General features: G+C 40.5%; 44 protein-coding genes (1 of these 44 only partly in view). 30 read left to right on the forward strand and 14 right to left on the reverse strand.

Annotation, left to right across the window (positions count from 1 at the left end):
* The first annotated feature begins 203 nt into the window (after positions 1-203).
* From serC to ihfB, 5 genes are all read left to right on the forward strand, one after another.
* Positions 204-1,292 carry a 3-phosphoserine/phosphohydroxythreonine transaminase gene (gene serC, locus M1E86_RS06145; protein ID WP_125892623.1) on the forward strand — a complete coding sequence of 363 codons (1,089 nt, stop codon included), beginning with the start codon at positions 204-206 and terminating at the stop codon, positions 1,290-1,292.
* Between the two features lie 123 nt (positions 1,293-1,415).
* A complete protein-coding gene (gene aroA / locus M1E86_RS06150) occupies positions 1,416-2,693 on the forward strand; it encodes a 3-phosphoshikimate 1-carboxyvinyltransferase (RefSeq protein WP_125892625.1) in 1,278 nt (425 codons plus the stop codon).
* A 186-nt stretch (positions 2,694-2,879) separates the two neighbouring features.
* The gene (gene cmk, locus M1E86_RS06155) at positions 2,880-3,563 is read left to right on the forward strand and encodes a (d)CMP kinase (protein ID WP_125892627.1); all 684 of its coding nucleotides are present in this window, start codon (positions 2,880-2,882) and stop codon (positions 3,561-3,563) included.
* Positions 3,564-3,736: 173 nt separating this feature from the next.
* Positions 3,737-5,410, forward strand: a complete 1,674-nt coding sequence (gene rpsA, locus M1E86_RS06160; RefSeq protein ID WP_004909559.1) for a 30S ribosomal protein S1 — start codon at positions 3,737-3,739, stop codon at positions 5,408-5,410.
* A gap of 56 nt (positions 5,411-5,466) precedes the next feature.
* Positions 5,467-5,754: an integration host factor subunit beta gene (gene ihfB, locus M1E86_RS06165; protein WP_004256221.1), complete on the forward strand. Its 288-nt coding sequence runs from the start codon at positions 5,467-5,469 to the stop codon at positions 5,752-5,754.
* A 68-nt stretch (positions 5,755-5,822) separates the two neighbouring features.
* Here the strand turns inward: ihfB and M1E86_RS06170 are convergent, their stop codons facing one another.
* A complete protein-coding gene (locus tag M1E86_RS06170) occupies positions 5,823-6,011 on the reverse strand; it encodes a hypothetical protein (RefSeq protein WP_426099289.1) in 189 nt (62 codons plus the stop codon).
* Between the two features lie 240 nt (positions 6,012-6,251).
* On the opposite strand from M1E86_RS06170, the gene M1E86_RS06175 reads away from it, so the two are divergent.
* The 6 genes from M1E86_RS06175 (at position 6,252) to kdsB (ending at position 13,021) form a co-directional block, all read left to right on the forward strand.
* Positions 6,252-8,555: a DNA internalization-related competence protein ComEC/Rec2 gene (locus tag M1E86_RS06175; protein ID WP_426099290.1), complete on the forward strand. Its 2,304-nt coding sequence runs from the start codon at positions 6,252-6,254 to the stop codon at positions 8,553-8,555.
* A gap of 36 nt (positions 8,556-8,591) precedes the next feature.
* Positions 8,592-10,337, forward strand: coding sequence for a lipid A ABC transporter ATP-binding protein/permease MsbA (msbA, locus tag M1E86_RS06180; protein ID WP_125892631.1), 1,746 nt, complete (start codon positions 8,592-8,594; stop codon positions 10,335-10,337).
* Positions 10,334-11,332 carry a tetraacyldisaccharide 4'-kinase gene (gene lpxK, locus M1E86_RS06185; protein ID WP_125892633.1) on the forward strand — a complete coding sequence of 333 codons (999 nt, stop codon included), beginning with the start codon at positions 10,334-10,336 and terminating at the stop codon, positions 11,330-11,332. The genes msbA and lpxK overlap by 4 nt, the downstream gene beginning before the upstream one ends.
* A gap of 402 nt (positions 11,333-11,734) precedes the next feature.
* The gene (locus M1E86_RS06190; RefSeq protein WP_125892635.1) at positions 11,735-11,950 is read left to right on the forward strand and encodes a cold-shock protein; all 216 of its coding nucleotides are present in this window, start codon (positions 11,735-11,737) and stop codon (positions 11,948-11,950) included.
* A 139-nt stretch (positions 11,951-12,089) separates the two neighbouring features.
* Positions 12,090-12,269 (forward strand): Trm112 family protein, encoded by a 180-nt coding sequence (locus M1E86_RS06195; protein ID WP_004256203.1) that lies wholly within the window; start codon positions 12,090-12,092, stop codon positions 12,267-12,269.
* Between the two features lie 5 nt (positions 12,270-12,274).
* Positions 12,275-13,021: a 3-deoxy-manno-octulosonate cytidylyltransferase gene (gene kdsB / locus M1E86_RS06200; protein WP_213914613.1), complete on the forward strand. Its 747-nt coding sequence runs from the start codon at positions 12,275-12,277 to the stop codon at positions 13,019-13,021.
* Between the two features lie 75 nt (positions 13,022-13,096).
* Here kdsB and elyC read toward each other — a convergent pair whose 3' ends face one another.
* Positions 13,097-13,924 carry an envelope biogenesis factor ElyC gene (gene elyC, locus M1E86_RS06205; RefSeq protein ID WP_213914614.1) on the reverse strand — a complete coding sequence of 276 codons (828 nt, stop codon included), beginning with the start codon at positions 13,922-13,924 and terminating at the stop codon, positions 13,097-13,099.
* Between the two features lie 357 nt (positions 13,925-14,281).
* On the opposite strand from elyC, the gene cmoM reads away from it, so the two are divergent.
* From cmoM to M1E86_RS06240, 7 genes are all read left to right on the forward strand, one after another.
* Positions 14,282-15,070: a tRNA uridine 5-oxyacetic acid(34) methyltransferase CmoM gene (gene cmoM / locus M1E86_RS06210; RefSeq protein WP_213914615.1), complete on the forward strand. Its 789-nt coding sequence runs from the start codon at positions 14,282-14,284 to the stop codon at positions 15,068-15,070.
* Positions 15,067-16,392, forward strand: a complete 1,326-nt coding sequence (gene mukF, locus M1E86_RS06215; protein WP_125892643.1) for a chromosome partition protein MukF — start codon at positions 15,067-15,069, stop codon at positions 16,390-16,392. Before cmoM ends, mukF begins: the two co-directional genes overlap by 4 nt.
* The gene (gene mukE, locus M1E86_RS06220; RefSeq protein WP_102138489.1) at positions 16,373-17,098 is read left to right on the forward strand and encodes a chromosome partition protein MukE; all 726 of its coding nucleotides are present in this window, start codon (positions 16,373-16,375) and stop codon (positions 17,096-17,098) included. The genes mukF and mukE overlap by 20 nt, the downstream gene beginning before the upstream one ends.
* The gene (gene mukB, locus M1E86_RS06225) at positions 17,098-21,540 is read left to right on the forward strand and encodes a chromosome partition protein MukB (protein ID WP_319863323.1); all 4,443 of its coding nucleotides are present in this window, start codon (positions 17,098-17,100) and stop codon (positions 21,538-21,540) included. The genes mukE and mukB overlap by 1 nt, the downstream gene beginning before the upstream one ends.
* A gap of 315 nt (positions 21,541-21,855) precedes the next feature.
* The gene (gene ldtD / locus M1E86_RS06230; protein ID WP_426099291.1) at positions 21,856-23,607 is read left to right on the forward strand and encodes a L,D-transpeptidase; all 1,752 of its coding nucleotides are present in this window, start codon (positions 21,856-21,858) and stop codon (positions 23,605-23,607) included.
* Between the two features lie 390 nt (positions 23,608-23,997).
* A complete protein-coding gene (locus M1E86_RS06235; RefSeq protein ID WP_102138492.1) occupies positions 23,998-24,546 on the forward strand; it encodes a YcbK family protein in 549 nt (182 codons plus the stop codon).
* 39 nt (positions 24,547-24,585) lie between these two features.
* Positions 24,586-25,233 (forward strand): MBL fold metallo-hydrolase, encoded by a 648-nt coding sequence (locus M1E86_RS06240; protein WP_125892651.1) that lies wholly within the window; start codon positions 24,586-24,588, stop codon positions 25,231-25,233.
* A gap of 84 nt (positions 25,234-25,317) precedes the next feature.
* On the opposite strand, the gene M1E86_RS06245 is transcribed toward M1E86_RS06240, so the two are convergent.
* The 5 genes from M1E86_RS06245 to pncB all read right to left on the reverse strand — a co-directional run bounded on the left by M1E86_RS06245 (position 25,318) and on the right by pncB (position 32,998).
* Entirely contained in the window at positions 25,318-26,508 is a 1,191-nt protein-coding gene (locus M1E86_RS06245; RefSeq protein ID WP_213914618.1) for an amino acid aminotransferase, read from the reverse strand.
* Positions 26,509-26,867: 359 nt separating this feature from the next.
* Positions 26,868-28,078, reverse strand: a protein-coding gene (locus M1E86_RS06250; RefSeq protein ID WP_423811116.1) for an IS3 family transposase whose coding sequence is annotated in 2 segments (ribosomal slippage) — positions 26,868-27,736 and positions 27,736-28,078 — 1,212 coding nt in all. Because the reading frame shifts where the segments join, the coding sequence is not laid out codon by codon here.
* Between the two features lie 134 nt (positions 28,079-28,212).
* Positions 28,213-29,325 (reverse strand): porin, encoded by a 1,113-nt coding sequence (locus tag M1E86_RS06255; protein WP_426099292.1) that lies wholly within the window; start codon positions 29,323-29,325, stop codon positions 28,213-28,215.
* A gap of 567 nt (positions 29,326-29,892) precedes the next feature.
* Positions 29,893-31,293, reverse strand: a complete 1,401-nt coding sequence (gene asnS, locus M1E86_RS06260; RefSeq protein ID WP_213914478.1) for an asparagine--tRNA ligase — start codon at positions 31,291-31,293, stop codon at positions 29,893-29,895.
* 490 nt (positions 31,294-31,783) lie between these two features.
* Positions 31,784-32,998 carry a nicotinate phosphoribosyltransferase gene (gene pncB, locus M1E86_RS06265; RefSeq protein WP_213914477.1) on the reverse strand — a complete coding sequence of 405 codons (1,215 nt, stop codon included), beginning with the start codon at positions 32,996-32,998 and terminating at the stop codon, positions 31,784-31,786.
* Positions 32,999-33,555: 557 nt separating this feature from the next.
* Between pncB and pepN the strand changes: the two genes are divergently transcribed.
* The 3 genes from pepN to M1E86_RS06280 all read left to right on the forward strand — a co-directional run bounded on the left by pepN (position 33,556) and on the right by M1E86_RS06280 (position 38,325).
* Positions 33,556-36,174, forward strand: coding sequence for an aminopeptidase N (pepN, locus tag M1E86_RS06270; RefSeq protein WP_426099293.1), 2,619 nt, complete (start codon positions 33,556-33,558; stop codon positions 36,172-36,174).
* A 329-nt stretch (positions 36,175-36,503) separates the two neighbouring features.
* Positions 36,504-37,514, forward strand: a complete 1,011-nt coding sequence (pyrD, locus tag M1E86_RS06275) for a quinone-dependent dihydroorotate dehydrogenase (protein ID WP_213914479.1) — start codon at positions 36,504-36,506, stop codon at positions 37,512-37,514.
* A gap of 265 nt (positions 37,515-37,779) precedes the next feature.
* Positions 37,780-38,325 (forward strand): cell division protein ZapC, encoded by a 546-nt coding sequence (locus M1E86_RS06280; RefSeq protein ID WP_102138502.1) that lies wholly within the window; start codon positions 37,780-37,782, stop codon positions 38,323-38,325.
* 133 nt (positions 38,326-38,458) lie between these two features.
* Here the strand turns inward: M1E86_RS06280 and M1E86_RS06285 are convergent, their stop codons facing one another.
* Positions 38,459-39,574, reverse strand: a complete 1,116-nt coding sequence (locus M1E86_RS06285; RefSeq protein WP_125892661.1) for a YcbX family protein — start codon at positions 39,572-39,574, stop codon at positions 38,459-38,461.
* Positions 39,575-39,672: 98 nt separating this feature from the next.
* Between M1E86_RS06285 and rlmKL the strand changes: the two genes are divergently transcribed.
* From rlmKL to rmf, 6 genes are all read left to right on the forward strand, one after another.
* Positions 39,673-41,781 carry a bifunctional 23S rRNA (guanine(2069)-N(7))-methyltransferase RlmK/23S rRNA (guanine(2445)-N(2))-methyltransferase RlmL gene (rlmKL, locus tag M1E86_RS06290; protein ID WP_213914475.1) on the forward strand — a complete coding sequence of 703 codons (2,109 nt, stop codon included), beginning with the start codon at positions 39,673-39,675 and terminating at the stop codon, positions 41,779-41,781.
* An 11-nt stretch (positions 41,782-41,792) separates the two neighbouring features.
* Positions 41,793-43,703 (forward strand): ABC transporter ATP-binding protein, encoded by a 1,911-nt coding sequence (locus M1E86_RS06295; RefSeq protein ID WP_213914474.1) that lies wholly within the window; start codon positions 41,793-41,795, stop codon positions 43,701-43,703.
* 27 nt (positions 43,704-43,730) lie between these two features.
* Positions 43,731-45,005: a membrane integrity-associated transporter subunit PqiA gene (pqiA, locus tag M1E86_RS06300; protein WP_213914473.1), complete on the forward strand. Its 1,275-nt coding sequence runs from the start codon at positions 43,731-43,733 to the stop codon at positions 45,003-45,005.
* Complete coding sequence (pqiB, locus tag M1E86_RS06305) at positions 45,002-46,651, forward strand: intermembrane transport protein PqiB (protein WP_125892669.1); 1,650 nt, start codon at positions 45,002-45,004, stop codon at positions 46,649-46,651. Before pqiA ends, pqiB begins: the two co-directional genes overlap by 4 nt.
* Positions 46,651-47,205 carry a membrane integrity-associated transporter subunit PqiC gene (pqiC, locus tag M1E86_RS06310; protein ID WP_125892671.1) on the forward strand — a complete coding sequence of 185 codons (555 nt, stop codon included), beginning with the start codon at positions 46,651-46,653 and terminating at the stop codon, positions 47,203-47,205. Before pqiB ends, pqiC begins: the two co-directional genes overlap by 1 nt.
* Positions 47,206-47,561: 356 nt before the next feature.
* Positions 47,562-47,732: a ribosome modulation factor gene (gene rmf, locus M1E86_RS06315; RefSeq protein ID WP_004256131.1), complete on the forward strand. Its 171-nt coding sequence runs from the start codon at positions 47,562-47,564 to the stop codon at positions 47,730-47,732.
* A gap of 130 nt (positions 47,733-47,862) precedes the next feature.
* On the opposite strand, the gene fabA is transcribed toward rmf, so the two are convergent.
* From fabA to M1E86_RS06330, 3 genes are all read right to left on the reverse strand, one after another.
* Positions 47,863-48,381: a bifunctional 3-hydroxydecanoyl-ACP dehydratase/trans-2-decenoyl-ACP isomerase gene (gene fabA, locus M1E86_RS06320; RefSeq protein WP_004909641.1), complete on the reverse strand. Its 519-nt coding sequence runs from the start codon at positions 48,379-48,381 to the stop codon at positions 47,863-47,865.
* Between the two features lie 96 nt (positions 48,382-48,477).
* Positions 48,478-50,214, reverse strand: a complete 1,737-nt coding sequence (locus tag M1E86_RS06325; RefSeq protein ID WP_213914472.1) for an AAA family ATPase — start codon at positions 50,212-50,214, stop codon at positions 48,478-48,480.
* Positions 50,215-50,422: 208 nt separating this feature from the next.
* Entirely contained in the window at positions 50,423-50,599 is a 177-nt protein-coding gene (locus M1E86_RS06330) for a GhoT/OrtT family toxin (RefSeq protein ID WP_004909646.1), read from the reverse strand.
* Positions 50,600-50,772: 173 nt separating this feature from the next.
* On the opposite strand from M1E86_RS06330, the gene matP reads away from it, so the two are divergent.
* A complete protein-coding gene (gene matP / locus M1E86_RS06335) occupies positions 50,773-51,240 on the forward strand; it encodes a macrodomain Ter protein MatP (protein WP_426099294.1) in 468 nt (155 codons plus the stop codon).
* A gap of 183 nt (positions 51,241-51,423) precedes the next feature.
* Here matP and ompA read toward each other — a convergent pair whose 3' ends face one another.
* Both ompA and sulA read right to left on the reverse strand, forming a co-directional pair.
* Positions 51,424-52,494 (reverse strand): porin OmpA, encoded by a 1,071-nt coding sequence (ompA, locus tag M1E86_RS06340; RefSeq protein ID WP_213914471.1) that lies wholly within the window; start codon positions 52,492-52,494, stop codon positions 51,424-51,426.
* Positions 52,495-52,849: 355 nt separating this feature from the next.
* On the reverse strand, positions 52,850-53,371 hold the full coding sequence (gene sulA, locus M1E86_RS06345) for an SOS-induced cell division inhibitor SulA (protein WP_213914470.1): 522 nt from the start codon (positions 53,369-53,371) through the stop codon (positions 52,850-52,852).
* Positions 53,372-53,602: 231 nt separating this feature from the next.
* On the opposite strand from sulA, the gene M1E86_RS06350 reads away from it, so the two are divergent.
* Positions 53,603-54,217 carry a TfoX/Sxy family DNA transformation protein gene (locus M1E86_RS06350; RefSeq protein WP_125892681.1) on the forward strand — a complete coding sequence of 205 codons (615 nt, stop codon included), beginning with the start codon at positions 53,603-53,605 and terminating at the stop codon, positions 54,215-54,217.
* Between the two features lie 102 nt (positions 54,218-54,319).
* Here the strand turns inward: M1E86_RS06350 and yccS are convergent, their stop codons facing one another.
* Entirely contained in the window at positions 54,320-56,470 is a 2,151-nt protein-coding gene (gene yccS, locus M1E86_RS06355; RefSeq protein ID WP_125892683.1) for a YccS family putative transporter, read from the reverse strand.
* A gap of 123 nt (positions 56,471-56,593) precedes the next feature.
* On the opposite strand from yccS, the gene helD reads away from it, so the two are divergent.
* A protein-coding gene (helD, locus tag M1E86_RS06360) for a DNA helicase IV (protein WP_213914469.1) crosses the window boundary here: on the forward strand, positions 56,594-57,671 show its 5' portion. Its footprint extends 977 nt past the window's final position; only the first 1,078 of its 2,055 coding nucleotides appear in the window; it begins with the start codon at positions 56,594-56,596; its stop codon lies off the right edge, out of view.

Raw genomic sequence — 57,671 nt, forward strand, 5'->3', positions numbered from 1 at the left:
TTGTTAATTTCTCCATAAAATGATGCTTGTCGAGAGTGTGACGAGATTAACAAAATTCTTTTCCTCATTATCAAAAAATAACGCCCTTTTCTTTTTTTTGCTTGCTGACAATAACCGTTGCAGCTAAAGGCTTGGAGTGGTACAACTTTATGTATCTGAGTGAATTTTATTAACCATAATTGAAGATGGATAGGGTGAGGTCAATGAGTCAGGTTTATAATTTCAGTGCAGGCCCAGCTATGCTACCTGTTGAAGTCATGCGTCGTGCTGAACAAGAATTTTGTAACTGGAAAGGTTTAGGTGTTTCTGTGATGGAAGTTAGCCATCGCGGAAAAGACTTTATCGAAGTGGCAACGGAAGCAGAGCAAAATCTACGTGATTTATTAAATATCCCTGATAACTATAAAGTTTTATTTTGTCACGGTGGGGCTCGAGCCCATTTTGCAACGTTACCCATGAATTTATTAGGTGATAAAACGACCGCAGACTATATCGTAAGCGGCTATTGGTCAGAGTCTGCAGCAAAAGAAGCTGAAAAATACTGCACACCTAATGTGATTCAAATTACCGAAGAAAAAGACGGTGTTGTAAGTTTAAAACCTATGAAAGATTGGCCATTAAGTGATGATGCCGCTTATGTCCATTATTGTCCAAATGAAACCATTGGCGGCTTAGCCATTCATGAGGAACCTGACTTCCCTGAAGATAAAATTATTGTTGCTGACTACTCCTCTTCTATCTTATCTAAACCGATTGATGTCAGTCGCTATGGTGTGATTTATGCAGGGGCTCAAAAAAATATTGGGCCAGCTGGGCTTACCATCGTTATTATCCGAGAAGACCTACTCGGTAAAGCTTCACCTCAGACCCCATCGGTATTTGATTACACGGTATTAGCAAAACACGATTCAATGTTTAATACTCCACCGACTTTCGCTTGGTATCTTGCAGGGATGGTCTTCAAATGGTTAAAAGAGCAAGGCGGTTTGCAAGAAATGGCTAAGCGTAATTATGAGAAATCACAATTACTTTACAATGCAATTGATGATAGCCAGTTCTATATTAACCGTGTTGCAGTTGAAAATCGCTCTTGGATGAATATACCGTTCCAAATGCAAAATCCGGCTCTTGATGCAAAATTTATCGAAGAAGCCAAAGAGCAAGGCTTACTTTCGCTAAAAGGCCATAAAGTGGCTGGTGGTATGCGTGCATCAATCTACAATGCGATGCCATTAGCAGGTGTACAGGCTTTGGTTGACTTTATGGCAAACTTTGAACGCCATAATGCTTAACATATTGAGTAAGCTGGTAAAATAGGACGTTTTGCCAGTTTTCGGGCTCTTTTATAGTTAATTAAAAAGAAAAAAGAGCTCGGTTATTTTTATTTGCAAACTTCACTGGAGAACCTGCTTTCTATGCAATCCCTGACATTACAACCTATCTCTTCAATTAACGGCACGATTAATTTGCCAGGGTCTAAAAGTGTTTCAAACCGCGCACTGTTATTAGCCGCGATGGCTAAAGGAACGACCACACTCACTAACTTATTAGACAGTGATGATATTCGCCATATGCTGAATGCATTAAGCCAGTTAGGTGTGAAATATCAACTATCTGAGGACAAAACACGTTGTCGTGTGGAAGGGATAGGCGGAAACTTATCTCATCCAAATGATCTAGAGATATTTTTAGGCAATGCCGGAACGGCAATGCGCCCACTGGCTGCTGCATTATCACTAAGTCACAATAATATTATTTTAACGGGTGAGCCTCGCATGAAAGAGCGCCCAATTGGGCATTTGGTCGATGCATTAAGGGAAGGTGGCGCAGAAATTGAATATTTAGAGCAGGAAAACTACCCGCCACTACGCTTAAAAGGTGGTTTCATCGGTGGTCAAATTTCAGTTGATGGGTCTGTTTCCAGCCAATTTTTAACTGCGTTATTAATGGCAGCGCCCCGTGCAGAACAAGACACAACAATTACAATTATTGGCGAGTTAGTTTCCAAACCTTATATTGATATCACGTTAGCATTAATGAAAACATTTGGTGTTAATGTCGAAAATCATCAATATGAACATTTCGTTATCAAAGGTCAGCAGCAATATCAGTCACCAGGTGAATATTTGGTTGAAGGTGATGCCTCATCCGCATCTTATTTCCTTGCAGCGGCTGCCATTAAGGGAGGCGTAGTGCGTGTAACAGGAATTGGGCGTAATAGTTTGCAAGGTGATACAAAATTTGCCAACGTTTTAGAAAAAATGGGAGCAACTATTCGTTGGGGTGACGACTTCGTTGAATGTGAACGCGGCACATTGACGGGTATTGATATGGATATGAATGCGATCCCTGATGCGGCAATGACCATTGGAACGGTTGCTCTGTTTGCTGAAGGCGAAACGGTTATTCGTAATATTTATAACTGGCGAGTCAAAGAAACCGACCGGTTATATGCGATGGCGACAGAGCTACGAAAAGTTGGCGCTGAAGTGGAAGAAGGACATGATTATATTCGTGTCGTTCCACCGAAAAAATTACAACATGCTGAAATTGAAACGTATAATGATCATCGTATCGCGATGTGTTTTTCGTTAGTTGCATTATCGGATACACCAGTAACAATTTTGGATCCCGGCTGTACTGCAAAGACTTTCCCAGATTACTTTGAACAATTGGCGCGATTGAGTCACTAATCTACTGGTTAGGTTGGTATTGTTTTTTTGATATCAACCTGATTTTTATTGTTCAAACATCAATTTTTCTTATTTTTTAGCAATCATCAGAACCTGCTTATTTCACAAATCTACTGAATTGGTATAATACTTTCACAGATTTTAATTGCGGGTAGCTAGGCTATTTGCAGAAAAGGAGATTTTTATATGGTGGCGATAGCCCCTGTAATCACCGTTGATGGACCAAGCGGAGCAGGTAAAGGTACACTTTGCCAAGCATTAGCAAACGAATTTGGATGGCAGCTTTTAGACTCTGGTGCAATTTATCGTGTATTAGCGTTAGCGGCGTTGCATCACCATGTTGATATCCAATCCGAAGATGCGTTAGTTCCTTTGGCTGCAAATTTAGATGTGAAATTTGTTCCTGAAAATAATGTACTGAAAGTGATTCTGGAAGGGGAGGATGTTTCGAATCAAATTAGAACCGAAACAGTAGGGAATACAGCATCCCAAACAGCAACTTTTCCTCGCGTACGTGAAGCGTTACTTCGACGCCAACGTGCATTTAGAACCTTACCCGGGCTTATTGCTGATGGCCGTGATATGGGAACGGTAGTTTTCCCAGATGCCCCAGTCAAAATTTTTCTTGATGCCTCCGCAGAGGAACGTGCTCATCGGCGGATGAAGCAGTTGCAAGAAAAAGGTTTTGATGTTAATTTTGAACGTCTTTTAAGCGAAATTGAAGAGCGTGATTTTCGTGATCGTAATCGCTCTGTAGCGCCTCTCATTGCCGCGAAAGACGCATTAGTGCTGGATTCCACAAGTATGTCTATTGAGGAAGTTATTGAAAAAGCACACACCTATGCAAAAAAAATTCTACAATTATCGTGATAATAGGCTTTATTTTAGCTTATAATTAGATAAGATACGCAATTACCGCTATGTGATTATATTATTAGCATAGCATCAACCTTGCGACATGGAATGTTGTGGGGTATGTGAAACAACCCCATTTGGCGGGAAGCTAAGTGGACGTTAAATAAAAACTCTTGAAGATCATTAATATGACTGAATCTTTTGCTCAACTCTTTGAAGAATCCCTGCAGAATATTGAAACTCGTCCTGGTTCTATCGTCCGTGGTACTGTTGTTGCCATCGATAAAGACGTAGTCCTTGTTGACGCAGGTCTTAAATCAGAATCTGCTATCCCAGTAGAACAGTTCAAAAATGCTCAGGGTGAGCTAGAAATCCAAGTTGGCGACGAAATCGATGTAGCTCTGGATGCAGTAGAAGATGGTTTCGGTGAAACTATCCTGTCTCGTGAGAAAGCTAAACGTCATGAAGCATGGCTGATGCTGGAAAAAGCTTACGAAGAAGCTGAAACTGTAACTGGTGTTATCAACGGTAAAGTTAAAGGTGGTTTCACTGTTGAACTGAACGGTATTCGTGCGTTCTTACCAGGTTCACTGGTTGATGTACGTCCAGTTCGTGATACTACTCACTTGGAAGGCAAAGAGCTTGAGTTCAAAGTAATCAAGCTGGATCAGAAACGCAACAACGTTGTTGTTTCTCGTCGTGCTGTAATTGAATCTGAAAGCAGCGCTGAGCGCGATCAACTGCTGGAAAATCTGCAAGAAGGCATGGAAGTTAAAGGTATCGTTAAGAACCTTACTGACTACGGTGCATTCGTTGATCTGGGCGGTGTTGACGGCCTGCTGCATATCACTGACATGGCTTGGAAACGTGTTAAACACCCAAGCGAAATCGTCAACGTTGGTGATGAAATCAATGTTAAAGTTCTGAAATTCGACCGTGAGCGCACTCGTGTTTCTCTGGGTCTGAAACAACTGGGCGAAGATCCTTGGGTCGCAATCGCTAAACGTTACCCAGAAGGTACTAAACTGACTGGTCGCGTTACTAACCTGACTGACTACGGCTGCTTCGTAGAAATCGAAGAAGGCGTTGAAGGTCTGGTTCACGTTTCAGAAATGGATTGGACTAACAAAAACATCCACCCATCTAAAGTTGTTAACGTTGGTGATGTTGTTGAAGTTATGGTTCTGGATATCGATGAAGAACGTCGTCGTATCTCACTGGGCCTGAAACAGTGCAAATCTAACCCATGGCAGCAATTTGCAGAAACTCACAACAAAGGCGACCGCGTTGAAGGTAAAATCAAGTCTATCACTGACTTCGGTATCTTCATCGGTCTGGACGGCGGCATCGATGGCCTGGTTCACCTGTCTGACATCTCCTGGAACGTTGCAGGCGAAGAAGCAGTTCGTGAATACAAAAAAGGTGATGAAATCGCAGCTGTTGTTCTGCAAGTCGACGCAGAGCGTGAGCGTATTTCTTTAGGTGTTAAACAGTTAGCTGAAGATCCATTCAATAACTACTTAGCAGCAACTAAGAAAGGCGCAATCGTAACTGGTAAAGTAATCGCAGTTGATGCTAAAGGTGCAACTGTTGAGCTGACACTGGGCGTTGAAGGTTACCTGCGTGCATCAGAAGCTTCACGTGACCGTGTTGAAGATGCAACACTGGTTCTGAACGTTGGTGATGATGTTGAAGCTAAATACACTGGTGTTGATCGTAAGAACCGTGTAATTAACCTGTCTGTTCGCGCTAAAGACGAAGCTGATGAGAAAGACGCTGTTGCAGCTGTGAACAAACAAGAAGATACAGCATTCGGCAACAATGCTATGGCTGAAGCTTTCAAAGCAGCTAAAGGCGAATAATTAAGTGGGGGCAACAGTAGCGTTGCCCCTTTGTAACGGTAGTTTAGGGAGGTACTATGACCAAGTCTGAATTAATTGAAAGACTGGCTAGCCAGCAGTCTCATCTTTCAGCAAAAACCGTTGAGGAAGCTGTAAAGGAAATTCTTGAGCATATGGCGGATACGTTAGCTAACGGTGAGCGTATTGAAGTCCGTGGTTTCGGCAGTTTTTCTCTTCACTACCGTGCTCCACGCGTTGGCCGTAACCCAAAAACTGGTGATAAAGTGGAACTAGAAGGTAAATATGTTCCTCATTTTAAACCAGGTAAAGAATTACGTGATCGTGTAAATATTTACGGCCAATAATCAGGCTGTAAATCTTAATTATTACATCAAAACAGTGCTTGTATTTTATACGGCACTGTTTTTTATATCTAGCCAACACCAACACCAACACCAACACCAACACCAACACCAACACCAACACCAACACCAACACCAACACCAACACCAACACCAACACCAACACCAACACCAACACCAACACCAACACCAACACCAGCACTTTTAATGCCTATAAAACAATAAAATAAATCCAAAATCAGCTTTAGAGATATAGACATGTTTTGCGAAGCGCTTCGCAAACTAATATGTATCTTCTTGTTAGCAAAAAACAGATTGGGAAGCGTTACGTAAAATAAAAAAATGAGACTTAAAAAATGCATAGGAATAAATAAACTAAAGTAAATAAACGCTATGTAGGGATACAAAAGTTGATAAAAAACATCATCTACATAATAAGATGGCTAAATAACTCACTCAAAAAATATAATTTAATCTTTAATAGGGAATTACCTGTTTCGATGACAATGGTTTCTATTGCTTTGATTTTAGGTACATTACCACTTTTATTTATACCTAAAATTTTAATACTGAGTGAATTATTATTTGTTTTTTTGTTTGTATCGGTATTAATAATATTCTTTATATTTGGTAAATCAGGAAAATTTTTAGCACTAATTATTATGTTTTTTCTATGGGCTAATTGGCATGGAGTTAATATAATTAATCATATTAATTATCTATCTGAAAAAAATAACGATATTGATGTGGTTATTGTTGGTATTCCTTTGAATAACAAAGAGCAAAAAATCAAAGTACGTATTGATAAAATTAACAATCGCATTGTTTTTCCTCCGCTATATGCTACATGGAAAACGAAGGAAACGGTTTGTGCTGGGCAGTCTTGGCGGGTCAATGGCAAAATAAAGCCACTTCACAGTTCACTAAATGAAGGCGGATTTAACCTACAACGTTATTATTTAGCTAATAGGATCATAGGAGTTTTGAAAAGCCAAAAAGAAAAGCCATTAGAAAAGGCGTGTTCTGTAAGGCAAAAAATCATTTATAACTATATGGAACTAATTGATTCATTATCTAATAAAGGAATTATTTATGGGTTAATGTTTGGCGATAGAAGTTTATTGCCCGCAGATCAAACCTATTTACTGCAAAAAACAAATTTGACACATTTAATGGCTATCTCGGGCTTACATATTGGCTTAGCTTACTTGTTTGGCTTTCTTATTACTCGAGGAGTTCAATATTTTTTACCAATAAAATATATTAATGAAATACTCCCAGTAGTAATAGGTATAGGGCTAGCTATTTTTTATGCGTGGATCTCGGGGTTTGCTATCCCTGCAACACGGGCACTGTTTGCCTTACTATTATGGGTATATATTAGAAATAAGCCTGCAAGGTACTTTGCTTGGCAATGGGCACTTTGGAGCATAGCGGGAATATTACTGTTAGATCCATTAGCTATTTTGTCGGATAGTTTTTGGCTATCTAGCTTCGCTGTACTCGCTATTCTGTATTGGTTATCGATATTTCCATTAACCTACCATTTAGCTAAAGGGGGGAAAGGTAAAATTATAGGGTTAGTACATTTACAAATAGGCTTACTCATCTTACTAATTCCAATGCAACTTATTATATTTAATGGTATTAACATAATGGGGTTAGTGGCTAACGTTTGGTTTGTTCCGTTAATTTCTTGGTGTGTTGTTCCTGTTATTTTGGTCGTGTTTTTAGTGCCAATAGAGGTGGTTCAGCAGTCTCTTTTATATGTAGTAGACAGGGTGATAGGTATAGGGCTAAAGCCATTACCTTACTTCAGTGCTTTTTGGTCAGAGTTTATTAATGTACCTTATTATTTATTTTTAATATGTTGGCTAAGTGTCATTGTCATTTTATTTAAATGGTACAAACGTTATTTTGGGCTGATTGGCTGTGTGATTATCTCAATTTTCCTTGAAAGAGGAAGTAGTAAACAGCACAAAGAAGGCTGGAAAATGACGGTATTGGATATCGGGCATGGTTTAGCCGTTGTGATAGAGCAAAATAACTTGGCATTACTCTATGATACTGGAAATGCGTGGAAAGGGGGGAGTAATGCACAGCGTCAAATTGTTCCTTTTCTTAAATACCATGATATAACTCCCATCGGGGTAATTTTAAGCCATGATCATTTAGATCATACCGGGGGAGTGAATTATTTAATTCAACAATACCCATGGTTAAGTGTAAGAAGTAGTTTTGGACCCCAGAACACTTTGGTATACAAGAAAAAAAATAATAATATAAAAAAAATGAAACATCTTCCCTGTTTTAAAGGCCAAAAATGGCAGTGGGGAATATTAACTTTTGAAGTATTATGGCCTGAGAAGTTAGCACCAATATCGCATAATGATGATTCTTGTGTCATTCAATTGACAGATGGGTTTCATAAAATTTTATTAACAGGAGATATCGAAAAACAAGGGGAAAAATCACTTGTCGCAATGTACAAGAACCGGTTACGTTCGAGTCTTCTTTTCGCCCCTCATCATGGAAGTAGCACTTCATCAACTGATTTATTGTTAAGAAATGTTCAACCTTCCATGGTGGTAGTCTCATCTGCAAGGTATAGTGCATGGAAAATTCCGTCGCAAAAAGTCTATTTTAGATATAAAAATAGTAATATTAAATGGTTAAATACAGCAGAAGATGGTCAGTTAACTTTATGGTTTAAAAAGGAAAAAATTAAAATCTCACGTTATCGCTATGAAATTCAGCCTCGCTGGTATCATCTGTGGTTTGGCTTACCGCTATTTCCCGAGTAGAATAGTGCGCTTACATTAAGTCTGGTAATTAAAAGTATGAATGATAAAGACCTTTCGACAAAACAAACTTTTCGTCGCTTGTGGCCGATAATTGCGCCTTTTAAAGCGGGTTTAATCGTTGCAGCAATAGCACTTATCATAAACGCAGCAGGTGATGCATTTATGATTTCTTTATTAAAACCTTTATTGGATGAAGGCTTTGATAAAGCAGATAATGACGTTTTAAAATGGCTTCCGCTTGCGGTGTTAGGGTTAATGGTTGTTCGTGGTGGGTCTAGCTTTGTTTCAACCTATTGTGTTTCGTGGGTAGCAGGTAAAGTCGTGATGAACATGCGACGTAAGCTGTTTGGTCATATGATGGGAATGCCCGTTAGTTTTTTTGATCAGCAATCAACAGGAACACTATTATCTAGAATTACCTACGACTCAGAACAAGTTGCATCTTCTTCTTCTGGGGCATTAATTACAATTATTCGTGAAAGTGCTTATATCATCGGGTTATTTGCGATGATGTTTTATTATAGCTGGCAACTTTCTCTTATTCTAATCGTGATAGCCCCTATTGTATCAATCACTATTCGCATCGTCTCTAAGCGTTTCCGTAAGATTAGTAAAAATATGCAAACGGGTATGGGGCATGTGACGGCAAGTGCCGAACAGATGTTAAAGGGTCATAAAGAAGTATTAATTTTTGGTGGGCAGAAAGTTGAAACTGAACGTTTTAATAAAGTCAGTAACAACATGCGCCGCCAAAATATGAAAATGGTAACCGCTTCAGCAATCTCTGACCCTATTGTTCAGTTAATTGCATCATTTGCATTAGCATTTGTTCTTTATGCTGCGAGTTTTCCCGAAATTCGCGATGAATTAACATCAGGAACCATTGCCGTTGTTTTCTCATCAATGTTCGCATTGATGCGTCCATTAAAATCATTAACTAACGTTAACTCACAATTCCAACGTGGTATGGCGGCTTGCCAAACGTTATTTGCAATCTTAGATTCGGAACAAGAAAAAGATAACGGAACTAAAGTACTAAAAGAGGTTAAAGGGGACATTAAATTTGAACATGTCACTTTTACCTATGCAACCAAAGAACATCCTGCGTTAGACGATGTTTCGTTTACTTTGCCTGCTGGAAAATCAGTTGCTCTCGTTGGGCGATCAGGTTCAGGTAAGTCTACTATTGCAAATTTGATTACACGTTTTTATGACATTGATGAAGGCTCTATTCAAATTGATGGTCATGATATCCGTGAATACACATTATCCTCATTACGTAGCCAAGTCGCGTTAGTTTCTCAACATGTTTATCTATTTAACGATACGATAGCGAATAATATTGCTTATGCAACAGATGGTAGCTATAGCCGCGAACAAATAGAGAAAGCAGCAGAAATGGCCTATGCAATGGATTTCATTGCTAAACTTGAAAAAGGCTTGGATACGGTTATTGGCGAAAATGGCGTTATGCTTTCTGGCGGACAACGTCAAAGAATAGCAATTGCTCGCGCACTTCTACGCGACGCGCCAATTCTTATTCTTGATGAGGCAACATCTGCACTAGATACAGAGTCAGAACGTGCTATTCAAGCTGCTCTTGATGAGTTACAGAAAAATAGAACATCCTTAGTCATTGCTCACCGGTTATCGACAATAGAAAATGCGGATGAAATATTAGTTGTACAAGATGGACGGATCATTGAGCGTGGCAACCATGCATCTCTATTAGCTCAAGATGGCGCATATTCACAGTTACACAGCATTCAGTTTAAACAATGATAGAACGTATTTGGTCTGGTAAATCATGGCTGTATCTTTTATTACTGCCGTTGTCTTTCCTTTATGGATTGGTAACGGTAATTAGAGATATGGCTTATAAAATCGGGCTGAAACGTTCATGGAAAGCGCCAATTCCAGTGGTAGTGGTGGGAAACCTGACAGCGGGGGGAAATGGTAAAACCCCTGTTGTTATCTGGTTAGTGGAGTCACTCACCAAAGAAGGCTACCGCGTGGGGGTTGTTTCTCGAGGGTATGGCGGTAAAGCTGAAAAATATCCGCTGATACTTGATGAAGCGACCACAACCGAAGTTGCAGGGGATGAACCTGTATTAATTTTTCATCGTACAAAATCCCCTGTAGCAGTCGCGCCCAAGCGAAGTGATGCCGTTAAAGCCTTACTCGAAAAATTTCCGTTAGATGTGATTATTACTGATGATGGGTTGCAACACTATGCGTTGCAACGTGACTACGAAATTGTCGTTATTGATGGCCAACGCCGTTTTGGTAATGGTTGGTGGCTACCAGCAGGGCCAATGCGTGAAAGGGCTGGGCGTTTAAAGCGTGTTAATGCTGTCATTGTTAATGGTGGTGAGCCACAAGAAAATGAAGCTTTAATGGCTCTTGAAGGCGATGTTGCTTGTAACCTTGTTAGTGGTGAAAAACAAGCGGTTACACAATTGCCTGCAGTTATCGCAATGGCAGGTATTGGTCATCCTCCTCGTTTTTTTGCCTCATTAGAAAATAAAGGGGTCGAGGTCATTAGTACCCATGCTTTTGCTGATCATCAGTCATATGAATTAAAACAGCTTTCACGGTTAGTTAAAAATGAACAAAACTTATTAATGACCGAAAAAGATGCTGTAAAATGCCGTGCTTTCGCACAACCAAATTGGTGGTTTCTTCCAGTCCAAGCACATTTACAAGCTCCAGACGCTGAAAAAATCTTAAGCGGAATAAAAAAACTTATCACAAATAACAAAAAAACTTGTCTATAACGTTCTTCTGTGATAATAATATCGCCAATGTGATATAGATCCACTTATTATGTATCTAGATGCAATACATTGATAATTGGATTTTATACTAGCTTAAATTTCACGCTCCGTTCTTTAGTTAGTCTTCATATCCTCGCATAATCTATACTGTAAAGTCGCTGTCACCGTGTTTTGTCATCATAATGTCAAAGTAGACTGTTAACTTCACAGTAGATTTGCGGTGTCTGAAATTTACATATATGAGCGTTATAAAATATGCACAATGATTTGTGCGCATGAATTGGTAAAGTTTAATTACTCTTTGATGTATTAATAGATCGGCAGTTTATAAATGGGAAGCAAGAAAGAGTAATGATACAAAGATAAAAAAAATATTGTTCTCAGAACAAAAGGAGTTTTAATATGAATTTTCAATTACATATGGGTCGAGTTAAATGGTTTGACGCAAAAGAAGGTTACGGTTTTATTTCCCCATTCAATGGTGGTGATGATGTATTTGTGACAACAAAGTCAATTGCTAATAAAAAAATCAAATCATTATTCGAAGGTCAAAGCGTTGAGTTCTCTGTTACTCGTAATTCGGATGGCATAACGGCAGCTGACGTTATCGCTTATTAGATAATAGACAGAACAATTTCTCCTGCCTTTATCCTCTCATCTCTCGCAGGAGATCTTATTCAGGAAGATTAAAGTTAACGGTGATATCTGCATGTGATATCCTGACTCCAAGTGAGTTAAAATCCATTCGGGAGAAAACATGGATCACCGTTTACTTGAAATCGTTGCCTGTCCTGTATGCCACGGCAAATTAAGTTATAACAAAGAAAACCTCGAACTTATTTGTAAGTTTGATCACTTAGCCTATCCCATTCGTGATGGCATCCCTGTATTGCTAGAAAATGAAGCGCGCCCTGTTTCATTAGATGAAGGCCAGTAATCATCATGTTTACGGTTATTATTCCTGCTCGTTATGCATCAACACGTTTACCAGGGAAACCTTTGGCTGATATACATGGTAAGCCAATGGTTGTTCGGGTGATGGAACAAGCTATTAAGTCGGGGGCTAGCCGGGTGATAGTTGCGACAGATCACTCTGATGTTGCTAAAGCGGTGATTGAAGCGGGCGGTGAAGCCTGTATGACAGACCCAAATCATCAGTCTGGAACAGAAAGATTAGCTGAGGTTATTGATACTTATGCTTTTTCTGACAATGAAATCATCGTGAATGTGCAAGGTGATGAACCTTTAATTCCACCTGAGATTATTAGTCAAGTGGCTCATAACCTTCAGGGGAGCAAAGCTGAGATGGGGACACTGGCTGTACCTATTAATGATGCTCATGAAGCGTTTAATCCAAATGCAGTCAAGGTTGTTACTGACCACGAAGGTTATGCACTGTATTTTTCTCGAGCAACTATTCCTTGGGATAGGGACAACTTTGCCAAAAGCCATGATGTAATAGGCGATACCTTTTTACGCCATATCGGGATATACGCTTATCGCGCAGGGTTTATTCGTCGCTACATTAAGTGGGAAGCAAGTCCATTAGAAAAAATCGAAATGCTAGAGCAACTTAGGGTGCTTTGGTACGGAGAAAAAATTCATGTGGATGTCGCGAAAACTACGCCAGGCGCTGGTGTTGATACCCCTGAAGACCTTGAACTTGTTAGAAAGCAATTTATCCAGTAGTCAGTATTTTCTTAATGGTCAAAATGGCCAATAAAATGAAAGGTGTAATCTCAATAGGTTACACCTTTTTTGTTGTTATTCAGCAGCAATAGCTTCAGGTGTAGCAAGTTGATCGTCTAATGCCTGTGTATTATTGGGTTTTAAATGCCACCAAATGGTACCAAGAAATTCATACCAAGCACGCTCACTATGACCAAAATAATATGAAGAAGGAATGTATTTCTCCCATGGATTAATTTCACTCGTGATAACTAACTGGTTTGCGGGTGCAGGGAAAGGATTCATTCCTCGTTGAGTAAACATGGTCATCGCACGAGGCAGGTGATTAGCTGAAGTGACTAATAAAAAAGGTGATTTTCCAATAATTTTTTCAACTTCATAAGCTTCTTCTTGTGTATCTTTGGGTTCAGTGAGGGGAATTATATCTTGTGCAGGAACACCTAAGGATTGCGCAACTTGTGCGGCAACTTCGGCACTGCTAATGGTGCTACTCGCTTTGCCGCCAGTGAAAATAAGTTTACTACCAGGATGTTTAAGATAAAGGCGGATGCCCTCAGTCACTCTAGGTAAGCTATTATTCAATAGGTTAGAGCTTGGGCTCCAATCCGGGTTATATGTAAAGCCACCTCCTAGTACAACAATGTAACGTACATCTTGAGGGGGTGTTTCTGTAATCAGTTCATAGCGTTTATTAAATTGCTTTTCTGCAGGGGCAAGTAAAGTATCTGAAACAGGTTGTAACCCCAACAGAGTTATTAAAACTAAACTTAGAGTAGTCAAAGTCTTCCCACAACGCTGCCAGCGTGTGAACCAGAGTAAAAGCAGCCCGATAAACCCGACAATGAGCAATAATGGTAATGGCATCAATAGAGAGCCAATATATTTTTTTAAGATAAATAACATAACTAAGCCTATTCTTATGGGGGTATCGAGCCACCATTGCGGTGGTATCTGCAGAAAAAATACGTAATAAAACGGCTAAACTAGAGGAAAAATAACAACATGGTGTTTAATAGCGCCAAAATGAAATTTGCTGGGCACAATAAAGTACTATGCAAAAATATAGCTATTATCTGTTATAATTCCTGTTTTAACAGTCGCCTCGCATTGTATGTGATAAGTGCAATGTAATGTGAGAATATTTCTGGTTAGCGTTGATTTTCTCCATAATCAAGATGTAATCAACCATTTTACGTTTTTTCGCGACAAATTGGCTCATAAACCGCTTTAAATAATAGATGATAGGTAACCGGATAGCACATGGCAGACCGCAACTTTGATGATATTGTCGATAAATTTGCAAAAAATATCTACGGAACGACAAAAGGAAAAATACGAGAAGCGGTAGTCTGGCAAGATTTGACTCAATTATTGCACAGCCAATTTGAGGGGAAAACCCTAAAAATACTTGATGCAGGTGGTGGTGAAGGGCATTTTTCACGCAAACTCGCCGAAATGGGGCATCAGGTGATACTTTGCGATTTATCTGAAGAGATGTTGGAACGAGGCAGGGAACTTGCCAAGGAACAAGGTATTAGCGATAACATGCGTTTTGTACATTGTGCGGTGCAAGATGTTGCACAATACATTGATGAACCTGTTGACCTTGTTCTGTTTCATGCGGTACTTGAATGGATTAGCGATCAAAAATATGCAATTGAACAACTGGTAGATATAATTAGACCAGAAGGCGTATTTTCTGTCATGTTCTATAATGCAAATGGTTTGGTGATGCGTAACGCAATTTTGGGAAATTTTCATCTTGCAACGCCACATATCCAACGTCGTCGCAAACGCTCGTTATCACCGCAAAAACCACTTTTTCCTCATCAAGTTGATGCTTGGTTGAGTGAGTGTAATATGCAGATTATCGGTAAAAGTGGTGTTAGGGTATTTCATGACTATTTACAAAGTCGGCAGTTACAGCAAAAAGATTTTCCAGCATTGTTGGCATTAGAGCAGCAGTATTGCCGTGAAGAACCCTATATTAGTATGGGGCGTTATATTCATGTCATGGCACGCAAACAAATACAAAAGGACGATTTATGAGTGATTTTTCCCAGACCGTCCCTGAACTTGTGTCTTGGGCACGAAAAAATGATTTTTCGATTTCACTTCCCGCTGAACGTTTGGCATTTTTGCTTGCGGTGGCGGTATTAAATAGTGAAAGAGTCAATGGTGAAATGAGTGAAGTGGAGCTGGTTGATGCCTTTCGTGAGGTTTGCAAAGGGTTTGAACAGACCACAGAATCTTTGGCGGTAAGAGCCAATAATGCCATCAATGATATGGTTCGCCAGAAGATATTTAACCGTTTTGCCAGTGACATTGTTGAAGGTAATGCCATTTACCGCTTAACCCCTCTGGGGATCGGTATCAGCGATTATTATATTCGTCAGCGAGAGTTCTCAACATTAAGACTTTCTATGCAGCTTTCTATTGTTGCAGGAGAGCTGCAACGTGCCGCTGAAGCCGCAGAGGAAGGGGGCGATGAATTTTATTGGCATCGTTATGTATTTGCCCCACTAAAATATTCAGTTGCTGAAATTTTTGACAGTATTGATTTATCGCAACGCATTATGGATGAACAACAAAATTCAGTAAAAGAAGATATTGCGGCATTATTAAATCAAGATTGGCAGGCGGCTATTGCTAACTGTGAGCAATTACTGTCAGAAACATCAGGTACATTGCGTGAATTGCAAGACACATTAGAAGCCGCAGGGGACAAACTGCAAGCGAATTTATTACGTATTCAAGAAGCCAATATGAATGCGCCGGTGTTCTCTGACATAGTAGATAGGCTGGTTTTTGACCTGCAAAATAAACTAGACCGTATTGTTAGTTGGGGTCAACAATCTATCGATTTATGGATTGGCTATGATCGTCATGTTCATAAGTTTATCCGTACAGCTATCGATATGGATAAAAATAGAATATTTTCTCAGCGGTTACGTCAATCTGTTCAGCACTACCTTGATAGCCCTTGGGCACTCACTTACGCCAATGCGGATCGGTTATTCGATATGCGTGATGAAGAGCTCGCGTTGCATGATGAAGAAGTGATGGGTGAATTACCACCAGAGCTTGAATTTGAAGAGTTTAGTGAATTAAATGATAAGCTTGCTGAGCTAATGGAAGTTGAGTTAGCCATTTATAAAGCAGAGCAACGGCCGCTCGATGTTGGCCGTGTGTTGCATGACTATTTACTGCAATATCCACAAAAACGTCATTTTGATGTAGCTCGAATTATTATCGACCAAGCTGTTAAACTAGGTATCGCAGAGGCTGATTTGGCGGGGTTACCGGCAGAATGGCAAGCTATTAATGATCACGGAGCCAAGGTACAGGCACATGTCATCGACAAATATTGAACAATTTATGCCAGTTAAGCTGGCTCAAGCATTAGCTAACCCGATTTTTCCAGAGCTAGACAGCCAATTGCGTTCAGGTCGCCATATTAGTGTTGATGACCTTGATAACCATGCATTTTTAATGGATTTTCAGGAAGCATTAGAACAATTTTATGCACGATATAACGTAGAATTAATTCGTGCCCCTGAGGGGTTCTTCTATTTACGTCCGCGCTCAACAACCTTAATACCTCGCTCTGTGTTATCTGAATTAGATATGATGGTTGGGAAAATTCTTTGTTATCTCTATCTCAGCCCCGAACGCTTGAGTAACCAAGGTATTTTTACCTCACAAGAGTTATTTGAAGAGTTATTATCATTAGCGGATGAAAGCAAATTACTTAAATTTGTTAATCAACGTTCGACAGGTTCTGATTTAGATAAACAAAAACTGCAGGAAAAACTCAGAACATCACTCAACCGTTTACGTCGCTTGGGAATGGTGCACTTTCTGCAAAATGATCCGAGTAAATTTATTATTAGCGAATCTGTCTTCCGTTTTGGTGCCGATGTGCGCAGTGGCGATAACCCACAAGATGCCCAGTTACGGATGATCCGTGATGGTGAAGCTATCTCTCTTGAAGGGGAATTATCGCTGAAAGACAGTGAAGAAGAGGGTGGCGAAGAGAATCAAGAACCGGCAGAAAGTGATGAGGATGAAGAATAATGATTGAACGCGGAAAATTTCGCTCACTGACGCTGGTGAATTGGAACGGTTTTTTTGCCCGAACTTTTGACCTTGATGAATTAGTGACCACATTATCGGGTGGTAATGGTGCGGGTAAATCAACAACCATGGCGGCATTTATTACCGCGATGATCCCAGATTTAACCTTGCTTCACTTCCGTAACACAACGGAAGCGGGCGCAACCTCTGGCTCTCGTGATAAAGGCTTACATGGTAAGTTACGTCCAGGCGTCTGTTACGCAATTTTGGATGTGTTAAATTCGAAGCATCAGCGTGTCATGGTGGGTGTGCGTTTACAACAAGTCGCCGGGCGCGATAAAAAAGTGGATATTAAGCCGTTTATGGTCCAAGGCATTCCATTGGCGACGGTGCCAACGGAAATATTGACGGAGGTTATTGATGGTCGTCAAGCCAAAGTCATTCCACTCAACGAGTTAAAAGAACGTCTTGAAGAACAGGAAGGCGTTTTGTTTAAGCAGTTTAACTCAATAACTGACTACCATTCGACTCTGTTTGAATTAGGGGTTTTACCTAAACGTTTACGTTCCGCGAGTGACCGAAGCAAATATTATCGCCTGATTGAAGCGTCACTATATGGTGGTATTTCTAGTGCCATTACTCGCTCATTACGTGATTATTTGTTACCTGAAAACAGTGGGGTACGTAAAGCATTCCAAGATATGGAAGCGGCTTTGCGTGAAAACCGTTTAACATTAGAAGCCATTCGTGTAACGCAATCAGACCGTGACTTATTCAAGCATTTGATTAGCCAAGCGACTGATTACGTTTCTGCGGATTATATGCGTCATTCCAATGAAAGACGTATTCACCTTGATGCAGCACTGGCTGCACGCAATGAGCTATTAGCCAGCCGTAAACAACTGCGTGTTGAACAGGTTCGAAGCGTCGAAATGGCGCGTGAGTTGAATGAGCAGAATGGGGCTTCTACAGAATTAGAAGCAGACTACCAAGCGGCCAGTGACCATTTAAATTTAGTGCAAGCCGCGCTGCGTCAGCAAGAAAAAATTGACCGCTATCAAGCGGATATCGAAGAACTGACCTATCGTCTTGAAGAACAAAGTGAAGTCGTTGCTGAAGCAACTGAAACTCAAGAAGAATATGAAGCACGAGCTGAAGCTGCGGAAATTGAAGTTGACGAATTAAAAAATCAACTCGCCGATTACCAACAGGCTCTGGATGTACAACAAACACGCGCTATTCAGTACCAGCAAGCCTTGCACGCCTTAACGCGTGCTCGTGAATTGTGCCAGCTTCCTGAATTATCCATTGATAACGCGGATGAATGGTTAGATACCTTCGAGGCACGCGAACAGCAAGCAACCCAAGCGTTATTAGCGCTTGAGCAAAAAATGAGTGTGGCAGATGCCGCACATAGCCAATTTGAGCAAGCCTATCAATTAGTTAGAAGTATGGTAGGGGAAGTTAGCCGCAGTGATGCATACCAGCAAGCGCGTACATTATTGCGTGATTGGTCATCACAACAACATTTAGCAGATCGCGTGCAGCCGTTGCGTATGCAGTTATCTGAATTGCAACAACGTCTGAATAGCCAGCAAAATGCTGAACGCTTATTGGCAGAGTTTTGTAAGCGTCATGGCCAAAGCTATGAGCCCGATGAGCTTGATGCATTAATGGCTGAGCTGGAAGCACAGCAAGAAGAACTGAGTATTGGTGTGAATGAGAGCGGCGAGAGACGGATGCAAATGCGCCAAGAATTGGAGCAGATCCGCCAGCGTATTAGCCAACTTTCATCTAAAGCCCCTGCATGGATTATGGCTCAAGAAGCGCTAACGCAGCTTAATGAGCAATCCCATGAAACGTTTGAGTCAAGTACTGCTGTGACTGAGTTTATGCAGCAACTCCTCGAACAAGAACGGGAAATAACGGTTGAACGAGATGAAGTAGCTGCGCAACGGAAAGATCTCGAAAAACAAATTGAGCGACTAAGCCAGCCAAGTGGTGCGGAAGATAGCCGCATGTTAGCGTTGGCAGAACGTTTTAATGGTGTGTTGTTATCTGAAATTTATGATGATATTACCATCGAAGACGCGGCTTATTTCTCCGCGCTATATGGTCCTGCACGTCACGGAATTGTGGTGCAAGACCTTGATGTAGTTCGTAATCAATTGGATTCGTTACAAGATTGCCCAGATGATGTGTATTTTATCGAGGGAGATCCATCTTCTTTCGACGATAGCGTTTTTGATGCGCAAGAGTTTGAAAATGCGGTATTAGTCCGTTCGTCTGAGCGTCAATGGCGTTACTCTCGTTATCCTGAATTGCCTTTATTTGGTCGTGCCGCACGTGAAAGCCATTTAGAGTCGTTAACGGCTGAACGTGATGAGCTGGCAGAGCGCTATGCGAATCTGTCATTTGACGTACAGAAAATTCAGCGTTCACACCAAGCATTCAGCCGGTTTATAGGCCAACACATTTCGGTGGCTTTTGAGGATGATCCAGAAGCTGAAATTCGTACACTCAACCAAAAACGTTCGGAGATTGAACGTGCTTTAGCTCAATTTGAAGAGCAAACTCAGCAACAACGTCAACAATTTGCCCAAGGTAAAGAAAGCCTTGCGGCTCTTAATCGTTTATTGCCTCAAATGGGGTTATTACTCGATGAAACATTGGCGGACAGAGTTGAAGAGATAAACGAAGAGCTAACGGAAGCAGAAGAAGCGGCACATTTCCTGAATAAACATGGCGATGCGTTAGATAAATTAGAGCCGATTGTGACGGTGTTACTCAGTGATCCTGAACAACACGAGCAATTACGCAAAGATTATGAGTCAGCAAAACATAGCCAGCAAAATGCGAAACAGCAAGCTTTTGCATTAGTAGAGGTTGTTCAGCGCCGTGCTCACTTTAGTTACAGTGATTCAACCGGAATGGTGAATGAAAACGCGGACCTAAATGAAAAACTACGTCAGCGTTTAGAGCAGGCAGAAACCGAACGTACACGTGCTCGCGAGCAATTACGCCAGCACCAAGCACAAAGTGCGCAGTTCCATCAGGTTCTTGCCTCGTTACGCAGTTCTTTCGATACCAAACAAGAGATGTTGAAAGAGCTCGAAGTCGAGATGCAAGAGATCGGCGTAAAAGCCGATCCTGATGCTCAAGAGCGCGCTCGTATTCGACGCGATGAGTTGCACCAGCGTGTCATGGAAAATCGTAGCCGTATTAACCAGTTAGAAAAACAGCTGACATTATGTGAAGCCGAAATGGATAACTTACAGAAGCGCCTTCGTAAGTTAGAAAAAGACTACTATATGCTGCGTGAGCAGGTCGTGACGGCAAAAGCAGGTTGGTGTGCGGTAATGCGCTTGGTGAAAGACAATGGTGTCGAGCGTCGTTTGCATCGCCGTGAACTGGCTTATACTGACGGTGATAGCTTACGTTCCATGTCGGATAAAGCCTTAGGTGCGCTGCGTTTAGCGGTTGCGGATAACGAACATTTACGTGATGTATTGCGTTTATCCGAAGATCCAAAACACCCAGAACGGAAGATAAAATTCTTTATCGCCGTATATCAACATTTACGTGAACGTATTCGCCAAGATATTATTCGTACCGATGACCCGATTGATGCAATCGAGCAAATGGAAATTGAACTGGCGCGCTTAACAGAAGAACTAACCGCGCGTGAGCAAAAATTGGCAATCAGTTCAAAAAGTGTGGCGAATATTATTCGCAAAACCATTCAGCGCGAACAAAATCGAATTCGTATGCTAAACCAAGGGCTGCAAGCGGTGGCGTTTGGTCAGGTTAAAGGGGTTCGCCTCAATGTGAATATTCGAGAAAGTCATGCATTGTTACTGAGTGTGCTCTCTGAAGAGAGCGAAATGCATCAAGACTTATTCACCAGCCAACGGTTAACATTCTCTGAAGCAATGGCGAAATTATACCAACGCCTCAACCCTCAAGTGGATGTTGGGCAGCGGTTGCCACAAACCATCGGTGAAGAATTACTCGATTACCGCAACTACTTAGAATTAGAAGTTGAGGTTAATAGAGGTTCAGATGGCTGGTTAAAAGCAGAAAGTGGTGCGTTATCCACCGGTGAGGCTATTGGTACAGGTATGTCCATCTTAGTGATGGTAGTACAAAGCTGGGAAGAAGAGTCTCGCCGTCTGCGTGCTAAAGATATTATTCCTTGCCGGTTATTATTCTTAGATGAAGCTGCGCGATTAGATGCTAAATCAATTGCAACCTTATTTGAACTGTGTGACAGGTTAGAAATGCAGCTAATTATTGCAGCGCCAGAGAATATTAGTCCTGAGAAGGGCACAACTTATAAACTAGTTCGTAAAGTGGTTGGTAATCATGAACATGTGCATGTAGTTGGCTTAAAAGGCTTCGGGCAAGAACCCCCGACTGTACAAGCCCCAACATTGCAGTAATAGTTTTGTGAGTGAAATGAAGGCCGGTATTTAGAAATAAATATCGGTTTTTTTATATGGTAATTAAGTGGCAAAGAAAGCGTTAGGTAAACTTTTAATTAAAATAAAATTCATCTATGTTTAAACCACGAATACACTGTTGAATTCCCTATGATGAAAATAATTCTTTTTCTCATTAATTGTTAACTTAGCAGTACATAATCTGAAAAAAGGAAAATTAGCCTATTCCTATAACATTACTGCTAAAATTAAATAGAATAAAATTGTAATTATAATAAAAATATTATTATCCATGTTGTAAATTAAGGTGGATGTATGGCAAAGAGAAGAGTGAGAGCTCTGCAAGTCTCGGTAATATGCGGGTTGATGGCGTTACAGTTTCCCGCATTCTCAAATGAAGAAAATAGGCAGCAAAGTGTTTCTGAAGTTCAAACGATAGCTTCGGTGACACCAGCAGAAAGTTTAGTCAAAATAACACAGTCGCTTCCTGCGGATGTGAAACCTATCTTTTCTACGCAATTAGCAAAATTATACGCTGATAGGCAAATGCAGCTATTGTGGCAAGATGAAGCGGCAATTAGCCAATTTCAGCAACAATTGGCAGAACTATCCCTTTCTGGCGTTCAGCCTCAATTTGGGGAGTGGTTAGCGATACTGGAAAATAATCAGTTAAACGAGCTAGGCCGTGACGTTGTTTTATCTGATGCCATGCTTGGTTATTTACAGTATTTATCGTCGATAGAAGCGAATGGGCAATATTGGTTATACACTAATCGACCTTATAAAATTATGGCTCCAACGGCCGCTCAAATGAAACCATGGATAGATGCCATCGAGTCTAATAACTTAGGTGATTGGGTTAAATCGCAAGCCCCGAGTCACCCAATGTATTTGCCAATGCGCAAAGAAATGTTGAAATTATTAGCGATCCCTGAAGATAACCTGGAAATTGTGGGAACGAAAACATTAAAGCCAGGGCAGTCTAGCGATGATGTAGTTATTTTGCGTCAAATCTTGCAACGTGAAGGGTTACTTGAAGGCGGAAATGTAACCGAAGACATCGCGCCTCCTGAGACCATGGCTCAAGTAGCAGAACTGGCAACTGAACAAGCAACTGAATCGACAGGAACACTTGATGCACCTGCGAGCTCTGTGTCGAAAGTCTATGATCAAGAGCTCGTCGATGCGGTAAAAAAATTCCAATTGCAATATGGCTTAGAAGCAGACGGTGTTGTTGGAAAAGGCACGCGTGTTTGGTTAAACATGCAGCCTAAGCAGAAAGCAGGTTTAATGGCACTCAATATTCAACGCTTACGTATTATACCTGCAAGTAGTGGGACAGGGATTTTAGTGAATATTCCTGGCTACTCTTTAGATTTCTATTTAAATGACGAAGTGATTTTAGACTCTAAAGTGATTGTTGGTCGTGCTGATCGCAAAACACCAATCATGAGCAGTGCGCTAAACAATGTAGTTATTAACCCACCTTGGAGTGTGCCGACCAGTATGGCACGTAAAGATATCGCTCCAAGAGGAAAACAAGACCCAAGTTATTTTAGTCGTAAAGGATATACGGTTTATTCAGGGTGGGGCTCAGATTCTTACGAAATTGATCCTTATGCGATAGATTGGGAAAATATCACCCCCGCAAATTTCCCATACCGTATTCGGCAGGCACCAGGCCCAACTAACTCATTAGGACGCTATAAGTTTAATATGCCGAGTTCAGATGCGATTTATTTACACGATACACCAAACCATAGTTTATTTAATCGTAATGCACGTGCAATAAGCTCTGGATGTGTACGAGTGAATAAAGCAAGTGAGCTAGCGAGTATTTTATTAGGTGACGCAGGTTGGGAAAAAAAACGCATTGATGGTGCGTTGAAAGAAGGGTCAACACGGTATGTCAATATACCCGATAGGATCCCCGTTTTTCTGTATTACCAAACCGCATGGGTAGATAAAGACCAGCAACCACAATATCGAGCCGATATTTATCAATATGATAATTCGATTAATAATGCAGATAAATATTTGCCAATGTTGAAAAAGATTTTACACTAATTGTAGGTTTTAATTTGAAGGGGGGAATTTTCTCCCCTTAATTATTTTAAGAGTTAATTGCTTGAGCGCAGTTTTTTACACATTTCCATTCTGTGACCTTACCTCTAGGATCCGTTTTTATCTTATTTATTCCGTTGTTTTATGGTTGCTCAATCATTACTATTTTGCTTACCTTTGATAAAGGCAGCATATTTTGTGTCTTAAATTGCATGTTTCGAGCAGTTCTAGTGATAAAACTCTCTTTTTGACGAAAAATGCAATAAAATTTCTGCGAAGTATGCATATCTTTACATAATTATACATTAAAGATAAGCGTGATTTGCTAGACTCAATAGGTTGCCAAAATTTTATCGATTAATACTGAAAATATTAGAATCTGAGCTATCACCTATGGATATAATTGATCAATCCCGCAGGAAGTGGTTAGGTATTGGGGCCGCAACAGTTGGCCTTAGTTTATTACCAAGCCATGTATTTGCTGCGATGACGACCCCTAGACCACGTATTTTGCGTTTTCAAAACATTAATACAGGCGAATCGCTAAAAACTGAGTTTTTTGACGGGCGCCGTTATAATAAGTCTGAATTAGCGCGTTTAAATCATTTTTTCCGTGATTACCGTTGCGACAAAGTAAAAACTATTGACCCAAAACTGTTTGACCAAATCTATTTATTACAAATGATGATGGGAACAAACAAACCTGTCCAACTGATCTCTGGTTATCGTTCTTTAGAGACTAACAATAAATTGCGCAGTAAAAGCTCTGGCGTGGCAAAGAAAAGTTACCATACCCGTGGGCAAGCGATGGATTTCCATATCGAAGGGTTACAACTGAGCAATATCCGCAAAGCTGCGCTAAAAATGAAAGCGGGTGGTGTTGGTTACTATCCTCGAAGCAATTTTATACATATTGATACAGGACCTGCAAGAACGTGGTAATCTGTGCATAGGTGACACAGATTACGGAGTAATTGCTCGATGAAATATACTATTATCCCAGTAACACCATTTATGCAAAATTGCCACGTTATTTGGGATGAAAATACGTTAGATGCGGTTGTTGTTGACCCCGGCGGAGAAGCAGAAAAATTAATTTCTGCTATTGAAAACCTTGGGCTGAAGTTAACTAAAATTCTGTTAACACATGGTCATTCTGACCATATCGGTGCATCTGCTATTCTTTCTAAGCATTTTTCAGTGCCTATCTATGGCCCGCAAAAAGAAGACGCTTTTTGGATTGAAAACCTCGCAGAACAAAATGCGATGTTTTATATTGGTGAATGCCCTGACTTTACGCCGGATTACTGGTTAGAAGAAGGGGACAAAGTGACTTGCGGCAATATGACATTTGATGTACTGCATTGCCCTGGTCATACACCCGGCCACATTATTTTTGTGAATCACACCGATAAATTAATTTCAATGGGTGATGTCCTTTTTAAAGGGGGAGTCGGCCGAAGTGATTTTCCACGCGGTAATCATCAAGACCTAATTTCCTCTATAAAAAACAAAGTATTACCTCTAGGTGATGATTTTCAGTTCATTCCAGGGCATGGCCCCATGTCAAACTTAGGTTTTGAGCGTAAAACAAACCCTTTCTTGCAAGATGAACAACCTGTTTGGTGATTGATTTTGAAGAGCTTAATAGTTTGATGTAAAAGGCACCTAGTTAGGTGCCTTTTGTATTAGATAGCATGTGCTAAGTAATGATTACAGCACTTTAACGATAGCATCACACAGCGGAACCATGTTCTCTAAAGTTAAGCCCGCCACGTTAATACGGCCAGAGCTAACGGCATAGATACCAAATTCGCTACGTAGACGCTCTACCTGCTCTTTTGTTAGGCCACTGAAGGAGAACATACCGTTTTGGTTGATAATGAAGCTGAAGTCCTGTTTAGCGCCTTTTTCTTCCAATGTTTTCACTAACAGTTGGCGCATGCGTTTAATACGCTCACGCATTGCGGTTAATTCTTGGATCCATTCCGCTTTTAACACGTCATCAGAAAGGATAGTTGTCACCACTGCCGCACCGTGTGCTGGTGGGTTTGAGTAGTTTGCACGAATAACCGCTTTCGCTTGGCTAAATGCACGCTCTGCGTTGTCACTGTCTTTAGCAATGATGGTACAAGCACCGACACGCTCATTGTATAAACCGAAGTTTTTAGAGAATGAGCTCGCAACAATCATTTCAGGGTTGTTTTTGGTGAAAATACGCAGGCCTTCGGCATCTTCATCTAAGCCTTTTGCGAAACCTTGGTAGGCAAAGTCAAAAACTGGTAATAAGCCTTTGTCTGCACATAATGCGGCTAGTTTTGTCCATTGCTCAGCCGTTGGGTCAATACCCGTAGGGTTATGGCAGCAGCCGTGTAGAACAATCACATCACCGGCCACAGCAGATGACAGGCTGTTAAGCATACCGTCGAAATCCATACCATGTTTTGCAGCGTCATAGTAGTTGTAAGTTAAAACTTCTAAACCAGCTGCTTCAAAGATATTTTTGTGGTTAGGCCAAGTTGGGTTGCTGATCCAAACACGCTTTGCGTTGGTTTGTTTAGCAATAAAATCTGCAGCGATACGCAGTGCGCCAGTACCACCCGGTGCTTGCGCTGTACGTGCACGTTTTGAGGTGACAATTTCATGTTGTGCACCGAATAACAGTTCTTGTGTTACACGGCCGAACTCTGGCATTCCGCTAATCGCAAGATAGTTTTTGGTGTTTTCGTTATCCAGCAGGAATTTTTCTGCTTTTTTAACGGTATCAAGCACAGGGGTTTTCCCTGATTCGTCTTTATAGACGCCAATACCTAAGTTGATTTTATTATCGCGGGGATCAGCACGGAAACTATCAGCAAGACCTAAGATTGGGTCAGCAGGGGCAGAAGTAATTTTTTCAAACATGTTGTCGATTCCAAAGCTCTGTAGTGGTACCCAAGACAATTTACAGTGTATGAAGGCGTAAGTGAGAATGCTTTTGGCTATCCTTGCTTGTAAACAGCCCATACAACTAAAATTGATGGATATAGCTGAAAACGGGTTTAGTCGAACGAGTCGAGTTCTCAGGGTAACGTGATAAAGGCTTTTTGCCAACCGTTTTACCAAAAATTGGCGAGATCTTGTGAGCTAGGTAGGAATTGCATGTAATCTAACCATAAATATCTATAAAGGTGGTGAATCAGTCTGTCTTACCGATAATTTGAGTGTTTCTAGGGGGGAAGTTTGAGGGAGAGTGACTAGTCCTGATATAGGTTGACAACTTTTCAGGCATAAAACGCTCGGTGAACCTCATCGGGCGTTTTATAGTTTAATGATAAATGCGGGCGCCTTTCATTATAAATCTGGATTGATTCTTCAACCAACCTTCGTGCCTGCTCTAAATTTCTTGGTTTTACTAGAAGATACTCCATTTTTAATATTCCATTAATTCTTTCTGCTAAGGCATTTTGATAGCAATCATAGCCATCAGTCATAGAACATTGAATATTATGATTTCTATGTATTTCTTGATACTCCGACGAACAATACTGTAGCCCACGATCTGAATGATGGATCAGCGATGTTGTCGAACAGCGTTTTTTTAAAGCCTGAACCAGCGACTTCTTCACCGAACTTGTTTTCATATTGTCATCTAAATGATATCCCACGATTTTTCGCGAGTACGCATCCGTAATTAAACTTAAATAGGTATCACCCTCATGTGTCGATAAATAGGTAATATCCGCTACCCAGAGTTGCTCAGGCTGTGTGGGGATAAATCCTGACTTAATTAAATTTGGATGTCGATGAAAACGATGATGGCTTAAAGTTGTTCTATGATAAGCCCGCTTATTCGGCACAAGTAACCGATGTTCCTTCAATAAAGTAAATAGCCGGTCACGACCAATAATCATTTGTTTTTGCTTTAAAATAAAATGTAACTTACGCCCTCCCAGTCTGGGATGAAAGGCGCGTTCAGACTTAACAATATCAATAATGGCCGTATCGATTTTTTGTCGTTCTTCAGTCTTATCCTGTCGCTTGTAGTAGGCTTGCCGGCTAATATTCATAAAACGACAAGCTATTGTTACGGTGAGGTTTTTAACCGTTTTTTCTTTAATAACTCGGCCTTGCGCTTTTTTGACAAGCGAACTCCGAAGTCTCTATCCATAACTTTGACAACAGCTTCAAAGAAATCGGATTTAAGCCGAGCTTCTTCAAGTTCCCTTTCGAGTAGTTTGATGCGTTGTTCTGGGGTTTGTTGCTCAGGAGTTTGGGTCATAGCAGTACCTTTATAAAGAGTATTGGGCGTACCTTCAGACCAATCTAATCTACCATGTTTACGAAGCCATACCAAAACGGTAGAACATCCTTGTATCCCATATTGATATTGAGCTTGTTTATAGGTGAGTTCGCCTTTTTCTACTTGGTCAACAACCTGTAATTTAAAAGCGAGGGAATAATCGCGTTGAGTTCGTTTAGTGATTGCTTTCATTACACTCTCCAATTTTAGATTGGAAAAGTGTCAACCTTATTTAGGATGGGTCAGAGGAAAAAATAAAAAAGCAGCGCCGAAGCGCTGCTTACAAAAACATGTTACTGTTTTCTAACTTATCAGTTAACTGATAATTAGAATTGGTAAACTAAACCTAAACCAACTACGTTATCAGTGCTGATACCGTATGCTTTGGTGAAATCATTTTTATCTAACAGGTTGATTTTATAATCAACAACTGCAGACATGTTTTTGTTGAAGTAGTAGTAAGAACCTACAGAAATATATTTAACCAGATCTTTGTTACCGTAAGTGCCTAAGTCTTTACCTTTAGATTGGTTATAACCTAAAGATGGTTTCAGACCGAAGTCGAACAGGTATTGTGCAACTAACTCAACGTTTTCAGTTTTGTTAGCAATACCTGAATCAAATTTAGTACCGCCAGCACCGTAACGAGTCATGTTTTGAGTTTGACCGTACATTGCTGCTAAGTAAACATTGTTAGCGTCGAATTTACCACCAACGTTCCAAGCTTCAGCTTTTTTACCACCAGCGTTAGGGTAGTTTTTCTGTGCAGGTGTACGTGAAGAGTTAGAATAACCACCACCCAGTGTTACGCCCCAGCCTAAGTCATAAGCGGTAGAGAAACCGAAGCCATCACCGTTGTCTTTACGAACGCTTGAGCTAGACAGGTTGTCGTCACCGTTTTTACCTTGGTATTGCAGAGCAAAGCTCAGGCCATCAACATAACCGAACGCGTTGTTGTTACGGTAAGTTAACAGGTTGCGGTTACGGCTAGTCATGAAGTTGTCTGCTTGAGCCATAGTGTCCGCACCCCATAATGGGAATACGTCGGTCCATGCGTTCGTGTCATAAACCACACCGTAGTTACGGCCGTAGTCGATTGAACCGAAATCAGCAAAACGTAAACCCGCATATGCTAAACGGTTTTTGTTTTCGCCTTCGTTCTCAGCTTTGTTAGTTTTAGTTTCCCACTCGAAACGACCAAAACCAGTCAGTTGGTCAGTGATTTGAGTATCACCTTTCAGGCCTAAACGAACGCGTGAATCATCACCGTCTTGGCTTGGAGCATCTTTGCTGCTACCGTCAGCGAGGTAGTGACGAACGTCAACTTTACCGTAAACGTCTAATTTGTTGCCGTCTTTGTTGTATACTTCAGCTGCGTTTGCTGCACCAGCAGCTAACAGAGCTGGGATAACCATTGCAAGAATATTGCGTTTCATCATTATTATTACCCTCATTGGTGTTATTCGGACACCTGCCACTGCCAAAAATAATTCGCAAAAAATAATTGGAACTATTTGTGAGAGATTAGTGTCGTCTATGTCGGCGACCAGTGTTCCATTGCTAAATAAAATTATCCACCCTCAAAGTGCTACAAAATCAAAGATTCTGAAACAAATGGTAACAAGGTGTTTCAAAATGTAAAAAATAGACCAATAAATAACCACTCATCGTACCAGTTTAAAAAATATTACAAAAATTAGGGAACTTTTTCAAAAGACAAATTGGGTTTTTTTTGAGCAGTTTAGCGAATGTAAAGTGGTTATTTATCACCAGTAAAAAGAGGATCGTGAGATTAAAAAGCAGATTATTCTTAGCGGTAGCAGATTGGTGCCATTTTGGGGTGAATTATAAGGTGATAACGTAAAAAATGTGATCGGGTTATCATGTGGCTGCAATTTTATGTAATGGACTGAAATAGTCCGTAGTTAAAAATATATTAGAGTGAAAAATAACGGGTCAACATTAGTTGACCCGTTATTTAGGGGGTTAATACAGAAAAGCGGTTATTAGAACGCAGCATTTCTTGGGGTACGTGGGAATGGAATGACTTCACGCACGTTACCGACACCAGTGACATAAGCTACTAAACGCTCAAAACCAAGGCCGAAACCTGAGTGAGGAACGGTGCCATAACGACGCAGATCACGGTACCACCAGTAATCTTCTTTATTCATACCCATTTCTTCAAGGCGTGCATCTAGCATATCAAGACGTTCTTCACGCTGTGAGCCACCGATGATCTCACCAATACCCGGTGCTAATACGTCCATCGCGGCAACCGTTTTGCCATCTTCATTGAGACGCATATAGAAAGCTTTGATGTCTTTCGGGTAGTTTTTCACAACAACAGGCGCTTTAAAGTGTTGTTCTGCTAAGTAGCGCTCATGTTCAGACGACATATCGACGCCCCAATAAACTGGGTTTTCGAATTTTTGACCACAAGTTTCAAGGATTTTAATGGCGTCTGTGTAATCAACTTGTGCAAAGTCTGAGTTAACAAAGCTTTCTAAGCGGTTGATAACGTCTTTATCAACACGTTGTGTAAAGAACTCTAAGTCATCGCGGCGTTCTTCAAGAGCAGCTTTGAAGGCGAATTTCAACATTTTTTCTGCCAGACCTGCGACATCGTCTAAAGAGGCAAAAGCCACTTCAGGTTCGACCATCCAGAACTCAGCTAAGTGACGGCTAGTATTTGAGTTTTCAGCACGGAAGGTTGGGCCGAAAGTATAGACTTTGCTAATTGCAGTTGCGTAAGCTTCACCATTCAGTTGGCCTGATACAGTTAAGAACGCTTCGCGACCAAAGAAGTCTTCGCTGAAGTCCACTTCACCTTTGTCATTACGTGGCAGGTTGTTGTAGTCCAGCGTGGAAACACGGAACATCTCACCTGCGCCTTCGGTATCGGAAGCGGTAATGATTGGCGTAGAAACCCAGAAGTAGCCTTGTTCATCAAAGAAACGGTGGATTGCTTGCGCTAAAGTGTGGCGCACACGTGCAACAGCACCAATTAAGTTAGTGCGCGGGCGCAAGTGCGCTGCTTCACGTAAAAACTCAACACTGTGGCGTTTTGCTGCCATTGGGTAGGTGTCAGGGTCTTCAACCCAGCCAACGACTTTTACAGCAGTGGCTTCAAGTTCAAATGATTGACCTTGGCCTGGGGATTCTTTTACGGTACCCGTAACTTCAACAGAACAGCCAGTTGTGAGGTGCAGGACTTCGTCATTATAATTAGATATATTATTATTAATGATAGCCTGTAACGGATTAAAGCAAGAGCCGTCATAAACGGCGAGGAAAGAAAAACCAGCATTTGAATCTCTCCTTGTACGTACCCAGCCTTGAACGGTGACTTCTGTGCCTACCGCCACTCGGCCTTGCAGTACGTCGACTACAGGCGCTACTATCATATAATTCACTCTCTTCATATTTAACGATATCTACTTCGACTATCTCAATCCGTCATACTTCGAGCCGTAGATGCGTTGGCTTCACAAACCGACCCTAGTCACATACTTATGTATGCTCCTAGGGCTCACTTTGTTTGCCGCCTTCCTACAACTCGAATTATTTAGGATGTAATTCAAATTGTTTTAAATCCATTCGACCGCTTATATCTATGAATATGATTCAAAAAATGTCATCGGCTTATGGCGATTAAAATAGTTAAAGTAGGGATATTAACGAAATCCCATTTTTCAGGGGCCAAAGCTCTATGTTACTTGCCATTTATTAGGAAACAAGTAAAAAATCGCGATAAAACATTTCTGTTGAAGCGAAGCGTGGGTATTGAGCTTAAAAGCTATAGTAATAGTAAGTGAATAAAAGAAAAAGAGGGTTTTGAAGCTCTGGGCAAGAAAAGTGCAAATTCTTACTCAGAGCTGGGGAAAAGCGACTTAGTTAACAGGCTTTTTCCATTTTAGGTAGGTCGAACGCTTTTCTGAGTTGATTGACGAACTCATCATCTTCACAAATGGTTTTTCCTGGGCTATCAGATAGCTTAGCGACAGGCTTACCATTGCACTCTACGAGTTTAATCACAATATTCAACGGGGTTACATTTGGAATATTGCAGGTTAGACGCGTGCCGATACCAAAAACAAGGTTAATCCGCTGATGAAAATAACGATATAATTCAAGTGCTTTTTGCAAGTCTAAACTGTCTGAGAACACTAGCGTTTTGCTCATCGGGTCAATCCCCAATTTTTGGTAATGAGCAATGGCTTTTTCACCCCATTCGATCGGGTCCCCTGAATCATGGCGCAATCCTTGGTAGCGGTTCGCAAAGTTAACATCAAAATCACGCAAAAAGGCATCCATGGTGATACAGTCAGTTAATGCGACACCCAAGTGATTAGGATATTCATCTAGCCAACTTTGTAATGCCTCGCGTTGGCTATTTGCTAATTCAGGGCTGATTTGCTGGTGGGCTTGGAACCATTCATGGGCTTGTGTGCCAACAGGGGATAAATCTAATTCGTGTGCAAGTTTGTAATTGCTTGTCCCAACAAGATAAGGAAATTCTTGTTTAAGCATTGAAACAATGGCGGATTGTACGTCGTAGGAGAAACGGCGGCGTGTACCAAAGTCCATGAGCTTAAAGTGAGACAAATCAAGCTGGTGTTCATCGGCTTGTTGATAGAAAACATTTAGCAGCTTTTTGAGTTGCTGAACAGCATCGTCAGGATGAATGTTTGGATGCCTATCTTTTTGGATGATTTCACTGACCAATGCAAGGAGTGGTACCTCCCACATGATCACTTCACGCCAAGGCCCACTAATGCGAATAGCCAATTGGCCTTCGTCGGTGGTACTGACAACGACTTGTTCTGGGTTAAAGCGGAATGACCTTAACCACATAAGGTAGTCTTCTTGGAAAAAAGGTAAGCGGCGGAGAAAACCCAGTTCATCATCAGAAAGTGACAATTTAGCCATTAACTGAATTTGTTGCCTAATTTCATCGGCGTAAGCACCTAAGATTTCACTGCTACGACAGCGAAATTCAGCGACAACCGGTACCTGATAGTAACGGTGGAAAACGGCCTGCTGCATATGAAGCTTGTAAGCATCGGTATCAAGCAGTGATGTAATAATTGGTGTAGCGTCTAGATTCATGGAACGCAGACATCCTCGCGGAGCTTATCTTTACCACTAATGCTGTTAATTTTTACTCTTGTTTCCCTTGAAAGCTGTTTGATTTTCAAAAAGTCACAATGAGATAAAAGTTGCAATAGTTGTTAGCTAAATCGTTAAAGTTGCAAAAGTATACTCACTTTAGCAAAAGATAGAAGTGTTATTCTACCTCTTGCTTTCAAGGAGCACGGCAATCTAAATTCGCGTATTGCTTTTTTGTATAACTATTTTCTGTATTACTATGGAATCAAATAAATACGCTTTATTCGTATTGTGCCTCATAGAAACAGATGAAAGCATTAATCACCAAAAGATACTAACACGCCATAAAATATTTAATAGTGCAATAGCACCAACAAGCAAACGAATTTTTAACAAAGTTAAGTACGGTGTGTTATATAAAACTAACATAGCTATAAAAATAGATAACATTTTTTGATGAAAATGTTTCTCAAATCCATTCACATTATTGTGGCTTATAGTATTGTATAAGTAATAAAGCAGTACGATATTGAATATAACGAATTAAAAGGTTACTTATGACCCAGTTAAGACAAGCGAAATATCGTCAGGATTATCAAGCACCTGATTACACAATTACAGAGATTGACCTCGATTTTAATCTTGACCCAGTGAAAACGATTGTTACCGCAGTAAGTAAGGTAAAACGCCTTAATCCGCAATCTTCAACGCTTGAGCTCAATGGCGAAGATTTATCGTTAGTCAGCCTAGAAGTCGATAGCAAAGCGTGGCAAAACTATAAAGAATCCGAAGGTAAATTAATTATTGAATCATTGCCTGAATCTTTCACACTACGGATTGTGAATGAAATTAGCCCTGAGAAAAATACTGCGCTAGAAGGGTTATATGTTTCAGGTGAGGCGTTATGCACACAATGTGAAGCAGAAGGTTTCCGCCATATTACCTATTACCAAGACCGACCAGATGTATTAGCTCGCTATACCACCACAATTACAGCGGATAAATTACGTTATCCTTATTTACTTTCAAATGGGAACCGTATCGCAGAAGGTGAGTTAGAAGACGGCCGCCATTGGGTTAAGTGGGAAGACCCATTCCCGAAACCAAGTTATTTATTTGCCTTAGTCGCAGGTGATTTTGACGTTTTAAAAGACACCTTTGTCACTCGCAGTGGTCGTGAAGTTGCGTTAGAGCTCTTTGTTGATAAAGGCAATTTAGACCGTGCTCCTTGGGCAATGCAGTCCCTTAAAAATGCCATGAAATGGGATGAAGAACGCTTTGGTTTAGAGTATGACCTTGATATCTATATGATTGTTGCTGTTGATTTCTTCAACATGGGAGCAATGGAAAATAAAGGGTTGAATGTCTTTAACTCGAAATATGTTTTAGCCAAAAGCGAAACCGCGACAGATAAAGACTATCTGAATATCGAATCCGTGATTGGCCACGAGTATTTCCATAATTGGACAGGAAACCGCATTACTTGTCGTGATTGGTTCCAATTGAGCCTTAAAGAAGGGCTAACCGTTTTCCGCGATCAAGAATTTAGTTCAGATTTAGGTTCTCGCTCTGTTAACCGTATCAACAATGTCAAAGTAATGCGTTCAGCCCAGTTTGCTGAGGATGCAAGCCCAATGGCGCACCCAATTCGCCCAGATAAAGTCATTGAAATGAACAACTTCTATACTTTGACTGTGTATGAAAAAGGGTCGGAAGTTATTCGCATGATCCACACTCTGTTGGGTGAGGAGATGTTCCAAGCAGGTATACAACTTTATGTTCATCGCCATGATGGCAGTGCAGCAACCTGTGACGATTTTGTGCAGGCGATGGAAGATGCGTCAAATGTTGATTTATCACTATTTCGTCGTTGGTATAGCCAGTCAGGGACACCCGTTTTAACTGTGCGTGATGAATATTCACCAGAAAAACAGCAATATACGCTACATGTTAGCCAAATGACGCCACCGACGGCAGATCAAGCAGAGAAGCAACCATTGCATATCCCATTGGATATTGAGCTCTATGATGAGCAAGGTGGAATTATCACGCTAAAACGTGAGGGTAGCGTCGTGAATTCGGTGCTAAACATTACGCAAGAAACTCAAACGTTTGTTTTTGATGAGGTGACAAGCCGCCCAGTTCCATCTTTATTACGTGAGTTTTCAGCCCCTGTAAAATTAGATTACAACTACACAGATGAGCAACTGGCTTTCTTGATGCAGCACGCAAGTAATGAATTCTCTCGTTGGGATGCGGCTCAACAACTTATTAATAATTATGTAAAAATTAATGTGGCTCATTATCAAAAAGGTGAAGCATTAGTTTTACCTGAGCCAGTGGTAGATGCTTTTCGGGGTGTATTATTAAGTGATTCGATTGATCCTGCATTAGTCGCATTGATCTTAACGTTACCTTCCGAAAACGAGCTAGCAGAATTATTTACGGTTATCGACCCTGTTGCGATCCACGAAGTTGTGAACTTTATTCATCATCATTTAGCGGTAGAAATGCATGATGAACTTCTCTCGGTTTATCGATCCATACATATTGATGGTTATCGTGTTGATCACCAAGATATTGCTAAACGCTCATTGCGTAACATTTGCCTGCAATACTTAGCCGCGGGTGATGATAGCGAGCTGGCGAACAAACTAGTGTTGGAACAATACGAATCAGCGGATAACATGACGGATTCATTGGCCGCATTGACCGCAGCAAACGAGTCACAGTTACCTTGTAAAGCCCAGTTAATGTCAGATTTTGATGAGCGCTGGCATCATGACGGGTTAGTCATGGATAAGTGGTTTACATTACAAGGGGCGAACCCTGCAAAAGAAGCGCTTGCTAATGTACGTGAATTATTGGATCACCGCTCATTTAGCATGGGTAACCCTAACCGTGTTCGCTCACTTGTTGGGGCTTTCACTGCGGGGAATCCTGTTAATTTCCATGCAGAAGATAGCAGTGGTTACCAATTTTTGTATGAAATTTTAGTTGATCTCAATACGCGCAACCCGCAAGTGGCTTCAAGACTGATTGAGCCGTTGATCCGTTTAAAACGTTACGACGAAAAGCGCCAAGCACAGATGCGTAAAGTGCTTGAGCAATTAAAAGCACTTGATAACCTGTCTGGTGATCTATTTGAAAAAATAACCAAAGCGTTAGAAAGCTAGTTTATATATAGCTAGCTAGTTGTTGGTTTTAATAAGCCGCTAAAAAATTTCATTTAGCGGCTTATTATTGTTTATGACAAAAGTGGAATATTAAATGAGAGATAACTCTCATAAAATGCTTGTTTTCCCTCGAAAACCCAGGCAAACGCATTTTTATTGATTTTTTCATAGTAAAAGGGTGGTGAGATAGGGTAATCTATAGCGCGTTTTATCCGACGAAAAAACCGCATGTATGAATGAAAGCTCGGCAAATTGTATTTGGCGGGGTTTTAGCGTGCGATATGATGTCTACTCTATTGAAACGTACTAGTAAAAATAGGTTATTGGATATGCTATATCACCTTGCCCGCAAGGCACTGTTCCAGCTCGACCCTGAAAAAGCACATGAATTGACTTTTCGCCAGCTTCAACGTTTGAATCATTCCCCTTTCCAATGTCTTATTCGCCAATCTGTTGCCACTAAACCTGTTCAATGCATGGGGCTTTCCTTCAAAAACCCACTAGGGCTCGCCGCGGGTTTAGATAAAGATGGTGAATGTATTGATGCATTTGGTGCCATGGGGTTTGGGTTTATAGAAATTGGTACGGTAACCCCTCGTCCTCAGTCAGGTAATGACAAACCGCGGTTATTTCGACTTGTAGAAGCTGAAGGTTTAATTAACCGGATGGGGTTTAATAATAAAGGTGTCGATAACCTTGTAGAGAATGTTAAAAAATCGAATTATGGCGGGATCATTGGTATCAATATTGGTAAAAATAAAGATACGCCAGTCGAACAAGGTAAAGATGACTATTTAATTTGCATGGATAAGGTCTATGCACATGCTGGTTATATTGCTATTAATATTTCCTCACCAAATACGCCTGGGCTACGAACATTACAATATGGCGAAGCACTGGATGATTTATTAAGTAGCATAAAAGCAAAGCAACTGGAATTACAATTACAGCACCAAAAATATGTGCCTGTTGCTGTAAAAGTTGCGCCTGATTTATCTGAAGAGGAAATTATCCAAGTTTCAGATAGCCTAGTTAGACATAATATCGATGGCGTTATTGCGACGAATACCACGTTAGACCGCTCTTTGGTTCAAGGGATTAATCATTGTAATGAAACGGGGGGATTAAGTGGTCGTCCTGTGCAATTAAAAAGTACGCAAGTTATTAAACTTATTTCACGTGAGTTAAATGGAAAACTGCCAATAATTGGAGTCGGTGGAATTGATTCCCTTACGGCTGCACGTGAAAAAATGGAAGCGGGTGCCTCTTTAATTCAAATTTATTCTGGTTTTATTTACCATGGGCCAAAATTAATTAAAGATATTGTTAATCATATCTAGTAATAAATTGTAAATTTACGTATCAAGGGGGTTTATTTATGCCCCCTTTTAAACTATATTGCTAATAGTGGCTATTTTTATATCAAATTGATACCAATTTGCAGCTAGTTTGCTATTTAGATAACGACATTATCCGACTATTTATAAAGTAATTTATTTAGCAGTTAATTTAGCGCATAAAAATACACTTTAGAGTAAATTTAGAAAAGATCATGATATCGATCCTTTCTGTTATATTTACCGGTAAATCGCTAAAGGATCGTTTATGAATATTAAACCTGATGATCATTGGCGTTGGTATTTTGATCATGACCATAATAGGGTGATGTTAGATCTCGCCAACGGCATGATATTTCGTTCATGTTTTCCTGCTAAGATGCTAACGGTTTTTGCTCGTAATGAGATGCCATTTAGCATCGAAGATGCAGGTGAATATTATTTATTCGATGAACAGGCTAAAAGATTAAATATTACTCATGAAGAAAGAGCTGAATTAGTCTTAAATAGCTTAGTTGCTTTTCGTTTTTTAAAACCACAGATGCCAAAGAGTTGGTATTTTTCTTCATTTCACTATATTCGTGAGCCTAAGCAAGGGCAAATAATTCAAGTGTGTTTAGAAAATACGAACCGTTACTTCACATTTATTATTGCGGAAGCTGGTCCATCTGCGAGTTTATGTTTATTAGCTGAACCAATATTAGAATTACCCGATCGAACTTTACGGTTTTGCGATCCTATTAAGATCATGAACGATCGCATGCTTGAGTATTCATCTAAAGTGAAACGTCAACTATATGGTAATGCTATTTAGGTGATCACTTAAGATCGTGGAAAAAAGAATAACTAAATAAATAGGCTTTTTGCTAATTTAATGAATCCCAGTTTGCGTGTTTAACACCATCATAGAATTGAACCCTTGATGGTGTTAAAAATAAAACCAGTGCTTAGTTAAACGCTAATTTAACAGATGTTTTCGGGATACAACTACAGGCGAGTATATAACCGTTTTCTTTAATGGCGCTTTGTTTTAATGGGGTGACTTCTCCTGAAATCAGTTTAATTTTACAGCGGCCGCAGATACCAGCACGACATGAATAAGGGATAGTTAAACCATTGGATTCTAATTGCTCAAGGATCACATTTTGGTTATCACCTTCATATTCTGTTTCTTCAAAAACTAAACTGACATTATTGGCTTGGGTCTTCAAGCTATTAGCTGCTAGGTCACTTTCACGTTCTTGAACTAAATATTGTTTTGCTGGTTTAGTTTCTAGTACCGTCAGGGTATCACCAACACGAATAACCCCCGTATTTTTAATAATCACATTTTGTCCGAAATCGACATCACCAGTTTCATCTGAACGGAAGGTTTGCAGTGTCGCAAGTGGCTCACTGTGGGGATGTTTAATTCCTTTTTCTGGGCTAACGGTCGTTAAAATGCACCGGCTACATGGCCTATCTAATGTAAAAACGACATCACCAATTTGAATGGTTTTCCATGTGTCTTCTTCAAAAGGCTTGGCACCTGTAATGATTAAATTGCCACGAAACTGCTCTAATTTAATACTCGCAGGGCAACGGCGCTGTAGTTCTTGGACTGAAGCTTCGTTGATCAGTAAGAAAGGGTAGCCATCAGCAAAAGACATCGGCACATCTTGGTGTTCTTTGACACGGCGAGAAAGCTGTGGGCTCAGCCAGCGTAGTTGTACGGGCTCATCAAAAAAGGTACTTAACCAACTATTTATCGCTTCAGGTGCAATAAGTGCATGAAAATGATTACCCCAAACTTCAGTAGGGCTCTGCTTCTCGTTAAAGTCCTGATACAATACCGTTGCACTTTCGCCATTTGGTGCTCGCAAGTGAAGACCATTATTGAGCATTACCGGTGTAAAAAGTAACATTTGTGGATATTTTCTCGCCGTAATAAACTTACCTTCCAGCGTGGTTACCATAAAATTACGATCAAAAGTCAAACCGCTAATATCAGCGAAGGCGTGGGATAAACGAACTCCTCGCATAGATTTAACTGGGTGTGTGTAAAGGCGCGAAAGCGTTATCATTTTTTAATCCTTATAATTGTGCGTAGCAACTTTATGACAACTGCATAAGATTAGCTATAATGCGCAACAATTTTTCATCCAAATTGGTAATAAATACTATGAATTCTCTGTTTGCCAGCACAGCTCGCGGCCTTGAAGAACTACTGAAAACGGAATTAGAATCGCTTGGCGCTAGCCAATGCAAAGTGGCCCAAGGGGGTGTCTATTTTCAGGCCGACGAACGTGTGATGTATCAAAGCCTACTGTGGAGTCGGCTGGCATCGCGTATTTTATTGCCACTGAATGATTTTGATGTCTACAGTGACCTAGATTTGTACCTCGGTGTACAAGCTATCGACTGGAGTGAGATTTTTTCAGTCAATGATACCTTTGTTGTTCATTTTACGGGGACTAACGAAGAAATTCGCAATAGCCAATACGGCGCATTGAAAGTGAAAGATGCTATCGTAGACAGCTTTGTACGCAAGCTTGACCAGCGGCCTGATGTGGCTCGCCAGCAAGCGGATATTCGTATTAACGTCTATCTGAATAAAGAGAAAGCCAGTGTGGCTCTCGATTTGAGTGGTGATTCATTACATATTCGTGGCTACCGTGATTTGGCAGGCCAAGCCCCCTTAAAAGAGACACTGGCAGCAGCAATTATTAACCGTTCAGGTTGGCAGCAAGGAACTCCCTTGGTCGACCCGATGTGTGGTTCAGGAACATTGTTAATTGAAGCCGCAATGATGACAACGGATAAAGCCCCCGGCTTACACCGTACTCATTGGGGGTTTTATGCATGGTCTAAATTTAACGCGGAACTTTGGCGTGAATTAACCACGGAAGCGCAAGTGCGTTTCCGCCAAGGTTTGAAAGAGACGACATCGCGCTTTTATGGTTTTGATATCGATAAGCGTGTACTTGAAATGGCTCGTGCGAACGCACGCCGGGCAGGGTTACAAGATTTAATCACCTTTAAGCAAGGTGATGCCGCTGCATTGGAAAACCCAGTTAAGGTCGATACGTTAGGCACAATCATTAGCAACCCCCCGTATGGTGAGCGTTTAGAAAGTGAGCCTGCTTTAATTGCGCTACATAGTCAGTTAGGGCGGATCGTGAAGGCCCGCTTCCCTGGTTGGCGTTTATCGATTTTTAGTGCTTCTCCCGAGCTACTCAGCTGCTTGCAACTGCGTTCAGAGCGTGAGTTTAAAGCCAAAAACGGCCCTTTAGATTGTGTTCAAAAGAATTATCAATTAGCGGCTACACCGTCAGAGACCATCGCGGAGATTTCACCTGATTTTGCAAATCGCTTACGTAAAAATATCAAGAAATTAAGTAAATGGGCAAAGCAGCAAGGGATCGATTGCTACCGTGTTTATGATGCCGACCTACCTGAATACAATGTTGCGGTTGATATTTATGGCGATAAGGTGGTGATCCAAGAATATGCACCGCCAAAAACCGTTGATGAACGCAAAGCTCGTCAACGCCTGTTTGATGTGATCACTGCAACAATGAATGTGCTAGAACTGACATCGAATCAGCTAGTGTTAAAAACGCGCCAGCGCCAAAAAGGCAAGCAGCAGTATGAGAAATTAGCGCAAAAAGACGATTTCTTTTTAGTGCAAGAATACAATGCGAAAATGTTGGTGAATTTGACGGACTATCTGGATACGGGGTTATTTCTTGACCATCGTATTGCCCGTAAAATGTTAGGCCAGATGAGTAAAGATGCAGATTTCTTAAATTTGTTCTGTTACACCGGTACCGCGACTGTACATGCGGGGCTTGGTGGCGCGAAAAGTACCACTTCCGTTGATATGTCACGTACTTATCTTGAGTGGGCTGAAAAAAATCTACAAGCGAACGGACTTACAGGTCGCCAGCACCGTTTAATTCAAGCGGACTGCTTGAGTTGGCTAGCGAATAGCCGGGAACAATTTGATGTGATCTTTATTGATCCCCCAACATTCTCAAATTCAAAACGCATGGATGGTACGTTTGATGTGCAACGGGATCATATCCAATTGATTACCCACCTAAAGCGGTTATTACGCCGTGGTGGAACCGTAATGTTTTCTAATAACAAACGTGGTTTCAAAATGGATCTTGAAGCAATTAAAGAATTAGGTTTACAAGCGCAAGAAATCACAGCGAAAACACTGTCAGAAGATTTTGCTCGTAACCGTCAAATACATAACTGCTGGCTAATTAGCCACGCAGAGTAAGGATAGAATCAATGGCTTTAATTAATTTGTCGGGTGCATACCTTTCGTTTAGTGATGCCCCATTACTGGATAATACCGAAATTCATATCGAAGATAACGAACGTGTATGTTTGGTTGGCCGCAATGGTGCAGGTAAATCAACGTTAATGCGTGTGTTAACGAAAGAACAGCCGTTGGATGATGGCCAATTGGTTTATGAGCAAGATTTAGTTGTTGCACGCTTGCAGCAAGACCCTCCGCGTAATATTGAAGGCACTATTTTTGATTTTGTGGCTGAAGGTGTTGCAGAACAAGCTCAGTACCTCAAAGATTATCACCATGTTGCGAAAGAGGTCGAAACCGACCCGAGTGAAAAAAATCTAAATAAATTGGCTGAATTGCAAGAGGTGTTAGATAACCGTAATTTATGGTTATTAGATTCTCGTATCAGTGATGTGCTGAAAAAACTCGGTTTACCTGCAGATGCAGAACTGTCTTCATTATCAGGTGGTTGGCTACGTAAAGCGGCTTTGGGTCGTGCGTTAGTGAGTAACCCGCGAGTACTCTTTTTAGATGAGCCAACCAACCACTTAGATATAGAAACAATTCTTTGGCTGGAAAATTTCCTAAAAGATTTCCAAGGTAGCATCGTATTTATTTCCCATGACCGTTCATTTATCCGTAATATGGCAACCCGTATTATTGATTTAGACCGTGGGAAATTAGCATCTTGGCCGGGTAATTATGATGACTACTTGGTGAATAAAGAAGAAGCTTTGCGTGTTGAAGAGATGCAAAATGCGGAATTTGACCGCAAATTAGCCCAAGAAGAGACGTGGATCCGCCAAGGTATTAAAGCGCGACGTACTCGTAACGAAGGGCGTGTTCGTGCGTTAAAAGCCCTACGGGTAGAGCGTTCACAGCGTCGTGAAGTGATGGGCACAGCGAAAATGCAAGTGGGTGAAGCTGCCCGTTCTGGCAAAATTGTATTTGAAATGGAAAATGTGAATTACCAGATTGATAATAAAGTATTGGTAAAAGATTTTTCAGCTCAAGTATTACGTGGCGATAAAATCGCGCTAGTTGGGCCAAACGGTTGTGGTAAAACAACATTATTGCGTTTGATGTTGGGGGATTTGCAAGCAGATAGCGGACGAGTACATTGTGGGACTAAGTTGGAAGTTGCTTATTTCGACCAGCACCGCGCAGCATTGGACCCAGATAAAACCGTGATGGATAATTTAGCGGAAGGTAAACAAGAAGTCATGGTGAATGGTAAGCCACGCCATGTTCTCGGCTATTTGCAAGACTTTATGTTCCCGCCAAAACGTGCAATGACACCGGTTAGGGCACTTTCTGGAGGTGAGCGTAATCGGTTATTGCTTGCGCGTTTATTCCTAAAACCAAGTAACTTATTGATCCTCGATGAACCGACTAACGACCTTGATGTCGAAACTTTAGAGTTACTTGAAGAATTAGTTGATGGTTACCAAGGAACGGTTTTATTGGTTAGCCATGACCGAGAGTTTGTCGATAACAGCGTGACGGAATGCTGGATCTTTGAAGGTAATGGCGTGATTAACCGTTTTGCTGGCGGGTATTACGATGCTCAACAGCAAAGAGCACAAACCGTGAGTTTGAAAGCAGAACAAACAGGTAAAGTGGCTGGCCAAGATAAACCAACGAAACCGAAAGAAGCGGTAAAGCGGTCAAATAAGCTCAGTTATAATTTATTACGTGAATTGGAACAGTTGCCAGCAAAATTGGAACAACTTGAAAGTGATATTGAAGCACTACAAGCTCAAGTTGGCGATGCAGATTTTTTCAACCAACCGCATGATGTAACAGAAAAAACGCTGACTCAGCTATCTGCAAAAGAAGCTGAATTAGAGCAAGCGTTTGACCGTTGGCAAGAGCTTGAATTACTGAAAAACGGCGAATGACGCTTTAATTAAAGGAGCAAATACACTTTGTGCAACCATGAGTCTCATGAACATGTGCTTTGTCCTCAGTGTGACATGTTGGTTGCAGTTCCTGAATTGGAACAAGGGAGCAAAGCAACGTGTCCACGCTGCGAAACCACATTGGTCTCAAAGTGGCGATATCCGTATAAGCAGCCAGCAGCATATGCATTTAGTGCATTAATTATGCTATTTATTGCCTGCTTATTTCCCTTTGTTAAGATGGGCGCCGCAGGGATTGAAAATGAAATATCGTTATTCCAAATAATTGAAATTATAGCTACCACGCGCTATAGCGGTTTGGCGCTATTTTTTCTGTTTTTTTCATTGGTTATTCCTGCATTTTGTATGGTCACAATCATCCTTTTAGGGGTGCAGGTTCATATTCCTAAAAATATTAAAGTGGTGATCACCCGTATTTTGTTCCAAATGAAAACGTGGTGCATGGCTGAGATTTTTCTAGCGGGGGTCTTAGTCAGTTTTGTTAAATTGATAGCTTACGGCGATATTGGTATCGGGTTAAGCTTTTTACCTTATTGCGCGTATTGCATGCTGCAAGTAAGGGCTTTCCAATGCTTAGACCGCCATTGGCTATGGAACCGAATTGAAGCTGCGCCGAAATTAGATAGGCCGTTAATTGTCGGCCAGACGGGGATTAAGCAAGATGTACGCTTATGTCTAGTGTGTACGGCAATTTTACCGGCTGAACAATCAAAATGCCCACGCTGCCACTCACATGGTAGTGTACGTAAAAAACAAAGTTTACAATGGACTTTGGCTCTTTTAATGACATCAATTATGTTGTATATCCCTGCGAATGTATTGCCGATGATGACCACAAACACGTTAGGTACAGCATTAAATTCGACCATTATTGATGGCGTCATTTTACTGTGGGAAGACGGGTCATATCCTGTTGCTATGGTGATTTTTGTTGCCAGTATTATGGTGCCTACATTGAAAATGATAGGAATTGCATGGCTTTGCCTAGATTCCAAAGGGTATGGTAATCGGGACCCGCATCGTATGCATTTTATTTATGAGCTGGTGGAGTATGTTGGCCGTTGGTCAATGATAGATGTGTTTGTTATCACCATTTTAGCCTCTTTGGTTCAAATGGGGCAATTGATGAATATTGTCCCTGCGATGGGGATTATTTTCTTTGGTGTGGTTGTTATTCTCACAATGTTTGCAGCGATGACCTTTGACCCCAGATTAACTTGGGATCGCTGTGAAAGAAGAAATGCAGTAAATACTGTTGAACAAGAAGGAGTCATCGGGTGACTGATAAAGAAACACCACAGGCCAATGCCAAAATTAGTAAGTTAAAAAGTTGGTCGCCTGTATGGGTGATCCCAATAGTGACAGTCTTGCTTGGCGCTTGGGTCTTATTTTACCATTTTAGCAACCAAGGCCCTGAAGTGACATTAATCACTTACAATGCTGAAGGAATAGAAGCAGGTAAAACCAAAATTAAAAGCCGTAGCGTCGATATTGGCGTTGTGGAAAGTGTGACGCTTGATGACAATTTTAGTCGAGTGGTCATTAAAGCGCGTTTGAACAATGAAATGAAAGAATTACTGCGTACTGATTCTGCGTTTTGGATTGTAAAACCAACAATTGGGCGTGATGGCGTTACTGGGCTAGGTACATTACTTTCAGGTGCTTACATTGAGCTTCAACCGGGCTTAGCGGCAAAAGAGCATTTCGAGTTTACCTTATTGGATACCCCACCTCTTGCATCACCTGATGCTAAGGGAATTCGTGTTGTATTGGTGAGCGATAAGGCAGGACAATTAAATCCAGGTGACCCAGTGTTATTCCGTGGTTACCGGGTCGGTTCTGTTGAAACGAGCGACTTTGATATGGATAAACGCGATATGCGTTATCAATTATTTATCAATGCGCCTTATGACAAATTGATTAGTTCAAATGTACGTTTTTGGAAAGATAGCGGTATAGCTTTTGATATGTCATCCCAAGGCGTGCATGTTGAAATGGGCTCAATTGCGACATTATTGACCGGTGGTGTGAGTTTTGATGTTCCAACCGGGTGGGTTCCTGGTGCTAATGTGAAGGAAAATGCTGAATTCCAACTGTTTGACAACCAAAGCAGTATTCAAAATTCCTTGTATACACAGTATCAAGATTTTGTCTTATTCTTCTCAGACTCAGTGCGAGGCCTACAACCGGGCGCGCCGGTAGAGTTCCGTGGTATTCGTTTAGGTACTGTTGCACAAGTGCCTTTTTATACCGAAGGTTTAGACCAATCACTGGATAATGACTTTAGAATTCCTGTTTTGATCCACATTGAACCAGAACGTTTTTCTAAGGATGTCGGTAAGAACTTTAATTTAAAAAATGAATTAAATTTAGCTTTGAAAGATGGCTTAAGGGCATCACTAAAATCAGGGAATTTATTAACGGGTGCGTTATTTGTTGATTTGGATTTTGTGCAAAATGCAGAGCCTTATAAAGGCCCAACCGTGGTTGCCGGCTATAAAATTATCCCAACAACCAGTGCAGGTTTAGCGCAAATTCAACAAAAAGTCATTGCGGTGTTGGATAAAATTAACAATATGCCAATTGAACCGATGCTTAACCAAACGACACAAACATTGGCAGAAGGGCAGAAAGTTGTTAAAGAAGCTAATGCGATGTTGGCTCAACTCAACAAAGTTATGGCGAGTAAAGAGTTCCAAAATTTACCTCATGACTTGCAAAAAACACTGCAAGAAATGAACCGTGCAATGCAAGGTTTCCAACCTGGTTCTCCAGCTTATAATAAAATGGTGGATAACATGCAGCGTTTAGACCAAGTATTAAGAGAAGTTCAGCCGCTTCTACGTACTTTGAATAATAAGAGTAATGCGTTAGTTTTCGAAGCTGAGCCAACGAAGGATGTTGAGCCTAAAGGAGTGAAAAAATAATGAGATATTTACTATCAATATTTGTTTTATTATTGGCAGCTTGTAGCAGTACCCCAGAGAAAAAGTACTACCAACTGCCAATGAAAACTCCTCAGACACAATCTGCAGAGGTGATGAATAAAGGCCAAGTGTGGTTACAACGCATCATGTTATCAGATGTGCTGACATCAAATGGGATTACTTACCAAACGACAGATGTCAGTTATACCAATGCAAGTACGCATCTATGGGCGAGTCCTTTAGAACAACAGCTTGGTCAGTCGATGGTGAGTGAATTATCTGCAGCGTTACCTGAAAAACTCGTGTCTTTGCAGCCATTACAAAACTCACCGGATACACTTGATATTACTTTGACGGCCTTTAATGGGCGGTATGATGGTAAAGTATTAATCCAAGGCTTTTGGACTTACACTCATGATAAAAACGTGATCCGTCGTAATTTTGATGTACAGTTAGACCAAAATGAAGATGGCTACCCTGAGCTAGTTCGCACGTTATCAATGGGGTGGCAGCAAGTCGCTGAGAGTATTGCGAAAGAGATAGATAAATACTAATCATTGGTTATTACTTAAGTAATTTATATTAAATGCACCTTGAATATATGTGGTTTATATATTCAAAGTGCATTTTTAATTTCATTAAATATAGATATTCTTTTTATTTATATATTAGTGAATAATAATTGATTTTGTTCTCTAATATTATGATAAATAAAAGAATGTTTTTATTTTCAAATCAAATCAATAGGTTGTATTAATTGTCATATACAAGTCACATTTATGCCATTTATGACAAATATATGAAAATCTTTACTTGATTTTTTTTTCAACGGGCGCTATTTCTATAGTGTACCTATTAAAAATAGTAGGTACTGTTTTCTTTTCCATTTAAATGATGAGGGAAGTAAGGCATGAAAAGACAGAAGCGAGACCGTTTAGAAAGAGCTTTATCAAGAGGTTATCAAGCAGGTTTAGCAGGGCGCTCTAAAGAGTTGTGCCCATATCAAGCAGTAGATGCTCGGTCGCATTGGCTAGGTGGTTGGCGAAAGGCGATGGAGGATCGAACCATAGCGGTGGTGTAACCCCAATATTCTTTGAACGTTTAGCTTAAATAGCCTGAGCTCGTTTTCTTGCATATTTTTGGGTTTTTAAGCTGAAGGTATTCATTCATTTAAAAACCTCCGCCATTGCGGAGGTTTGCATTTCAAATATTTAGAATGCGCTGGTGTCTTTAAAAAGACCCACTTTTAAGTCTGTTGCAGTATAAATTAATTTACCATCAACTAAGACTTCACCGTCTGCTAACCCCATGATCAGTTTACGGTTGATCACGCGTTTAAAGCTGATGCGGTAAGTAACTTTTTTCGCGGTAGGGAGAACTTGGCCAGTAAATTTAACTTCGCCAACACCTAAAGCGCGCCCTTTACCTTCACCGCCGAGCCAGCCAAGGTAGAAGCCAACTAGCTGCCACATTGCATCGAGGCCTAAACAACCAGGCATGACAGGGTCGTTTGTAAAGTGACAGCCAAAGAACCAAAGGTCTGGATTAATATCCAATTCAGCTTCCACATAACCTTTGTTAAATGTACCGCCATCTTCAGTCATACTGACGATACGATCCATCATCAACATATTTCCAGATGGCAATGGAGGACCATTTTCTCCAAATAACTCACCTTTACCAGAAGCAATTAAATCATCTTTTGTGTAGGATCCGCGTTTCTCAACCATGTTCTTAAGATAGCCTTTATTAAGTGTAGGTCTACAGGATAGCTTACACTTGTACGCTGAACAACTCCGATCTGCTATTTTTTACGCAATCTTTACTTAACTTATCCATTTTAAGAACCAAGGAAGTCGGGCTTTATCAGGTGAGTTTGCTTGATTGATCCGTTCTTGAATTAAAGCTAACAGGTGTACATTTTCTTCTTCAGCTTGTTGTTCAAAGTAAGGTTGCTTAGTCAATATAGTAATGGCTTGGGCGACATGTTCAACAGGCCAAATGTGGAATTGACCTTCTTTTACGGCTTCAACGACAGCAGACTTGGTGCATAAATGGCGAACATTTGCCATCGGGATGATGACACCTTGGTTGCCAGTTAACCCACGTTTTTCACAGATATCAAAGAAACCTTCAATTTTCTCATTCACCCCGCCAATAGGTTGGACATAGCCAAATTGGTCAACTGCACCCGTGATAGCAACTTGCTGGTCAATAGGTTGTAGTGATAATGCGCTAATTAAAGCGCACAGCTCTGCGAGTGATGCGCTATCACCATCAACTTCACCATAGGACTGCTCAAAGACGATAGAGGCGGAGAAAGGCTGAGGCTGCTCTAATTTCAGCTCGTAATTTAAATAGGCTTGCATGATCATCATGCCTTTGGCGTGGATATTCCCACCCAGCTCTGCTTTACGTTCTACATCCGTGAATTCACCGTCACCTAAATGTGCGACACAGGTAATACGGGATGGCTCACCAATAGCGTCAGGGTGCCCTGGATATTGTAAGACAGACAAGCCATTAACTTGGCCGATAACTTCGCCTTCAGTTTTAACGAAGATTTGTTCTTGCAAAATATCGTCCTGAGTACGTTCAGCAAGAAAACTGTGGCGCCATTGGCGGTTTTCATTTGCTTGCTTAAATGACTCTTGAGTCAGCAAATGGTTAACATGGTAGTGGCTGGCATCAACAAGAGAGCGAACTAACCAAAGAATATCAAGAGGAAGATTAAATTTATCTTCACAGTAACGAACAGCTTGTTGGATGAAAGGGACCCAGCCATCAGCAGAAATATGTGGTAATTTATTGGATTCAATAATGGATTTAACATAACGCATCCATAAGCTCAATTGTTCTTCATCTTCGAAGAACATAATAGGCTCATATTCGCCATAAATTGCGCAGCTAAATAGTTCCGGTGATGTAAATTCAAACTCTTCTAAAGCTAATCGGTCACCAACAATAATGACTTTAAGTTCTAAAGGTTGTGGTTCAATTTCAATCGGTAAAGGCTGATTCTCAGAATAAGGTAACCATTCAAGTTGTTGACGGTTAACCATATTTTTTAGGCGAGCCCACATTAAAGGTTGGCTAATTAATGCGCTAGCTGCGATAACTAAGATCCCGCCATTAATTTGGTGAAGTAATCCTGGCACTAAATTCAATGAAGGGGTGACATAGCCAAATAATTGTTCGGGTTCTATCCAACTACGGTAAGCAATTTTTTCATGGGAAGAGAAACGGCTTTTAACACCACTTTTCCATTGAAAAAGACGGCTATCTTCAGATAATTGATAATCACCATCAATGGTATTTATCTCTGCCAGTAAGGGGGTAATTGCATTAGCATAAAGGCTAAGATACGCCTCACTGTCATCAGACTTGATAAACATGAAGCGAGTTTGGGCAAATTCATCAACGAAATGTTGTATGCCATCAGATAGCCTAGGCTGAATATCTGATAAAAGTATAGGGGGCAACGTTTCTGAAGATACAAATTTCGTCTGAAATGACGATAAGTTAGGAATTAGGCCTTGCCATGTTAGTTCTTGACTGATCACTATAATTATCTGCTATTAATAGGGTTATAAATAAAATGCCTGCCAATAAGCTGGGCGTATATGCCTGAATAAGGTTTATTTAATAAATTTGCTAAATAACATTGTTTGTTTTATAAACAAATTTCAGGCTCATTCATTACCCAATGGGCAAGCTTGCTATATTAGCCTTTGATAGGCAATCTTGCAGCAATAATTGTTGAATTATCGACTAGAATAACGAAAACATAAATACAATGGGTAGTGTCATCGGCCAAGTCAAGCCAATAAGTATGGCGCTCAGCAAGCGCATAAAGCAGTTAGGGTCTTTTGTTACGAGTAGGGTAAATAGCATTGCGCATACACCGCCAATCCCATAGATGACGAGTATGTATTCAAATGTGGACATGCAGTTTTATTAATTTGTTAACAGATAGGGGCGGATTGTACACTATTTTTACAAGAGGAGGTCATCTTCTTTATTGAAAGAGTGAATATTCCACTAAATCGAATATCTGCTTGAGTATTTTGTATATAATCTTGCTAATATAAAAATAGGTTCAATTTTCTTCAGGAAAAATTATGAAATATCAGCAGCTTGAAAATCTTGAATGTGGCTGGAAATGGGAATACCTCGTCAATAAAGCAAGGGGTGGCGAAGCAATTACCCGCTATATAGAAAGAAGTGCAGAAAAAGAAGCGATAGACTTGCTGCTAAAAATGGAAAATAGACCGGTTGATGTACTAAAGTGGATCACTCAGCATATGAACCCAGAGCTTGATAACCGAATGAAACAGAGTATTCGGGCGAGGCGTAAGCGTCATTTTAATGCAGAACACCCACATACACGTAAGAAATCAATAGATTTAAACTTTTCGGTGTGGCAGCGTTTGTCTAACCTTGCCGTGAAGCGTAATAAAACGTTGTCTGAAACTATTATTCAGTTAATTGAAGACGCAGAACATAAAGATAAATATGAAAGCCAGATGAGCTCATTAAAACAAGATTTGCAAGCGATCCTTGGGATACCAAAGGAAACGGATAACTAAAGAAGATCAGTGATGATCATCACTGTAGCAAGTATCTAAGCAAGATACCGTTATTATAGAATTAAATCTTTTGAAGTGTATTTTTAAGCTGTACTGGTTTTTTGTGATTTTTGATGATAAAAAAACCCCAATATTAATTGGGGTTTTTTATGTTTAGTTCGAAATTCAAACTAGGGCTAAGAATTAAGCACCTGGTTGAGTTACAACTTCAGTTGTACCTTGGATTTCGATTTCAACACGACGGTCTGGCGCTAAACACTCGATCAGAGCAGCACGGCCTTTAACATCGTCACATTTGTTACCAGTTACTGGATCTTCTTTACCACGGCCTTCTGCAGAGATTGCGCTAGCTGGAACGCCTTTAGCAACTAAGTAGTCAACTACAGACTGAGCACGTTTTTGTGACAGTGGTAAGTTGTAGTTTTGTGAACCGATACGGTCAGTGAAACCAACTACCAGTACGCGACCTTGAGTTGGGTCGATGCTGCTAAGTTCGTTGTACAGCTCATTCAGAGCTTCTTGACCTTCTGGTTTCAGGCTTGCTTTGTTGAAGTTAAACAGAACATCTGAACGCAGAGTAAAGCGTTTGTTTTCAACAACTGGAGCTGGAGCAACAACTGGAGCTGGCGCAACAACTGGAGCATCAGCTTGACCGAAACGGTAAGCAACACCAACGCTCAGCATGCCGTTGTCTGGACGAGTACCGATGTTGTCTTTATCACCTAAGTTGCTAACCCATTGGTAGTCTAAACGAGTAGCCCACTCTGGAGTGATTGCGTACTCAAGACCCAGTGCGTATACAGGTGCAACGCCAGTGTCAGTTTCTTTGAAACGACCTTGAGTTTGGTTAGCTTTAGCTTCTGTACGGTAAACCATACCACCTAAACGAGTGTAAACGTCTAAGTCATCCATGATTGGATAGCTTAATTTAGTAGTTAATGAAACACCCATAGATTTCAGGTCACCGCTGTTACCAGCGCCTTTGTATTTCATTTTACCGAACCAATCGTAACCAAGCTCGAAGCCCATGTATTGGTTATATTGGTAACCAGCGAATGCACCAGCACCGAGAGTATCACGGTCAGTAGTGTTACCTACGTGAAGATTAGTTTCAGGTGAAGTGAATTTAGTGTCTTCATAGTGAGACCAACCTAATTTAGCACCGGTATACCAAGTGTTATCTTTTGGAGCTGCTTGTGCAACGGTTGCAAAAGCTGCTACTGCCACTGCTACTGCGATAGCTGTTTTTTTCATTTTTACGCCTCGTTATCATCCAATATTGGCTTGGCTTCGCTGAGCCTTATTATATGCCATTGGTTTAATTTACTTGCTAGGTTTCGCAGACATTATCTACAAAAAAATAAGAAAAGTAAAAAAATAATGCCATAAGCCGAACAAGCTAAAGTCTACAACGAACTTAAAAAGATACAAGTAGAGTGAGCAAAAATCGTTAAAAAAAGTGTTTTTTTAGTGTATAAATCAGAGAGATATGTATATTTTTAACAATGATTATATTTAATCTATCTGATTGATCTACAATACTTTTAATTTAACTTTAGAGACAAATATGCCTAAAGGTTAAATTTAGTAAGAAAATTCTTAATCTTAGCTAGTGGTAATGATTTGAATGAATTTTTAAGTGGTTTGGCTGTCTTGCTTGTGTACTAACCATATTATACGTTTTCTGTGGACGCATAATTAAGCCAATAGAACAGCCTTCTTGAGCAGCATATTGCAAACGAATAAAATCTTGCTCGCTTATTTCCGGTAGCCACCCTAGAACCACGCTATAATTCCCACTTCTTAAGGCTTTTTCCATGGCATCAATCGTGGTGATATCTTCCATATGATTTAATTGCATAACTTTATTAGTGGGTATACCTGATTGTTCTAACCAGTGTTTACTGAGTTTTTTATTAGGGCTTAACCAGAGTAACCAGCGTGATTGGACCCCAAACTGGCGAAGCATGGGTAATAAAATGTAATCCATAATAGGGTGTTTTTCATCGTAAACAAGTTCGCTCACCATACCTTGTTGCATAGAGCTGTTAGTAAGCCCTATCGCAGGGATTGATTGTGCGTAATTATTAAGAGAATGTTCTGTTGAGTTGTTCCAAGAATAGATGCTCATAATTTACCTCGTTACAATGCTGTATGAACATACAGTAACTGTATATCCATCCAATATCAAGACTATTTTTTCAAAGCGCTTCGCAACTTTGTTGTTTTTATCTGCATTCTTCTTGGCATTTTTTATGGATGCTCTCAAAATTGGTTATGCGTAATTATCTGTAAAAAAAGAAATTATAAAATTAATTTTCTCAAGGATGAAAATTAAGCATATCTAAAAAGGAGTTTAGTAATGTTGTCAAAAGATGAAAAATTTTTTTATTTGTCCCGTTTGTTAAGTCAATTTGGCGAATTAAAGCGCAAAAACCATTTTGGTGGGTTTTGTCTATTAGTCGATGATGCAATTGTGGGGTTAGTGCTTGATGGCGGCTTTTATTTGCGTGGCTGTTTAGTTGCGAGAAGCCATTTTGAATCCTTAGGGTTTAACCGGCTAGTTTATAGTAAAAAGGGTATTCCACTGGAAATGCGTTATTATCAACTTTCGGAACAAGTTTGGCATGACGAGGCTTTGTTTCTCCAATATATTGAGTTGGCGTACCGTTCAGCCATTGAAGAATTTAAACAAAAACAATCAATAACTATGCGAATAAAAGATTTACCTAATATGAATATGTCAGTTGAGCGCGCACTAGGGAAAATCGGTGTATCTCACGTTGATGATTTGCGTATGATGGGCGCAAAGGCTTGTTTTATGAAGCTAAAAAAGCATGGTAGGAATAACCCTAGTATTAAGTTACTCATAGGCTTAGCGGCTGCAATAGAAGGGTGTCATAGTGCGGTTTTACCAAAGGATATCAAGCAAGAGCTAATTACTTGGTATAATAGTTTTGAATTGACGTCAGCTTAAACTCGCGCAAAACCACGGTTATTATTAATATAGTTAATACTATAATATGCAATATAAGAATGAGCGGGTATTTAGAATTATAATACCCGCTCATCGGTATAATTATGATGCACTAATAGTTCGCATAATTTGTTTTATTTCAGGGACCAGCTCGAGCAATAATTTAGTTTGTTCCATGATTAGTAAAGTTTTTTCGTCATCACTGGTTGAAATGTTATCTATCCGCTGTAATAGACTGTGACGAAGTTTATCTGATTTTTCATCAATGACGAGCGGGTCAATGGTGGTGATTTGTAGCGATGATTCAACATAGCAAATAGCATCGTTGAGTAGTGAAAGGTTATCTTCATTTTGCATTTTTTCACGATGCGCGCCTAATGCAGATATATAGCTGAGTAAAGTGTGGTTTAAGCAGAGAAGGCGAAAAGCCTGTTCTTGAGTGATTCGATAAGACTTAGGATCCGATGCCATATTGGACACAATAGAAGCGAATTCAGCATCGTTATTATGTGCCTCTCTACGTGCAATTCGATACTCAAGGCGGTTGTCTTTACCTTGGTAATATTGTTGTAAAATAGCATCTAAATAACGGCAATTGCTATCCATAGTTTTTTGAATGACTTGGGGGAGTTGGCGGAATTTCCAGTCAGGCCAAATAAAGCTGACGGCAAGTAATGCAATAAAACAACCAATTAATGTGTCAATGATCCGTGGCAGTGCAACGTCAAACCCTTCTCCGAGTAGGTTAAAACAAAACAAGACGAGTAGTGTGATAAATAAGGTTGCTTGGGCATATTGGCTACTGCGAAACATAAAAAACAGTAAACCAGAAATAACAATTAGCGTGAGCTGGCCTTCCATTGAAGGGATTAAATTCAGCAAAGGTAAGCCAATGAGAATACCAACAATAGTGCCTATTATACGTAGAGCCAAACGGCGTTTAGTGGCGCTGTAGTTAGGTTGGCATACAAATAAGCTAGTGAGTAATATCCAATATCCTCTTTCCATATCAAATAGTTGGATAATGACATAGCCAGTACAAAGGAGAATTGACATTCTGACCGCATGGCGAAATAAAGAAGATTTCGGGGTTAAATGGTGTTTAACGCGTGAAATAATATCACGAATACCTGATAACGATTCGTCAGATAACTGTTCTATTTGTTTATTATTTTGCTGCCATGCACTTTGCTCAAGGCTCAGGCCTTTAAGTTGAACATCAATTCCTTTTAAGTTTTTAAGTAAGTTGTACAGCGCTTTAATTTCATGAAGCTCAGGCGATTGCTGCTTTAGAAGTTGTAGCGATTTTTCAATGTAAGCGAAAGTGCGCTCAAAACGAGGGTTATGTTGGTATTGTTTACGCCATAAAACAGATTGAGCAACTTGCTGGCAGGCTCTCGCTTGCATAGTTAATAGGCGTTGGAAACGAAATAAAATATCACAATGACGTAAAGTACGGCTAAGTTGTTGGTATTGTATGTGAGATGAACTTGCTCGTTCGTGAATATCTTGGGCAACAAAATAATAATGCAGTGAATTTCGGGTACCTTTTTGTCCTCGGTCTCCTTTTAACCGACTCAGTAATGCAATTTTTGCTTGGTTCATGGTGCTAACCAAGTGACTGTTTACTAGCGCTAAATCATAAACAGAGCGTTGGTAGTCATCTTCTAAGTCAGGGTCAAATAAGTTAGCTTTTGCATCTAAATAAGCTGAAAGTTGCTGATAGCATTGGGTTATTGCATCTTGTAGTGGCCTAACAGGAAATAAAATATGGCCAATCAAAGTTAAGATATTATACCAAATTGCCCCTGTGAGTAATAATGCAGGTTGTTGGTACCAAGTATCAAATATGGGTACACCGAGCATGGTATAAATAGCAATTAACAGTGCACCAAATGCGATGGTTGCGTATCTCTGCCCTAAAGCACCGAGAAGAATAAAACCACATGTGGAAAAGGCGAGACCAAAAAAGAAAAATAAAGGGTATGGAAACAGCAGTTCAATTGAAACGGATGCAATAAAAAAACAAAAAAGTGTAATAATTAAATTTTTTATTCTACCAGTTAGCCTATCATCTAAGTCAGTCAGTGCAGCAGCGACCACACCTAAAGTAAGTGGGATAGTGGTCTTAGGCTCTTGGTTTAACAACCATGGCACTAAGGTTGCGCCTGTCAGGGCTATAAAGATTCGGATATAATATAAAATATGGCTGTTATATAGCACACGACGATAACTGGTAAGCAGTGTTAACACAAAGTACCTCAAAGGTAAGACAAGCCCTAGTCTATATAGGATAGCTTGTTTGCAAGGAATAAAAAACCGTTTGGAATCAAGCCAACCGTATTTTTGTCATTGATTTTCTCAGGTGCAGGATGTATGGAACTGAAATCAACACAGATTGGAAAGCGTCTGGCTCAGCATCCCTACAATCGGGTTCGCTTACTCAACGCAGGTATTGAAGTGAGTGGTGAAAACCACCAATATCTTATCCCATTTAATGAACTCATTGATATCCGTTGTAAGAGAGGGATTGTTTGGGGGGAGTTAGAATTTGAAATAGTAAATGAACAAGTTGTTCGTTTACACGGTACTGAATGGAAGCAAACTCAGCGCTTTTACCATTATTTAAATGAAAAATGGCAACAGTGGAGCACTGAAATGAGCCTAGTCAGTGCTAGCGTATTGGCTGAATTAGTTCATTCGATTGAACAACTGACGCAACACGACCATTGGTTAACGTTGCGCCAATTGACTGAAATAAAAAATAAAATATCACAAAAATTCTCATCGCTACCTATGCCTTTGGCGCGCCTTTCATTATTTGAAAATTGTGTAGCACAATATCACGAGTGTCTGAATTGGCTGAATAGCGGTCAAGAATGTCGAAAACAAATTAACGATCACTGGTGTGAGTCTGTTTTAGTTCGTTATCACGACTTTTTCCAGCAAGTAGAAACATCACCACTCAATTATTCACAGTCCTTATCTGTGATTAATGGTGAGGATAATGTATTAGTGCTAGCAGGGGCTGGGAGTGGTAAAACATCCGTCCTCGTGGCTAGGGCTGGTTGGTTAATCTTGCGAGGCTTGGCAGAGCCAGAACAAATCCTATTGCTAGCTTTTGGTCGCAAAGCGGCAGATGAAATGAATGAGCGTATTCATTCACGACTACAACAAGATGACATTGAAGCAAAAACCTTCCATGCGCTTGCATTACACATTATCCGTGAGGGCAGTAAAAAATCGCCAGTAATTAGCGAGTTAGAAACTGATACTCAAAAACGGCAAACGCTATTATTAAATGAATGGCGAGAGCAGTGTTCAGCAAAGAAAGCGCAAGCAAAAGGCTGGCGAGAATGGCTTTCTGAAGAATTGCAGTGGGAAATTCCAGACGGTGAGTTTTGGAAAGACGAAAAAATTAGCAATAAAGTGGTTACTAGGTTAGACCGCTGGC

Source organism: Providencia sp. PROV200 (assembly GCF_049901995.1).
In the GTDB taxonomy this organism is placed as follows: Bacteria; Pseudomonadota; Gammaproteobacteria; order Enterobacterales; family Enterobacteriaceae; genus Providencia; species Providencia rettgeri_E.

Excerpts from the sequence above, each read along its gene's own strand:
- M1E86_RS06295 (WP_213914474.1), top strand. The coding sequence starts at position 41,793 with ATGGCTTTAATTAATTTGTCGGGTGCATACCTTTCGTTTAGTGATGCC.
- rpsA (WP_004909559.1), top strand. The coding sequence starts at position 3,737 with ATGACTGAATCTTTTGCTCAACTCTTTGAAGAATCCCTGCAGAATATT.
- M1E86_RS06350 (WP_125892681.1), top strand. The coding sequence starts at position 53,603 with ATGTTGTCAAAAGATGAAAAATTTTTTTATTTGTCCCGTTTGTTAAGT.
- sulA (WP_213914470.1), bottom strand. The coding sequence starts at position 53,371 with ATGAGCATCTATTCTTGGAACAACTCAACAGAACATTCTCTTAATAAT.
- kdsB (WP_213914613.1), top strand. The coding sequence starts at position 12,275 with ATGTTTACGGTTATTATTCCTGCTCGTTATGCATCAACACGTTTACCA.
- M1E86_RS06280 (WP_102138502.1), top strand. The coding sequence starts at position 37,780 with ATGAATATTAAACCTGATGATCATTGGCGTTGGTATTTTGATCATGAC.
- M1E86_RS06170 (WP_426099289.1), bottom strand. The coding sequence starts at position 6,011 with ATGTCTATATCTCTAAAGCTGATTTTGGATTTATTTTATTGTTTTATA.
- M1E86_RS06285 (WP_125892661.1), bottom strand. The coding sequence starts at position 39,574 with ATGATAACGCTTTCGCGCCTTTACACACACCCAGTTAAATCTATGCGA.
- aroA (WP_125892625.1), top strand. The coding sequence starts at position 1,416 with ATGCAATCCCTGACATTACAACCTATCTCTTCAATTAACGGCACGATT.
- M1E86_RS06195 (WP_004256203.1), top strand. The coding sequence starts at position 12,090 with ATGGATCACCGTTTACTTGAAATCGTTGCCTGTCCTGTATGCCACGGC.
- matP (WP_426099294.1), top strand. The coding sequence starts at position 50,773 with ATGAAATATCAGCAGCTTGAAAATCTTGAATGTGGCTGGAAATGGGAA.
- mukE (WP_102138489.1), top strand. The coding sequence starts at position 16,373 with ATGTCATCGACAAATATTGAACAATTTATGCCAGTTAAGCTGGCTCAA.
- rlmKL (WP_213914475.1), top strand. The coding sequence starts at position 39,673 with ATGAATTCTCTGTTTGCCAGCACAGCTCGCGGCCTTGAAGAACTACTG.
- M1E86_RS06255 (WP_426099292.1), bottom strand. The coding sequence starts at position 29,325 with ATGATGAAACGCAATATTCTTGCAATGGTTATCCCAGCTCTGTTAGCT.
- ompA (WP_213914471.1), bottom strand. The coding sequence starts at position 52,494 with ATGAAAAAAACAGCTATCGCAGTAGCAGTGGCAGTAGCAGCTTTTGCA.
- serC (WP_125892623.1), top strand. The coding sequence starts at position 204 with ATGAGTCAGGTTTATAATTTCAGTGCAGGCCCAGCTATGCTACCTGTT.
- cmoM (WP_213914615.1), top strand. The coding sequence starts at position 14,282 with ATGGCAGACCGCAACTTTGATGATATTGTCGATAAATTTGCAAAAAAT.
- rmf (WP_004256131.1), top strand. The coding sequence starts at position 47,562 with ATGAAAAGACAGAAGCGAGACCGTTTAGAAAGAGCTTTATCAAGAGGT.
- ihfB (WP_004256221.1), top strand. The coding sequence starts at position 5,467 with ATGACCAAGTCTGAATTAATTGAAAGACTGGCTAGCCAGCAGTCTCAT.
- elyC (WP_213914614.1), bottom strand. The coding sequence starts at position 13,924 with ATGTTATTTATCTTAAAAAAATATATTGGCTCTCTATTGATGCCATTA.
- mukF (WP_125892643.1), top strand. The coding sequence starts at position 15,067 with ATGAGTGATTTTTCCCAGACCGTCCCTGAACTTGTGTCTTGGGCACGA.
- pncB (WP_213914477.1), bottom strand. The coding sequence starts at position 32,998 with ATGAATCTAGACGCTACACCAATTATTACATCACTGCTTGATACCGAT.
- fabA (WP_004909641.1), bottom strand. The coding sequence starts at position 48,381 with ATGGTTGAGAAACGCGGATCCTACACAAAAGATGATTTAATTGCTTCT.
- M1E86_RS06190 (WP_125892635.1), top strand. The coding sequence starts at position 11,735 with ATGAATTTTCAATTACATATGGGTCGAGTTAAATGGTTTGACGCAAAA.
- M1E86_RS06175 (WP_426099290.1), top strand. The coding sequence starts at position 6,252 with ATGACAATGGTTTCTATTGCTTTGATTTTAGGTACATTACCACTTTTA.
- ldtD (WP_426099291.1), top strand. The coding sequence starts at position 21,856 with ATGGCAAAGAGAAGAGTGAGAGCTCTGCAAGTCTCGGTAATATGCGGG.
- M1E86_RS06245 (WP_213914618.1), bottom strand. The coding sequence starts at position 26,508 with ATGTTTGAAAAAATTACTTCTGCCCCTGCTGACCCAATCTTAGGTCTT.
- pqiC (WP_125892671.1), top strand. The coding sequence starts at position 46,651 with ATGAGATATTTACTATCAATATTTGTTTTATTATTGGCAGCTTGTAGC.
- pepN (WP_426099293.1), top strand. The coding sequence starts at position 33,556 with ATGACCCAGTTAAGACAAGCGAAATATCGTCAGGATTATCAAGCACCT.
- M1E86_RS06235 (WP_102138492.1), top strand. The coding sequence starts at position 23,998 with ATGGATATAATTGATCAATCCCGCAGGAAGTGGTTAGGTATTGGGGCC.
- lpxK (WP_125892633.1), top strand. The coding sequence starts at position 10,334 with ATGATAGAACGTATTTGGTCTGGTAAATCATGGCTGTATCTTTTATTA.
- asnS (WP_213914478.1), bottom strand. The coding sequence starts at position 31,293 with ATGATAGTAGCGCCTGTAGTCGACGTACTGCAAGGCCGAGTGGCGGTA.
- M1E86_RS06240 (WP_125892651.1), top strand. The coding sequence starts at position 24,586 with ATGAAATATACTATTATCCCAGTAACACCATTTATGCAAAATTGCCAC.
- cmk (WP_125892627.1), top strand. The coding sequence starts at position 2,880 with ATGGTGGCGATAGCCCCTGTAATCACCGTTGATGGACCAAGCGGAGCA.
- msbA (WP_125892631.1), top strand. The coding sequence starts at position 8,592 with ATGAATGATAAAGACCTTTCGACAAAACAAACTTTTCGTCGCTTGTGG.
- M1E86_RS06330 (WP_004909646.1), bottom strand. The coding sequence starts at position 50,599 with ATGTCCACATTTGAATACATACTCGTCATCTATGGGATTGGCGGTGTA.
- mukB (WP_319863323.1), top strand. The coding sequence starts at position 17,098 with ATGATTGAACGCGGAAAATTTCGCTCACTGACGCTGGTGAATTGGAAC.
- pyrD (WP_213914479.1), top strand. The coding sequence starts at position 36,504 with ATGCTATATCACCTTGCCCGCAAGGCACTGTTCCAGCTCGACCCTGAA.